We start from the raw sequence: 44,500 nt of genomic DNA, 5'->3' as shown, positions 1-44,500 counted from the left end.
CGCGGGCAAGCCTCGCTCCTACAGTGGGGGGATGTTACTTGCGGCGGCTGAAGCGCTTGACCAGGACTTCCTTGCGATGCACGCCCAGGTACTCTTCGATATCGGTTTTTATTTCCGCATACCGGGCGGGATTGAAGGTGATGAACGACTTGCCGTGAAAGACATCCAGGGAAGAGGTCTTCCAGTCGACGAACAACACTCCACCATCATTGCTTCCGCCCTGATGATCAATGGCCGCAATCGCGATCAGGATAATTCCATTGCCCATCTGCTCGACGGGTATCGTTGACAGCCGAACGCCTTCTGCCTTCTTCGATTCGACGTTCAACAAGTTGATCGCATCGGGTTCCTTTTTCAGTGCGTCCAAAGTGGAACTGGTGACCGCACTGAGTACAGCGGCACCTGGAACTGCAGCTTTTGCCGCTTCGACGGCGGCCTGAATGATATCGACCATGACATTATCCATTTCGACCTTGAGTGCACTGGCGCTGTATTTGGAATAACCCTTGTCCGCCACGAAACAGCCAAGATCCTCCATGCACTTGGCGAAGGCGTGATACCAGGCCTTGGGGTCGGAATTACCGGGTACTTCGTAGTTGGCTTCCATCTTCGACATGGTGATCAGGTTTTCAATGATCGCCATATTCTCGACGCTGATCTTGTCACCGTAACCCACCAGGCTGTTTCCCAGCACCAATGCATCCAGTTCCTTGGTCGGGCTGGTCGCTATTGTGGAAACCAGGGAACGAGCGCGTCTGCCGGCAGGCAAAGCGGCTTTGCGTTTCGCAACGCATTCCCTGATGAAATCAACACTGTGCGAAACACTGACCGAACTTTCAAAAACGTCCATGTATAAATTCCCTTTATTGAATAATTGGCGTTCCATCCAGGAACGGCAAAAACCTACTCCAACTTGTCCAGAGCAACAACTTCAAGCAAATACAGCATATGTACGCGCACAAACATGAACCGGATTGCCCAACATCTTGAGCAATCCGGTTTGTTTAAAAGATGATTATTGGATAGGCGTAAGTTTGTCGCCGTAACTGCGCGGTGTATAAACCCATGGACGACCGTCGGCACGAGGAATCACCCGCGTCGTCGAAGACCCGATGATCACCATGGTCCGCATGTCCACCTGATCGACCGTCAGCTCACCCAGGGTGGTGACGCGCAACGTCTGCCCCGGACGGCCAATGTCCCGCCCCAGCACTACCGGCGTTTGAGGCTCACGATGACGGGCGACGATCTCCAGCGCCTGCCCGAGTTGCCATGGGCGTGAACGAGAGATCGGGTTGTAGAACGCCAAGGCCAGATCGGCCTGGGCCGCCAGATCCAGGCGCGTCTCGATGATCGACCAGGGTTTGAGGTTGTCCGACAGCGACATCACGCAGAAGTCATGCCCCAGCGGCGCGCCGGCCTGGGCCGCCGTTGCCAGCGAGGCGGATACGCCCGGGAGCATTTCCAGATCGACGCTGTGCCACGCCGGGTCAGAAGACTCATGAAGCGCCTCAAGCACGGCGGCTGCCATGGCGAAGACACCGGGATCACCCGACGAGACCACCACCACCGATCGCCCTTGAGCCGCCAGCTCAAAAGCATGGCGCGCCCGCTGCATTTCTTCGCGGTTATCGGTGCAATGCAGCACCTGATCGTCGCGGAAAGGGCCGGCCATCCGCACGTAGGTTTCATACCCCAGCACATCATTGGCCCGCGCCAGTTCTGCCTTCACCGCCGGCACCATCAACTCGGCGGCACCCGGTCCCAGACCGACCACGGCCAGACGCCCGCGAGGACGACCGATCTGCGACAGGTCCAAGGGTTGCTCGGCGACCGCGATCGTAATTCGCTCATCGCCAAGCATGGAAACCGGCCGCGGGATCGCCTTAGCCAGATCATCACTGGCAAAACGCAACGGCACACCCAACTCGAGCGCAGCTTCATGCAGCGGCGCGCTGGCCATTTCCGTATCCGCGGCCAGCAGACACGCCACCGATTGCACCGCAATTTTTGCCTGATGCAGCGCTTCGCGAATCGCCTTCGCCAGATCCGCAATCCCCGCGCTGACTGCAACCACAACGCTACGGGGATAGATCAGCAATTCATTGGCCGAAGGCAGGCGCTCACCAGGACCGACATGCACCGCCAACCGCGCCTCGGCATCCTCAGGCAACTGCGCCTGCGCCAGCCACGGTGCCGAGCCTTCGATACGCACCGTTTCGCCCGCCAGCAAATCGGACACGAAACGCTTGCCCAACTCCAGGTCCGCCAGCGCATAGCCGCTCGGCGGGTTGAGCAGGCAAGTGCCGAAACGCAGTTCGCCGCTGGTGGTAATCGCAGGCGCCACGTTCAACCCGGCAGCGATTTCCCGCGCCATGACGTTCACGCCGCCCAGGCCACCGAGCAACGGCACCACTGCACTGCCATCTTCCGCCACCGCCAGTACCGGCGGTTCGGCGCCTTTTTCCAGCAGCATCGGTGCGAGGGTACGAATCACGATGCCCGCCGCGCACAGGGCGATGATGGGCGTGTCCTGTTGATAAAGCTCACGCAGGGTCGCGCCGAATTCCTCATAGGCACAGTCCGCGCCATCGACCCGCCCGGCCATTCCGTGGATCAGGGCACCGGGGTAAATCTGCGCAATCTTGCGTGCGGTGACGAGGCTGCCATTGCCGAGAATGACAATCGCCGGAGCTGGACGGGTCATCAGCCTTGCCACCTTTCACCGGGAACGATGATCAACGAGAAGTACGGCGACGACATCGGCTCGACCTCATCCAGCGGGACGATTTTCTGGTTGGCCATGGTCGCGCGCTCGACGTACAGCGCCCGCTCGGCCAGCCCCAGTTCTTCCAGCACCTGGCGCACCTTGGGAAAGTTGCGGCCCAGTTTCATGATCACCGCGGCATCGGCATCGGCCAGGCGACGCTTGAGTTCGTCGTGGGGCAGCACGCCGGACAACACCGACAGACTCTGGTTGCGATACACCAGCGGCGCGCCGAGCACCGAAGCGCCACCGAGCATCGAGCACACGCCCGGCACCACTTCGGCCTGATAACGCTCGGCGAGGCGGTCGTGCAGGTACATGTAGGAACCGTAGAAGAACGGATCGCCCTCACAGATCACCGCCACGTTGCGGCCCGCGTTCAGATGTTCGGCCAGTTGCTCGCTGGCGGTGTCGTAGAAATCGCTGATCACCTGCTCGTAGGAGAGCGGCGCCGGCAGCACTTCGGTGGTGACCGGGTAAACCAGCGGCAGCAGGGTCTGGGCATCCTGCAGGTGCGCCTCGATGATGCCGAACGCATTGCCCTTCTTGCCCTTGGCGACGAAGTACGCCACCACCGGCGATTCGCGCAGCAGGCGCAGGGCCTTGACGGTAATCAGTTCCGGATCACCAGGGCCCACGCCGAGGCCGATCAAACGTCCAGGTTGCTGCATCATTCGATCTCCGTGGCGAGGGCATTGACGGCAGCGGCAGCCATGGCGCTACCGCCCAGGCGACCCTGCATGATGACGAAAGGCACGCCACGGCTGTCCGCCGCGAGCATGGCCTTGGATTCGGCGGCGCCGACGAAGCCTACCGGGAAGCCAAGAATCAGCGCCGGTTTCGGCGCGCCGGCGTCGAGCATTTCCAGCAGGTAAAACAGTGCGGTCGGGGCATTGCCGATCACCACCACACTGCCTTCCAGATGCGGGCGCCACAGTTCCAGCGCGGCGGCGGAACGGGTGTTGCCCAGCTCCCGGGCAAGCTCGGGCACGCTGTCATCGCGCAGGGTGCAGATGACCGGGTTGTTGGCCGGCAAGCGCGCGCGGGTCACGCCTTCGGAGACCATCCGCGCATCGCACAGGATCGGCGCACCGGCGGCCAGCGCATCGCGCCCGGCCTTGCCCGCGCCTTCGGAAAACTGCAAACCGTCGATGGCCTCGACCATGCCGCAGGCGTGAATCACCCGCACCGCGAGTTTTTCCAGATCGGCCGGGATTCGCGCCAGGTTCGCCTCGGCGCGAATGATCGCGAAGGAATTGCGATAGATCTCCTGACCGTCGCGGATGTAATCAAGCATCGAGGGGGCTCCGTGAGCGGGCGTCGAGCAAGGCCGCGACCGCTTCAATAGTAAGGTTGCGTGCGTGCAGCGTGCCGAAGCCGGCCTGCGCTGCGTCGCGAAAATATAGATCGTAGTGGCCGGGCGCGACGGCCAGCAGCGTGACCGGCGCGGTGTGCGCGGCGGCGCAGGAACGCGGGCAGCCGCTCAGGTGCACGCTCAGTGCCAGGCCGTGGCGTTGCAGCAGTGCGGCCAGTTGCATGGCATCGCCTTTGGTTTCGCCCTGGCTTTTGCCGCAGCCGTTGGAACCGGTGCAGGCGATCATCCGTGTCAGCGCCTGATCGGCGTGGCACAGCAGTCCCAGTTGTTCCAGCCGCAGGATGACTTGCGCGCAGTGTTCTTCGGGAACGTTGGGCAGCAGCAGACTTTGCCAGGGGGTGAATCGCAGGGTGCCGTCGCCGAAGGTTTCGGCCAGTTGTGCCGCACCGCGCAGTGTTGCGGGGTCGAGGCGCCCCAAAGGCGGCACCGCGCCCATATAGGCGAAGCCGGTTTCTAATTGGGCATGAGCGCCGATGTGCAGAACGCTTGATTCAGCCGTGCGCCGCCAATCCGTCACAGCCTGAATGGACATACGCTCGGACAGTCGCTTGATCAGGCTTTCGAGGGTTTGCTCGGCCAGCAAATGACGCATCCGCGTTTGCTCGGGAGGCGCGAGTTCCAGGAACAACTCAAGCACCGCGACCACCAGGGCATGACCGTCTTCGAGCGCGACGGAACCTGCCGGCGCCTCTGCCGGGCAGCCGGCCAGACCGAACGCCAGCCGCACCTCGCCCTCGTGTGCAAAGGCCGAGAGCCAAAGGTCATGGGGATGTTCGAGCATGGCCAGGGCCTCGCCGCCATCGAGTTGCACGGCAAACTTGGCGCTGAGATCGTGAAAGCGTTCGTCGCCTTGCAGCGTGGCGAGAATCTGTTCGGCAAGCGGCCGGGTGTCGATCAGCCGCTGCCGATCGATGCCGGCAGCGGGGCTGAGCATCAGGTTGCGCACGTCATCGCTGGCGGCGTTGCGCGGTCCCAGGTCGGCGGCGAGCAGGCTGTCGATCAGGGCGCTTTGTTCGCTGCCGATCCCGCGAATCTGCAGGTTGGCGCGGTTGGTCGCCTCGATCACTCCGCCGGCATGGCGCTCGGCGGCATCGGCCACCGCGACGGCCTGCCGCGCACTGATCGCGCCGCCGGTGAGTTTGATCCGGCAAATACCCCCATCCAGCGCCCGGACAATACGCAACAGCCCGGGACAGGCCGTAGGACGCAAAGGGTTGGATGTCTGAGGAGCGCTCACAGGATGACCGGTACGAAATGAAGGGCAGCATTATGCCTGCTTTGTCCGGCGGGATGAAAAGCCCGCGGCACTTGGCGACGAATAGTGCGCTGCAACAATCACTGACAGCCGGAATCAATTCGCCAACTTGCTCTCGTTTGAAGCTGGTGAATCAGCCTGTACTTTTTTGCCGGAAGTACTTCACTTCATTTATCTCGGAGCAACTCATGGACAGCAAGCATTCAAATGGAATTTTGACCGGGCACAATCTGGTTTCCTGTATCGACGAACTTTCACCGCAGGATTATCTCGACCTCAGTCACTGTACGCAGATCGCCACCCGCTCGGCGGACATGGTCAGCAGCCGGTTTGCCGACTCGGCGGCGTGGCTGAACGAATACGTCTCGACCCTGAATTTTTTCGGCTGGTCGGTGTTTCAGGACGCCATTCAGACTCGCACCCGTTGCGACGTGTCGAGCAGCGTTGCGGAGTATCTGGTCAAGAGCGCCCACGGCATGCAGGACAGCCGCCAGGGCAACGCGATGATCGACACCCTCGACGCGCTGAAACCCGACAAGCCGGCGCTGAGTTCGCTGGATGAGGAAAGTTTGATGGGCGAGCGATTTCAGGTAGTGCCTGCGCGGTATGACGCGAAGGGTTTTCTGGAGATCGCGGTGTTCAATCTGGAATTGGTGGCGAATACCAGGAAGAGCAGTTTTCTGTTCTGGAGCCTGGAGAAGCAGGCGGCGAAGATTGTTCAGAGCCGGGCGTTTCTCAAGTTGGACAAGCGTGTTCTTGAAACAAAGAGGGCGCTGCTTGAGAAAAAGTGTCGTGAGCTTGTGATGAAGCGTTTTGATCTGCGCAAGTAGTTTCGCCTACTAGGACCATCCAGGCCGGACACAAACCTGTGGCGAGGGGGCTTGCCCCCGTTCGGCTGCGGAGCAGTCGTAAATCCTGCTAATGCGGTGTACCTGAAAGACCTCAGTGGCAGGTTTTAGGGCCGCTTCGCAACCCAACGGGGCGGTGCGACGTTTCGACAAGCCCCCTCGCCACAAACTCCTCATCCTTTTTACCTGTTCCCAGACCCACGTTTACTACAATTCCGGCGAATGCCACCCCCACCGCGCTATCATGCGCGACCGCCAGACAACCAGCGTCAGACGCGGCGATGACTTGGCTTCGATACAGAGAAGAGGAACAGCATGACCCCCTGGCTGACAGTGGTAGGCATTGGCGAAGACGGCTTCAAGGGGCTCGGCAAAAATGCGCGGCACGCTCTGCTCAAGGCGTCGCGGATCGTTGGCGCGCAGCGGCAGCTGGATCTGTTGCCCGTCTGCATCCGTGGCGAGCGGCAATTGTGGCCCAGTCCCTTTTCTCTTGAGTCGGTGCTGGCCCATCGTGGCGAATCGGTCTGTGTCCTGGCCAGCGGCGATCCGATGTTCTTCGGCGTCGGCGCCAGCCTTGCGCGACAAGTCGCCAGCGACGAAATGCTGATCCTGCCCGCGCCTTCTTCCTGCTCGCTGGCCGCCGCCCGCATGGGTTGGCCGCTGCAGGACGTGGTAACTCTGTCGGTGGTGGCCCGTCCTGTCGCCGCGCTCAATGCCCAGTTGGCCAGCGGCCAGCGTTTGTTGGTGTTGAGCAATGACGGCAGCAGCCCAGCCTTGATCGCTTCACTGTTGCGCGAGCGTGGCTTTGGTCCGAGCCGCCTCACAGTGCTCGAACACTTGGGCGGTGAGTCCGAGCGGCGCATCGACAATGTTGCCAGCGACTGGACTGATGAGGCCGTCGCCGATTTGAACCTGATCGCCATCGACTGCATCGCCGAACCTGGGGCACCACGCCTTTCGCGCCTCGCCGGCCTGCCGGACAGCGCCTTCAAGCACGACGGCCAACTGACCAAGCGCGATGTGCGGGCAATCACCCTCGCCCGCCTCGCCCCGATGCCCGGCGAACTGTTGTGGGACGTCGGCGCCGGCAGCGGCTCGATCGGCATCGAATGGATGCGCGCCCACCCGAGCTGCCGGGCCCTGGCCATCGAGTCCGACGACGGGCGCCAGCAATTGATCGAACACAACCGCGACGCCCTCGGCGTGCCCGGCCTGCAATTGATCCGCGGCCGCGCCCCGCAAGCCCTCGAGGGCCTCGAGCGCCCGGACGCGATCTTCATCGGCGGCGGCGTCACCCGCGAAGGCGTGCTGGAGGCCTGCTGGGCCGCACTCAAACCCGGCGGCCGGCTGATCGCCAACGCCGTCACGCTGCAAAGTGAAATGACCCTGATGGCGTGGCGCGAACAGCACGGCGGTGAGCTGACGCGCATCCATATCGCCCAGGCCCAGCCCCTGGGCGAGTTCGACACCTGGCGCCAGGCCCTGCCGATCACAATCCTGGACCTGACCAAACCCCTCACCCTCTGACCCCGCCGGAGCTTTTCGATGAAACGCATTCTGTTGCTGGGCGGTGTGACCGAGGCCCTGGCCATCGCCCGCACCCTCGGTCCCGAACACATCTACAGCCTGGCCGGCATCGGACGGGTGCCCACCGACCTCGCCTGCCAGGTGCGCGTCGGCGGTTACGGCGGTGCCGAAGGTCTGGCGCAGTTCATCCGCGATGAACGGATCGACCTGCTACTCGACGCCACCCACCCCTACGCCGCAAAAATCAGCCAAAACGCTGCACGAGCCGCGCACCTGAGCAGCATCCCCTGCTGGGCCCTGCGCCGCCCGGCGTGGCAGCCCCAGGCCGGCGACGACTGGCGCGAAGTCAGCGACTGGCCCGAACTGATCGAAGCCCTGAAACCCTTCCACCGTCCGCTGTTCACCCTGGGCCGCGAGCCCCTGCAGCATCTCGACGAAATCCCCGCCAACCAGTTCTGGACCCTGCGCGCCCTGGACGTTTACCCCGGCAACGAGCGCTGCGAAGTCATCGGCGCCCGCGGCCCCTTCCTGATCGACGACGAACGCGCCTTGTTCGAACGGCGACAGATCGACGTGTTGATCAGCAAGAACAGCGGCAGCACCGCGACGGAACCGAAGCTGGAAGTGGCGCGCGAGCGCGGGGTGCCGGTGCTGGTGTTGAAGCGGCCGGTTTTGCCGGTGGTAGAGCGGGAGTTTGGGGCGGTCGGAACATTACTGTCAGCTTTGTCGGAGTATTCCCGAAACGTGTAAATGCCCTTGAAACAGCTGACAATTTTTCAGGAAAGGGCCGGCTGTTTTTCTCACAGGTTCCAACTCTAAAGTCGCATTCCTTCAACTCGATCAAGTACGCCGGCATACCATTCAACAAGAAGAATTACTTCATTGCCGAAATGGTCAGCTTGCCAATTTGTATCCCAAGGAATACGATCAAAAAATGTTCGACTTTGAACAGTCTCGCGTTTTCGCCATATGGCTCGATTCACTGAAAGACACTTTGGGAAAGGCCCGCATCATCGCCAGAATCAAAGCAGCTGAGCATGGAAACTTTGGTGATTGCGCGCCAGTCGGCGCGTCAGTCCATGAAATGCGAGTTCATCATGGTCCCGGATACAGGATCTATTTCACACGCCGGGGCGAAGTGGTCTATCTGCTGCTGGTGGGTGGTGACAAGTCGACTCAAAAACGCGATATCAAGCGCGCCATCCAAATGGCGCAAAACATCGGCAATGGGAGTGAATCATGACCGAACAATTTTCCCGTTTCGACGCCGCCGAGTTTCTCAAATCGCCTCAAGAAATGGCCGCCTATCTGGATGCCTGTTTTGAAGAGGATGCAGGTGATGGAGTGCTGATTCGCGCGGCACTCAACGACATCGCTCGTGCTCAGGGCATGACTCAGGTGGCCCGGGATGCGGGGGTGGGTCGCGAAAGCTTGTACAAAGCATTGAGCAGTAACGGTAACCCGGAATTCGCAACGATCATTAAGGTGATGAAAGCTCTGGGGATGCGATTGCACGCGGTTGCGGTTTGATTGCAGGACGTCGGCGCGCAATTCTGAACAAAGCTCAACCAATACTGGCAATCTGCAATTCACCGCTATCATCTAAGCTATGGAAACGTTCTGCGACACCATACCGCACGGCGTTTTTTTACTTATCGGCATGGTCAGGCTAAATTGCCGCGCTTGACCACCCACTCAACCGGAACTGCCCCATGTCCCGTCAACGGCTCGCAATTGCCTGGATAGCCTGCTTCGCAGTGCTGTTCAATTTGCTCGCCATGCCGATGAGTGGTGCGATGGCGCAGTCGACGAAATCTCCGGTCGAGCAGTTGTTGTGGGGCAGTTTCTGTACGTCCGGCGGCAGCAAGATGGTGGCGATATCCCTGGGGGATATCGAGCAGAAAGCGCCGCAAAGCGACGATCATTCCAATATGCAGCATTGCTGGTGTTGTTCCGGCTCGGCGCCCGTGGTGGCGTTGCCCGGGCATGTGCCGCAGCTGTATTTCGCGCAGTTCGAGTCCAATCGAAGCCTGCCTCCCGCCTCACTCGAAACACCGACACCCCGTCAGCAATGGCCCAGCCTGAACCCCCGCGCCTCCCCTCTGGTGTGATTCCTACCCGCAATTGATCTGCGTCTTGAATCATTCTGGAGAAACATCATGCTGAATAAACTCATCGTTGTGGCCACCCTGTTGCTGCCTGCCTGCTTTGCCAATGCCCACGAATACAAGGCCGAGGAGCTGGAGATCGCGCATCCGTGGTCCCAGGAGCTGCCGCCCAACGCGCCGAACGTCGCGGCCTATTTCGTGATCCATAACGAAGGCAAGACAGCCGACCGCCTGCTCAGCGTCGACTCGCCGATTTCCGGCGATGCGCAATTGCATGAGCATGTTATGCAGAACGACGTGATGAAAATGCAGCACGTTGCCGCCGTGGATATCCCCGCTGGCGGCGAAGTCACTTTTGCGCCAATGGCTTACCACGTGATGCTGCTGAACCTGAAAGACCGCAGCCTGCTGACCGACGGAAAACGCTTCCCGATGACCCTGCACTTCGAGAAAGCCGGTGACGTAAAAGTTGAAGTGGTGGTGCAGAAGCAGGCGCCGGAAGACGGCGAAAAACACGCCCACGCTCAGTAACCGACAGAGCAGACAACGCTCATGCGCCCGCTTAGCGCCAGGTCATTCAGCCCCCGTCGTCAGTCATCGAGCCTGACGCGCGGCAGCTGGATCAGCCTGTTCGCCATGTTGATGATCTTCATCGGCCCGCTGGTTTCCCAGTCGATGCCGATGGACTCGCACGCCACGACCATGGCCATGAGCATGTCGATGGACATGCCGGCGATGGATCATGCCGAGCACGACGCGCAACCCGATGCCGAACACTGCCCGCCCCACGCCGGTCATCATGCCCTGTGGGAAAAATGCGGCTATTGCAGCTTGCTGTTCAACTGCCCGGCCCTGACCGGTGTTGCGTCCTTCACGGCATTTGACACGCCACCGACAAGCACCTACACAACACCCTCCCCCCGCCTGGGCCATGCCCGGACAGCCTTCTTCCCCGGCGCCCGAACCCGCGCCCCGCCGATCATCACGTAATCCCGCGCCCCATAACTAAAAGATCCAAGCTTTCGCGGAGCACACGTGATGAAACAGCCCAAAGTGAATTTCTACAATCTCGCCTGGCGCTGGCATTTTTATGCCGGCCTGTTCGTGGCGCCATTCATGGTGATGCTGGCCCTGACCGGCACCATTTACCTGTTCAAGCCTCAACTCGATTCATTGATGTACAGCAGCCTGCTGAACGTACCGGCCGGCCATCACACCATCCCCGCCGATGATCTGCTCAAGCGCGTGAAAGACGCCTATCCGCAAGGCACGATCAAACAGTACCTGCCACCGGTCGACGCCGAACGCAGTGCTCAATTCGTCGTGCTCGACAGCGGCAAGGAGCTGAACGTATTTCTCGATCCATACCACGGCGACATCCTCGGCGAGCAGGACGCCAAGAAGAACCTGCAGGCCATCGCCCGGGCCATTCACGGCGAGCTGATGATCGGCACCGTCGGCGACCGCCTGGTGGAAATGGCCGCCGGCTGGGGTGTGGTGCTGGTGGTGTCCGGGGTCTTCCTGTGGTGGCCGCGCGGGCAGGCCGCCGGCATTTTGTGGCCACGCCTGAGCAGTCGTGGCCGGATCTTGTGGCGTGATTTGCATGCCGTCACCGGCTTCTGGGGCGCTTCGCTGCTGCTGGTGATGCTGCTCAGCGGCATGACCTGGACCGGTTTCTGGGGCCAGCAGTACGCCGCGGTGTGGAACGTCTTCCCGGCAGCGATGTGGGATAACGTGCCCAAGTCCGACGTCGAAGCGCGCAGCCTCAACGAAGCCCACCGCCAGACCGTGCCTTGGGCCATGGAAAATACGCCGATGCCGATGTCCGGCGACCATGCCGAACACATGAATCACGATGGTGCACACGCCGGCCCCGCAGCGCCGACCATCAGCCTGCAGGATGTGCAGAACATCGCCACCCGGAGCAAGGTCGAGCCGGGTTACAGCATCACGATGCCGACCACCGCGACCGGTGTGTTCACCATCGCGGTATTCGCCGATGACCCGCGCAACGACGCCACCCTGCATGTCGATCAGTACACCGGCAAGGTCCTGGCCGATGTGCGTTTCGAGCAATACGGCACAGTTGCCCGCGCCACGGAAATCGGTGTGATGCTGCATGAAGGCAAGATGTTCGGCGTGGTCAATCAGATCATCGTCCTGCTGATCTGCCTGATGATCCTGCTCAGCGCCGTCAGCGGCGTGGTGATCTGGTGGAAACGTCGTCCACAAGGCAAGTTCGGCGTGCCGCCGCTGCGTCATGACCTGCCGAAGTGGAAAACCGCGATGGTGATCATGTTCGCCCTGGCTGTGGCCTTCCCGTTGGTGGGGGCTTCGCTGGTGGTGGTCTGGCTGCTCGACAAGCTGCTGCTGTCGCGCTTCACCCGGGAAACTGAGAGCGCCTCAACTTCATCATGAAACAGGTGAGATGCGCGGTTTAGAGGGACCTGTACACTTGCCGCGCTGACGGCAGCGCCCGACCCGCAGCCTTGCCATGGCGGCAAGTGCTGCGGGTTTTGTTTTTGAAGAAGTGATTGGCCTTGTGGCCCTATCGCGAGCAGGCTCGCTCCCACAGTGGTTTGGTGTACGCCGATTAACTGTGGGAGCGGGCTTGCTCGCGAATGCGGTGTGTCAGGCGGCCAAGATGTTGGATTTGCCGGCCTCTTCGCGGGCAAGCCCGCTCCCACAGTGGATCGATGGTGAATGTGAAATCTAACTACACCGCAAATCCTTGTGGGAGCGGGCTTGCCCGCGATGAGGCCCTCAGCAACACCGAAAAACTTCAGAGTAATTGCATGACCTCGCTCAACCTCACAAACCTCACCTGGTCCCCTCTGGGCCACGGCCATTGTCATCACCAGTTCCGGCTGCATGACGCATCTTTGCAGGTGGCACCTGGTGAGTTCGTCGGTCTGATCGGCCCCAACGGCAGTGGCAAGACCAGTCTGTTGCGCTGCGCCTGGCGGTTCAGCAGGCCGGAATGCGGTGAGGTCCGGCTCGATCATCACAATGTCTGGAAGCAATCTTCCCGCTGGTGCGCGCAGCGTATCGCCGTGGTCTTGCAGGAATTCCCCGAAGCCTTTGGCCTGACTGTCGACGAGGTGGTCGCCATGGGGCGCACGCCGCACAAAGGCCTGTTCGACGGGGACACGCTGGAGGATCGCAACCTTATAGCCCAGGCCCTCGAATCAGTCGGCCTGAAAGGCTTCGAAGACCACGCCTTCTCCACCCTCTCCGGCGGTGAAAAACAACGGGTGATCCTCGCCCGCGCCCTGGCCCAGCAGCCGCAACTGCTGATCCTCGACGAACCCACCAACCACCTCGACCCGCGCTACCAGCTCGAGCTGCTGCAATTGGTCAAGCGCCTGAAGATCGGCACCCTGGCCAGCATCCACGACCTCAACCTGGCCGCCGCCTTCTGCGATCGCCTGTACGTGATCAACCACGGCCGCATCGTCGCCAGCGGCACACCGCAGGAAGTCCTGACCACCTCACTGCTGCGCAATGTCTTCGGCGTCGAAGCCTTGATCGATGAACACCCACTGCACGGCTACCCACGAATCACCTGGATAATCCAACCATGATTTTGCGTTCCCTTTTGTACGTCTCCCTGCTTCTGACCAGCGCCCAGGCAATGGCCGAGGCCACGCATTACCCGCTGACGATCCAGAGCTGCAACCGCGAAGTGACCTTCCAACAGGCACCGAAACACGCGGTCAGCCACGACATCAACATGACCCAGATGATGCTCGCCCTCGGCCTCAAGCCGCAGATGGCCGGCTACAGCGGCGTGTCGGGCTGGAAGTCTGTAACGCCGCAAATGCAGAACATCCTCGACGGTTTGCCGGAGCTGGCGGACAAGTACCCGTCGGTGGAAACCCTGCTCAATGCCAACGTCGATTTCTTCTTCGCCGGCTGGGATTACGGCATGCGCGTGGGCGGCGACCTCACGCCGCAGACTCTGCAACCGCTGGGCATTAACGTCTACGAGTTGACCGAGTCCTGCGCCTTCGTGATGAAGCGCCCGCCGGCCACCCTGGAAGACACCTACAACGACCTGCGCAACCTAGGGAAAATCTTCGACGTGCAGGATCGCGCCAACGCTCTGATCGGCGAGATGCAGGCCAAGGTCGCCGGGATTCGCAAAAACCTGCCCGCCGAAAAACCACGGGTGTTCCTGTACGACAGCGGCGAAGACCGCGCCATGACCTCGGGCCGTCTGGGCATGCCGCAAGCGCTGATCGATGCCGCCGGCGGGCGCAATGTGCTGGATGACGTCGAGGCAAGCTGGACCCGGGTCAACTGGGAGAACGTGGTCGAACGCAATCCGCAGGTGATCGTGATCGTCGACTACGGCGAGGTCACCGCCGAACAGAAAGTGCAGTTCCTGCTGAACAACAAGGCGCTGCAATCGGTGGACGCGATCAAGCAGCAGCGCTTCATCGTCATTCCCTACGTGCAGGCCACGCCAGGGATCGACAACGTGCTGGCCGTACAAACCCTGGCTGAAGGCTTCCACGGCGGATGAGCAATCCTCGCTTCGCCTTGTGGCTGATCGTCCTCGGCGCGCTGTTGCTGGTGTCCTGCGTGGTGTCGCTGGGCTTCGGCCCGGCGCGGGTGCCGGTGGATGTGGTGGGACGCATCCTGCTGCACAAACTGTTCAGTGTTGGCGTGCCGGACTGGAGTGCCGGGCAGGAGCACATCGTCTGGCTGATCCGGGTGCCGCGCATGTTGCTCGGGGCGCTGGTCGGCGCCGGGCTGGCGTTGATCGGCGCGGTGCTGCAAGCGGTTACGCGTAACCCGCTGGCCGATCCGCATCTGCTCGGGGTCACGTCCGGCGCAACCCTGGGCGCGGTGATCGTGGTGCTGCATGTGGGGGAAATCGTCGGCCTGCTGACCTTGCCCATCGCCGCGTTCATCGGTGCGCTGTTGAGCATGCTGGCGGTGCTGATGATCGCCAGCCGCCATGGCCGTCTCGACAGCGATCGCCTGCTGTTGTGCGGCGTGGCAGTGTCCTTCGTGATGATGGCGATCGCCAATCTGCTGCTGTTTATGGGCGACCACCGCGCCAGTTCCGCGGTGATGTTCTGGATGCTCGGCGGGCTGGGGTTGGCGCGCTGGGAGTTGCTCGCGGTGCCGGCGATCAGCGTGCTGCTGGGGCTGGTTTTGCTGCTGGGCATGGCGCGGTCGCTGAATGCGCTGATGGCGGGCGAGCAGACGGCGGTCACCCTTGGGTTGAATGCGCGGACGGTGCGCCTGCGGGTGTTCGTGATTGCTTCGCTGATGACGGGGGTGCTGGTGTCGATCAGTGGGTCCATCGGGTTTGTCGGCTTGATGGTGCCGCATATTGCCCGGCGGTTGATCGGCGCGGAACACCGGCGGTTGCTGCCGGTGTGCGGGTTGCTGGGGAGTGTGTTTCTGGTGTGGGTGGATGTTGCGGCGCGCACGCTGATTGCGCCGGAAGATCTGCCGATTGGCGTGGCGACGGCGGCTTTAGGCGGGTTGTTCTTCATTGGCCTGATGCGCAGGCGCTGATCTCGCTCCACAGGGAATCGGTGGAACCTGTGGGAGCGAGCCTGCTCGCGATGGGCGTTAACGATGACGTGGGGTGTCTGATTTCCCGCGGTGTCTGGTCTTCCATCGCGAGCGTGCTCGCTCCTACAGGGTTTGTGTTGTCAGAGCTTGCGGCGGCTCATGTCGTGCAGCAGTTTGGGTGTCAGTTGGCCTCGCGGGTTCCAGAATTCGTCGGGCTCCAGTACGTCGAGCCTGCCGCTTAGAATCAGCGTATTGAGCACCTCCTGCAGCTTCGACCGGGTGACGCCTTTTTCCACGTCGTACCAGTCATCGAGCAGCACCTTGGACTCGCCGTCCAGATAACTCGGCTTGTAGGCCAGCAACGCGCCCTGCCGAGGGGTCAGGTAGTAGCGGCTGTCGGCGATCTCATAGGTGTTGAGCAATGCGATGCAGGCCCTGATCTCATCGTGGGCCACGAAGTTGCGGTAAAGCGCCTCCTCGAACCGGCTGCTGAATCGCTGTGGCGTGTGATCCACTTTGTAGAGTTGCTGCACGCCCATCACCTCATAGCCGGCCGGGTACTTTTTCGTCTTGCCGGGATTGGTTCGCGAGTAACCCCGAAACATCACACCGGCAAACAGTCGACGAAACGCCGGAGTATCGTCCCGCGGGCCCAGCGCTACCGTGGGGCCTGCGTCATCCAGCGGCTCGGTGGCCACGAAGTTCGTCTTGCCGTCCCGCAGAATCACGCCCAACGCGGCCTTGTCACGGGCGTTGCGCCACACATGTCGCGCGGCATCATCGGGGTGGGCAAACAACGGGCCCAGGGTCAGGGGCTGATCATCGGATGCCGGGCGTTCCTCGACCTTGCCTGGCCCCCAAGTCGAGCCGACGCGGCCTTCGGTCGCCCAGGTCGCGCTGCGCACCAGCACCTCCAGCCGGCCATTGCCCGCGACCTTGCGAATGTACTCCGCAGGGTTGCCATCGCCCTGCAGCGACTTCACATAAGCCGTCAGCCGTGAATGGGTTTGCAGATCACTGTCCAAGCCTGCGGCGTCGTACTTGAGCAACGCACCATCGGCGCAGGACAGGTACAACGACTGAAACCGCGTCACCGCCGCCGAAACGATCACTTCCACGGCCGACAGCGCCTTCAGGAGCACCGTTGGCGGAATGAAGCTGCGATACACCTCGGAGCTCGGCAGCTCATCAGGCTGCCGCGCCGGAGCGCACAGATAAATGCCCTGCACCTGATAACCGGTCGGCAACTGGCCGCGAGGGAATACCCGCTCGGAAGGAAACCTCAAATCATCCGCCGTGACCGGCAGGCTGGTGATCGCATGCCCCAGGCGTTGCGATGTCAGCAGCAGCCCGAAGCTCCAGTGCTCGCGCTTGCCGGCACGCCCATGGGCATGTCGCACGGCATCGTCCATGTGACAGAACGCCGGGCTCAATGCTCGATCCGCCGTGGCGAAACGTACGGATTCCGGCGCCTGATAGCCGTTTTTCAGCAGCTGCCAGCCAGCGCTCAACTTCTGCGCAGGGCCCCAGAGATTGCTGCTCTGTACCACTTGCACCCTGCCGACCCTGATCAACTGATCGACCCACTCCACAGACGTGCCCGCGCCACTGCGCATCCGCCGTTCAATCAGGTTGCTCAACGGATCATGGGGGGTGTCATTGGAGGGCGCGAGCTCGGTTTCAAGAGTCGCCAGACGCGTCGCCAGCTGGCTCTTTTGCGCGGCACTCAGCAGCGCATGGTCTTCGTCTTGCAAGGTGAAAGAGAGGATCGAACCCTGGGCGCCGAGCAGGTATTCGTGGGTCCACAGATGGCCCGAAGCGAGTGCCGTGGCCAACACGTCGGTGGAGAAAAAGTCGCGATAGACCTCCCGCTCCTGACCCGATACCAGGAACGGCAACTGGTTGGCGACCCGGCTTCGATAACGGGCGACGATCTTGCAGCCGGGAGCCAGCAACTCGGAGGTGACATCCTCGTCCGGCAGAATCCACTTCGGATCGAAGTTCTCGCTGACCACCGGCAACGGTTCGGTGGCGACAAACAGGCCGTCGGTGCGCTTGAGCACCAGCCCGCCGTGAGTCTGATCGCGGTCCGCGCCGAGCATCCGTTCGACATGGCGCACGGCATCGGCCTGATTGGTGTACGCCGCCGTCAACGCGCGACGAGTGAACCGCGAGTAAGGCTTCCACTCGGCACTCAGCCTGGCAGCACTCGACGGTCCCCAGCAGTCATTGCCCTGCACGACGGTCAACCAGCTCTGGGAGATGACCCGGTCGATAAAGTCCCGGGCCTGCAACTGCCCGTTTTGCAACTGCGAATGCACATCCTCATTCACGCCCGACGGCTGCACGCGGGCATCGAACAGGGTCGTCGAATTGGGCGACTGGTATTTCAGCAGCGCCCGGTCGAGGGTCGAAAGGTAAACGGGCAAACCGAAGTTTTCGTCCTTGGCGCGCAGGCGACGGGCCTCGAAGAAGCCTTCGTACAAATCTCTGGACGAGGTGAAATGCCGGCCCAGCCACTGCTCGGTCGCGCCAAGATTTTTCGGCAACCATAGCCGGGCATAAAACAGCGCGAACGGCTTGAATGACGCGGGATACATGAACTCGCCCGCATCATCGGTCTTGAACAGGCTGGCCCGGGAAAACAGCGGCTGGCTGTCACTGGCCGGCAGCGTTTCACTGACCACGTACTCATCCTTGTCCGCGTGCTTGAGGACGAAGGCAAAACCGGTCTGGTCCGGACCGCTGCGCCGCAGACGCTCATGGGCATCCAGGGCCGCCGCGTCCGCGTCGCTGAATATCGCGCCGAACGCCACCTGCTCCGGCGTCTCGGCATCCCGGGGAGCGGGAAAGGCTTTCCACCACTCGGGGATCATTCCGCGCGCGCCCCACAACTCGCTGGCGATCACCACCCGCAAGCCACCGGCGGTGGCCAGCTGTTTGACGATGTCCTCAGGTTTCGAGGCGCCGCTCGCCAGATCCTGGGCCATGCGACTGCCGCCGGGGGCAGGTGCCACCTCTTTGAGCAAGGCATTTTCATCCGCCGAGCCGCTGATGTCGTAGGCGATCAGGGCATCTTCGGCGGCGGAAAGCCAGGCGATCATCGCGTGCTGGCGATTCTGCAGAATGGCGTGCAGGTCACCGTCGGAGAACAGCTGCCCATCGATGCTCGCCTGCTCGCGGGTCCAGGAATGGCGCTTCATTCGCTGCGGGTCGTACAGTGAGAGCGCCAGGCGTGAGGCGTACACACCGCGCAGCACATGATGCTCAGGCAGGATCGGTCTGCCGGCGGCATCAACGGGATAGACATACCCCGGGGCGAAGCGTCCCGACGGGCCGACGGCCCAGGGCTCGGTCGCGACAAACCGGCCATCCTCGCGCTCCATGACATAACCGCAGAACTCATAGTCACGAATGTCGCCGATCAGCTCGTGGGCATAACGCGCCGCATCGTCCGCCGTGAGAAACGCCGGGCTCAGGCGCTGTTTCGGATAACCTGCAAAAGGCACCCAGGACAGTCCCACTTCGCCCTCGACATCCCACAACTTGCCCGTGCGCACCACTGACAGCGCACCCACCGCCGCCACCCGCCAGACAAACGCCTCGGGGGTCAGCGTGCCTTTCTCCAGTTCGCGTTGCTCACCGCTATCCGTCACGACGCCATGCGGATCGACGCCGTACAAGCGGCTTTCCTGGGTCGACCCGGAAAATCCATAACGCAACTGCGCGCCATCCCGAGTGCTGAGATACAGAGCCAGCCCCGCCCTCTTATGCAGGCGAGCGGTGCCGACAGCGGCGGCGAAATCCGTGGCCGAGATAAAACTCTCATAGAGCCAGCGTTGTGTGGGAATCGCGCGGGTGTCCGGCAAGGACTGGTAGCAGACAGCCTGAAGCTCATAGCCAGCCGGAAGTGAAGGACTGCCCTGATCATTCGCCGCAAAGGCCTGCAAGGCAGAGAAAAAGGAGGTTTTGCTGGTATCGACCGCGACGGGATCGGTGACCACATAGTCGTCGGCCTTCTGGCTTTTGAGAATGAACGCGACCTGCCTGACGTCGGGCTTGGTGCGCATCAGATCGTGAACCCACTGCGCGCCCGTCTCGGAATTCTGGAACACCCAGCTCATCGCGGGGGCCACCGGGCCATCGGCAACGAAGGGTTCAAAGGCCACCCAGGTGCCCGGCACCTTGCCCCGCGAGCCTTTCCACACCGGGCTCGAATTGAGCACCGTCAACTCGCCGATGCTGACGAGTTTCTTGACCAGAGTTTCCGCGGTGCCGTCATAGCCGTCGAACTGTACGCCGATCTCTCCGGTCTTGACCGCGCCGTCGAGCACCGTGCTGAAGTTGCGCTCCTGCTGAGTACCGCCTCGCACGTATTTGATCAGCGACTCATCGGGGCCTGAGTTGTACAGCGTCGTGATCGAGTCCCGGCCCGAGGTGACGGTCTCCAGATGCTGGAGGCTCGGCAAACTGGTGTGCAGCGCTATGCGCTCGTTCGACCAGTCAGGCTGCATGGCCTTGAGCTTCGCTCGCACGTCCGAACTGGCGTTGTAGACCGCGGTGTAGCGATAGCCTGGAAGCTCGACTTTCCGATCGGACACACCGCCGGCAAAGGGCAGGTTTGCGTCCTTTTTCCACTGGTCGCCGCTGACCGGCGCGGTGGCGAAGAACTTGCCGTCGCTGCGCTCCAGCACGTAGCCGAGTTGGTCGATGTCACGCCGGGCGTTCATCTGATAGTGGACATGACGGGCGGCATCATCGGCGGTCAGAAACGCCGGGCTCAGGGATTGGTGGATGTGCTCGAAGGGACGCCAGTTCTGTCCGACGACGCCGGCCTTGTCCCAGATGCCACCGACCTGCAGCACACTTAAGCGACCGGCAGCCGCCACCTGCAGGACAAATTCGAATGGGCTCAGGGCACCTGACTTAAGGGCGTTCTGCAGCGTTTCACCACCACCGGCCATCAGCGCTGTTTCAGCCTCGGAACCGGAGCAGGTGTAACTCAGCAAGGCCTTGGTTTCCGTGCGCCGGTAAAGGGTCAAGGCACGTCCCTGCTCCTGCAGGTAAACGTCCTTGCGCGACTGCTCGATCAGATCGGCAAGCTCGGCGGGAGAGAAGAAGTTCTCGTACAGCCAGGCCTGTTTGGCGGGGACCTGCGCGGGCTTGGCGGGGGATACCGCGTAGAAGCCATCGATGCGAAAACCCGAAGGCAGTTTCGGCCCGCCCGCTTCGCGAACGGGAAATTCTTCGAGCATGGAGGCAATCGACGGCAGGTCCCGGACCGGGAACGTGCCGACGTACTCATTCTTGCCCTGGGCCTTGAGAATCACACCCATGAAGCGGATGCCGGCAGCAGCGCTTTCGGTGTTCATCATCTTGTCGATCACCTTGATCGGTTGATCGAGTATCGGTGTGCAGAACGGTTGCTCAGTCTCAACCTCAGAGGTGTTCGCCGGCTCATTGATGACCCACGGCTCGATAAATCGCCCTCTGACGTTGCCCCATAACTCGTTGGGCACCACCACGCTCAGCGCGCCAGCCTGCGCCAGTTCATCGATGATTTCTTCCAGATGGTTATAGTTCCCGGAAGGACGGTTTTGCTTGAGCTCCAGTGCGAGTGAGTCTTCCTCGGGCGATCCGCTGGGCATGTACTTGAGCAGACAGGTTTCGCCGCCGGACAGGTAAAAGACCTTGGCGAAATCCCTGTGCCGGATCATGAAAGCCTTCTCACCGTCGGTGAAAAAATTCAGCGCCACTTCGGCGGCGTCGTCCGGCAGCGCCGGGTACTTCTTCTTCACCTGCTCCAGAACGTTCGGGTGGGAGTTGTAAAGGCCGTAGCAGCTGTACCCGGCGGGATGGATGAAATTGCCCTTGGCATCCACTGCCAGCAGTTTTTTGAAGTCCACGTGCAAATTGCCGCCAATGGGTTTGGTCGCAAAAAAACGCCCGCCTTCGCCCTGCAGAATCAGCCCGCCGTATTCCTTGTCGCGATTTTTGCCAATCGCCTCGTGGGCAAACCGCGCGGCATCGTCGGCATTGATAAAGGGCGGACTGAGCGCGGGCAGCACAATGCTCGCCCTGGTTGAATGCTGAGTGCGGTTTGATTCGTTATCCATAACGTCCTCTTCCATGAAGTTGAAAATCGGGGGTGCTTTCGCGCGCAAGCCGCGGCAAATCGCACGCCTCCAATCATCCGCATTCGTGATTCATGGCAGCGGTACATAAGTCTTCGCTCACTCGATTCGGCGCAGCACCAGATAGGCGCATGGCGTGCACTGCACCCGCGAATCCGGCGCCAACCTGGTGCGAACATCAGCGATCTGCAGAGTTTCAACCCTTTGAATGCCGGCCTTCCCGCCTTGGGCACAGCCCTTGCTAAAGACCCTTCAGTCGTTCGCATCTGCCACCAAGAAAATTCATAAGCTCATGGAGATCGCACAATGAAGCGTCGCAGTTTGATCAAGGCTTTCACGCTCTCGGCCAGCATTGCCGCAATGGGTTTGACCTGGACCGTCCAGGCCGCCGAAACCATCAAGGTCGGGATTCTGCATTCGTTGTCCGGGACCATGGCGATCTCCGAAACGTCGCTCAAGGACATGGCCTTGATGACCATCGACGAGATCAACGCCAAGGGCGGCGTCAACGGCAAGATGCTCGAGCCGGTGGTCGTGGACCCGGCCTCGAACTGGCCGCTGTTCGCCGAGAAAGGCCGGCAGTTGCTGACCCAGGACAAGGTTGCGGTGGTGTTCGGTTGCTGGACCTCGGTGTCGCGCAAATCGGTGCTGCCGGTGTTCGAGGAACTCAACGGTCTGCTGTTCTACCCGGTGCAGTACGAAGGCGAAGAAATGTCGCCGAACGTGTTCTACACCGGTGCCGCGCCGAACCAGCAGGCGATCCCGGCCGTGGAATATCTGATGAGCGAGGAAGGCGGCGGCGCCAAGCGCTACTTCCTGCTGGGCACCGACTACGTCTACCCGCGCACCACCAACAAGATCCTGCGTTCCTTCCTGCATTCCAAGGGCGTGGCCGACAAGGACATCGAAGAGGTCTACACCCCATTCGGCCACAGCGACTATCAAACCATCGTCGCCAACATCAAGAAGTTCTCGGCCGGCGGCAAGACAGCGGTCATCTCCACCGTCAACGGCGACTCTAACGTGCCGTTCTACAAGGAACTGGCCAACCAGGGCCTGAAGGCCACCGATGTTCCGGTGGTGGCGTTCTCGGTGGGCGAAGAAGAACTGCGCGGCATCGACACCAAGCCGCTGGTGGGCAACCTCGCGGCGTGGAACTACTTCGAGTCGGTGGAGAACCCGGTGAACAAGAAGTTCGTCGATGACTGGAAGGCCTACGCGAAGAAACACAACCTGCCGGGCGCCGACAAGGCGGTGACCAACGACCCGATGGAAGCCACCTACGTGGGCATTCACATGTGGGCGCAGGCGGCGGAAAAAGCCAAGTCCACCGACGTCGACAAGGTCCGCGAAGCCCTCGCCGGCCAGACCTTCGCCGCACCGTCGGGCTACACCCTGACCATGGACAAGACCAACCACCACCTGCACAAGCCGGTGATGATCGGCGAGATCCAGGCCGACGGTCAGTTCAACGTCGTCTGGCAGACCGACGGCCCGCTCCGTGCGCAGCCGTGGAGCCCGTTCATTCCGGGTAACGACAAGAAGCCGGAGTATGCGGTGAAGAGCAACTGAGCCAGCGTCGGGTCTGATTCCCAGGCCCGACACAAATCCCCTGTGGGAGCGGGCTTGCTCGCGAAAGCGGTGTGACAGGCAACATTGATGGCGACTGATCCACCGCCTTCGCGAGCAAGTCGAATCGTCGCACCGCCGCTCCCACATTTGGTTCGCACCAAGGCGACTTTTTATGCCCACTGCCCTCTACCGTTTGCTCCTTGCCCTCGCACTTTTGCTGCCGATGGCCACCTACGCCGGCGATGCCGAAGACTTCGTATCCGCCAACCCCACCCAGCAAGCCAGACTCCTGGAAGCCTGGGCCGCACAACCCGACCCTGCACGCATCGAACTGATCAACGCCCTGCAACAAGGCGAGTTGACCGTCGATGGCCAACCAAAAACCCTGCGCCTGAACAACCGCCTGCGCGGTCTGATCGACACCGCCCTGGCCAGCCATCAACTGCTCGCCGCCGACGCCAGACTGCGTCTGGCCGCCGCACAGCAATTGCAGAAAAGCGCAAAACCCGCGCAGCTGAAATTCCTCGACCGGCAACTCGCCGGCGAAACCGATGAAAACGTCCACGCCGCCCTGAGCCTGGCCCTGGCCAATCTGCAGCTGGTGGACGCCGACCCGGCGATCCGTCTTGCCGCCGTGCGCCTGCTCGGCGAAACCGGCGATCCGCTGGCCCGCACCCGCCTCGAAAGCCTGCTGGAACCCGGCGCCGAAACCGACGCCACCGTGCGCACCGCCGTGGAAACCAGCCTCGCCCAGGTCAAACGCAAACTGCTGATGGGCGAACTCCTCGGCCAGGCCTTCAGCGGCATGTCCCTGGGTTCGATCCTGTTGCTCGCCGCTCTGGGTCTGGCGATCACCTTCGGCCTGCTCGGGGTGATCAACATGGCCCACGGCGAAATGCTGATGCTCGGCGCCTACTCGACCTACGTGGTGCAGCTGATGTTCCAGCGTTTCGCGCCGCAGGCCATCGAGTTCTATCCATTGATCGCATTGCCCGTGGCGTTCTTCGTCACCGCCGCCATCGGCATGGCCCTGGAGCGCACGGTGATCCGTCATCTCTACGGCCGCCCGCTGGAAACCCTGCTCGCCACCTGGGGCATCAGCCTGATGCTGATCCAGCTGGTGCGCCTGGTGTTCGGCGCGCAGAACGTCGAAGTGGCCAACCCGGCGTGGCTGTCCGGCGGGATTCAGGTGCTGCCCAATCTGGTGCTGCCGTACAACCGCATCGTCATCATCGCCTTCGCGCTGTTTGTGGTGGTGCTGACCTGGCTGCTGCTGAACAAGACCCGCCTGGGTTTGAACGTTCGCGCCGTCACGCAGAACCGCAACATGGCCGCCTGCTGCGGCGTGCCCACCGGGCGCGTCGACATGCTCGCCTTCGGCCTGGGTTCCGGCATCGCCGGCCTGGGCGGCGTGGCGCTGAGCCAGATCGGCAACGTCGGCCCTGACCTCGGCCAGAGCTACATCATCGACTCGTTCCTGGTGGTGGTGCTGGGCGGCGTCGGGCAACTGGCAGGCAGTGTGTTCGCCGCCTTCGGCCTGGGCATCGCCAACAAGTTTCTCGAACCGCAGATCGGTGCCGTGCTCGGCAAGATCCTCATCCTCGCGCTGATCATTCTGTTCATCCAGAAACGTCCGCAAGGCCTCTTCGCACTCAAAGGAAGGGTGATCGACTGATGAACCAGCCTCTCTTAGTCACCGCCACACAAAAGGCCGGCCCCAGGGTCACGATCGCCATCGGCGTCGTGCTGCTTGCACTGCTGGTCGCCCTGCCGCTGCTGTCTTTGTTGCCGGCGGAAAGCTCGCTGCATGTCTCGGCCTACACCCTGACGTTGATGGGCAAGATCCTCTGCTACGCCATCGTCGCCCTCGCGCTGGATCTGGTCTGGGGTTACGCGGGTTTGCTGTCCCTCGGCCACGGCTTGTTCTTCGCCCTCGGCGGTTACGCGATGGGGATGTACCTGATGCGCCAGGCCTCGGGCGATGGCCTGCCGGCGTTCATGACCTTCCTGTCGTGGACCGAGCTGCCGTGGTACTGGGCCGGCACCGGCAACTTCCTCTGGGCGATGTGCCTGGTGGTATTGGCACCAGGTTTGCTGGCCTTCGTATTCGGTTTCTTCGCCTTCCGCTCGCGGATCAAGGGCGTGTATTTCTCGATCATGACCCAGGCCCTGACCTTCGCCGGCATGCTGCTGTTTTTCCGCAACGAGACCGGTTTTGGCGGCAACAACGGCTTCACCAACTTCCGCACGATTCTCGGCTTCGGCATCACCGAACCTGGCACCCGCGCGGTGCTGTTTCTGGCCACGGTGCTGTTGCTGGTGGCGAGCCTGTTCATCGGCTGGCGTCTGGCGCAAAGCAAGTTCGGCCGGGTGCTGACGGCCCTGCGCGACGCGGAGAATCGCCTGATGTTCTGCGGTTACGATCCACGGGGTTTCAAGCTGTTCGTCTGGGTGTTGAGCGCGGTGTTGTGCGGGCTTGCCGGTGCGCTGTACGTGCCGCAGGTGGGCATCATCAACCCGAGCGAAATGTCGCCGACCAACTCCATCGAGGCTGCGGTCTGGGTGGCCCTCGGCGGCCGTGGAACCCTGATCGGGCCGCTGCTCGGCGCCGGCGTGGTCAACGGCATGAAGAGCTGGTTCACCGTGGCCTTTCCCGAATATTGGCTGTTCTTTCTTGGCGCGCTGTTCATTGTCGTGACTCTGTATCTGCCCAAGGGCGTGATTGGTCTGCTTAGAAAACGAGGTGAATCATGAAAACTCCTGCGACGGCTGATTTCATGCTCGAACCGGCCTTCTACCCTCCGCAACCGAACAAGGATGCCGGCAGCAGCCGCGATGCCATTGGCCTGGGTCAACGCGTCGGCCCCGGCCTGGATACCCGACACGGCACCATCCTGACCCTGGAGGACATCAGCGTCAGCTTCGACGGTTTCAAGGCGCTGAACGATCTGAATCTGTATATCGGCGTCGGCGAACTGCGCTGCATCATCGGCCCCAACGGCGCGGGCAAGACCACGCTGATGGACGTGATCACCGGCAAGACCCGACCCACTCACGGCAAGGCCTGGTTCGGCGAAACCCTGGACCTGACGCAGATGAGCGAAGTGCAGATCGCCCAGGCCGGCATCGGCCGCAAGTTCCAGAAGCCGACGGTGTTCGAGGCGCTGAGCGTGTTCGAGAACCTGGAGCTGGCGCAGAAAACCGACAAGTCGGTGTGGGCCAGCCTGCGGGCGCGACTGAGCGGCGAACAGAGGGACCGCATCAGCGAAGTGCTGGAAACCATTCGCCTGACCACCTCGGTCAATCGCCCGGCCGGCTTGCTGTCCCACGGGCAGAAGCAGTTTCTGGAGATCGGCATGCTGCTGATGCAGGACCCGCAACTGCTGCTGCTCGACGAACCGGTGGCCGGCATGACCGACGCCGAAACCGAATTCACCGCCGAGCTGTTCAAGAGCCTGGCGGGCAAGCATTCGCTGATGGTAGTGGAGCATGACATGGGTTTTGTCGGTTCGATTGCCGACCATGTGACGGTGCTGCACCAGGGCAGCGTGCTGGCCGAGGGGTCGCTGGAGCAGGTGCAGGACAATGAGCGGGTGATCGAGGTTTACCTCGGTCGTTAAGATTTGCGAATACAGAACCTGTGGGAGCTGGCTTGCCAGCGATGGCGGTGGGTCAGTCAGTATCCATTTCGGATTAGCCGGCCTCATCGCTGGCAAGCCAGCTCCCACAGGGTTTTGTGTGTAACACAAGGAATCGGGAAATGCTGCAAGTCGAAAAACTGCACCAATACTACGGCGGAAGCCACATCCTGCGCGGTCTGAGCTTCGACGTGAAGGTCGGCGAAGTCACCTGCCTGCTCGGGCGCAACGGCGTGGGCAAGACCACCCTGCTCAAGTGCCTGATGGGCCTGCTGCCCGCCAAGGAAGGCGCGGTGAACTGGGAAGGCAAAGCCATCACCGGCTTCAAGCCGCACCAGCGGGTCCACGCCGGGATCGCCTACGTGCCCCAGGGCCGGGAAATCTTCGGCCGGCTGACGGTGGAAGAAAACCTGTTGATGGGCCTGTCGCGCTTTCCCGGCAGCGAAGCGAAGGAAGTCCCGGCCTTCATCTACGAGCTGTTCCCTGTGCTGCTGCAAATGAAGCACCGACGCGGCGGGGATCTGTCCGGCGGCCAGCAACAGCAACTCGCCATCGGCCGCGCACTGGCCAGCCGCCCGCGCCTGCTGATCCTCGACGAACCCACCGAAGGCATCCAGCCGTCGGTGATCAAGGAAATCGGCGCGGTGATCAAGAAACTCGCGGCGCGCGGCGACATGGCGATTCTGCTGGTGGAGCAGTTCTACGATTTCGCCGCGGAACTGGCTGACCAGTATCTGGTGATGTCCCGTGGTGAGATCGTGCAGCAGGGGCGTGGTGAAAACATGGAAGCCGAGGGCGTGCGCGGGTTGGTCACGATCTGAGTCTGTGAACCATTTTGTTGCATCACGCATTGGAAGACGCCTCCTTCTGGTGCGCCCGACCCTCAGCAGCCATCCACCTTCCCAAGCCAAAACACGAACCCTGTAGCAACTGGCGAAGCCTGCGTCCGGCTGCGAAGCAGTCGTAAAACCTGAGCGCGAGGTCTGCCTGATACACCGCGCCAGCCGATTTGACGACTGCTTCGCAGCCGGACGCAGGCTTCGCCAGCTGCTACAAGGGCATTCGCATTCCGGCCTGCGGCACAGCCTTTGCAACCGCCCGAACAAGCCCACCACAAGCACTCACCATGACCCTTCCCGCTTCCGGCGCCTTGTTCACCCCCAGTTGGCACGCCGAGCTGGATCTGGGCTACGCCCGATTCGGCGACAGCACGCGCCCGGTTCAGCGTCGGCACAAAGGCCCGCTGCGGGTGCAGAAGCATCTGTATGCCGAAGGGCCCGAGGTGTGCCAACACATCATCGTCCACCCGCCGGGCGGGATCGCCGGGGGTGATCGGCTGGACATCTCGGCCTGCGTCGGCCGCGATGCCTGGGCGCAGATCACCAGCCCCGGCGCGGCCAAGTGGTATCGCGCCGCCAGCGCCGCGTATCAGCGGCTGGACCTGAAAGTCGCAGCCGGTGCCACACTGGAATGGTTGCCCCAGGAGACGATCGTTTTCAGTGCGGCCCAGGCAGAGTTGCGCACCTGCATCGACCTCGAAGGCGATGCCCGGTTGTTCTACTGGGATGTGGTTGCGCTGGGTCGTCCGGCCAGCGACGAACGCTTCGACCTCGGGCACTTCCAGGCGCAGCTGGATATTCGGCGCGATGGTGCGTTGCTCTGGCATGAGCGCCAGCGTGTCGTTGGTGGCGACGGCTTGCTGGACTCGCCGATCGGGCTGGATGGGCAACCGGTGTTTGCCACGCTGCTGGTAACGGGTGAGATTGATGGTGAATTGCTGGAGCGCTGCCGGTCGTTGGGCGCTAAGGTGCGCGGGGATTTGACCCAGTTGCCGGGGCTGCTGGTGGCGCGGTGTCTGGCGAGTGAGGCGCTGTTGGCGAGGGGGTGGTTGATCGAGCTTTGGAAACTGCTGCGCCCCGCCCTGCTCGGCCGGGAAGCCGTCCCGCCGCGAATTTGGAGCACCTGAAACACGATCAAACTGTGGGAGCGGGCTTGCTCGCGAAGGCGGTGTGTCAGCCCCACAGATGTTGCCTGACACACCGCTTTCGCGAGCAAGCCCGCTCCCACAGGGTATGTATTCACAGATCTAATTTTTCTGCCGAGATGGATTTTCAACGATGGACCTGACCCCACGTGAAAAAGACAAGCTGCTGATCTTCACCGCAGGCCTCGTGGCCGAGCGGCGTCTGGCTCGCGGTTTGAAGCTCAATTATCCGGAGGCCATGGCCTATATTTCCGCAGCGCTCCTCGAAGGCGCCCGCGACGGCCAGACCGTGGCCGAGCTGATGCACTTCGGCACCACGCTGCTGAGCCGTGAACAAGTCATGGAGGGCATCCCGGAAATGATCCCGGAGATCCAGGTCGAAGCGACCTTTCCCGACGGCACCAAACTGGTCACCGTCCATCAACCGATTGCCTGAGACAACGTCATGACTTACACCATCCGCGATGCCGTACCCGCCGATCTGCCGGCCCTGCGTGACATCTACAACGACGCCGTGCTCAACACCACCGCGATCTGGAACGAACAACCCGTGGACCTGGGCAACCGTCAGGCCTGGTTCGACGCGCGGCAGGCCCAGGCCTATCCGATCCTGGTGATCGTCGACACTGAAAACACCGTGCTGGGCTACGCCTCCTTCGGTGACTGGCGGCCGTTCGAGGGCTTTCGCCACACCGTCGAGCACTCGGTCTACGTGCGCAGCGACCAGCGTGGCAATGGCTTGGGTCCTAAATTGATGGACGTGCTGATCGAGCGCGCCAAAGGCTGCGCCAAGCACGTGATGGTCGCGGCCATCGAGAGCGGCAACGCCGCGTCCATTCACCTGCACGAGCGTATAGGTTTCATTACCACCGGGCAGATGCCGCAGGTCGGTATCAAGTTCGGTCGCTGGCTGGACCTGACCTTCATGCAACTGACCCTCAATCCTGGCGCCGAGCCTCCCGTCGCCGGCAAGGAGTGACACCCGATGAACCCCGCCCAACTGCGACGCGTCAACGTTGAAAGCTTTGCGCACTATCGTCAGGGTCTGATCGACCTGCTGCTCAATGCCGTTGGCTACGGCGCCAGCGTCGGCTTCATGGCCGATCTGGACGCCAATCAGGCCCATGCGTATTTCGATGAGGTTCAGGACAACCTGAAGAAGGGCAATGTGTTGCTGTGGGTGGTGGTCAAGGACGAACAGGTGCAGGCCAGCGTGCAACTGACCCTGTGCCAGAAAGCCAACGGCCTGAACCGCGCCGAAGTGCAAAAACTCCTGGTGCGCGAGGAAGCGCGGCGACGGGGTCTGGGACAGCAGTTGATGACGGCGCTGGAACAGGCAGCGTTGCAGCACAAGCGCGGCATGCTCTTTCTCGACACCGAGGCCGGCTCGCCTGCGGAAGATTTCTACAAGGCTCTGGGCTATACCCGCGCCGGTGAAATTCCGGATTACGCGTGCGATCCGAGCGGGCGCTACAAGCCCACGGCGCTGTATTACAAGATTCTCCAGGGGGCCCATTGATGATTCCCGGTGAATTGCAGATCCAGCCCGGCGAGATCGAACTCAACGCCGGTCGCCGCACGATCAGCCTGGCGGTGGCCAACAGCGGCGACCGACCGATTCAGGTCGGTTCGCACTATCACTTTTTCGAAACCAATGACGCCCTCACCTTCGACCGCGCGGCCAGCCGTGGCATGCGCCTGAACATCCCCGCCGGCACCGCGGTGCGTTTCGAGCCGGGGCAGAGTCGGGAGGTGGAGCTGGTAGACCTGGCCGGGCATCGGCGGGTGTTCGGGTTCGCCGGGCGGGTCATGGGTGACCTTTAGGTTTTGCGTTGTCAGTACCGGCCAATCGCGAGCAGGCTCGCTCCCACAGTTGACCGCGTTCCCCTGTAGGAGCTTCCGAGCGCAGCGAGGCTGCGATAGCTCGCAACGCGAGCGGTCTCAAATTCAATGGAATCCCAAGGCAAGCCGATGAAAATCTCAAGACAAGCCTACGCCGACATGTTCGGCCCCACCGTCGGCGACAAGGTCCGCCTTGCCGATACCGAACTGTGGATCGAAGTGGAAAAGGACTTCACCACCTACGGCGAAGAAGTGAAATTCGGTGGCGGCAAGGTCATTCGTGACGGTCAGGGCCAGAGCCAGTTGCTCGCCGCCGAGGTGGTCGACACCCTGATCACCAACGCGCTGATCATCGACCACTGGGGCATCGTCAAGGCGGATGTCGGCCTCAAGGACGGGCGCATCCAGGCCATCGGCAAGGCCGGCAACCCGGATATACAGCCCAACGTCGACATCGCCATCGGCGCCAGCACCGAAGTGATCGCCGGCGAAGGCATGATCCTCACCGCCGGGGGCATCGACACACACATCCACTTCATCTGCCCGCAGCAGATCGAAGAAGCGCTGATGAGCGGCGTCACCACCATGATCGGCGGCGGCACCGGGCCGGCCACCGGCACCAACGCCACCACCTGCACGTCCGGGCCGTGGCATCTGGCGCGGATGCTCCAGGCGGCGGACGCTTTCCCGATGAACATCGGCCTCACCGGCAAGGGCAACGCCAGCCTGCCCGAGCCGTTGATCGAACAGGTCAAGGCCGGCGCCATTGGCCTGAAACTGCACGAAGACTGGGGCACCACCTCGGCGAGCATCGACAACTGCCTGAGCGTCGCTGACGACTACGACGTGCAGGTCGCGATCCACACCGACACTCTCAACGAGTCCGGCTTCGTCGAAACCACTCTCGGCGCGTTCAAGGGCCGCACCATCCACACCTATCACACCGAAGGCGCGGGCGGCGGGCATGCGCCGGACATCATCAAGGCCTGCGGTTTCCCCAACGTGTTGCCGAGCTCGACCAACCCGACCCGGCCGTTCACCCGCAACACCATCGACGAACACCTGGACATGCTCATGGTCTGCCACCACCTGGACCCGAGCATCGCCGAAGACGTGGCCTTCGCCGAAAGCCGCATCCGCCGCGAGACGATTGCCGCCGAAGACATCCTCCACGATCTGGGCGCGTTCTCGATGATCAGCTCCGACAGCCAGGCCATGGGCCGGGTCGGCGAAGTGATCACCCGTACCTGGCAGACCGCCGACAAGATGAAAAAACAGCGCGGCCCGCTGCCGGGTGACGGCCCGGGCAACGACAACTTCCGCGCCAAGCGCTACATCGCCAAGTACACCATCAACCCGGCGATCACCCACGGCATCAGCCATGAGGTGGGTTCGGTGGAAGTGGGGAAATGGGCGGATCTGGTGCTGTGGCGTCCGGCGTTTTTCGGGGTCAAGCCGACGCTGATTCTCAAGGGCGGGGCCATTGCGGCCAGTCTGATGGGCGATGCCAACGCGTCGATTCCGACGCCGCAGCCGGTGCATTACCGGCCGATGTTCGCAAGCTACGGTGGCTCGCTGCACGCCACCAGCCTGACCTTCATCAGCCAGGCGGCGCAGGCGGCAGGCCTTCCCGAGGCGCTGGGCCTGAAGAAGAAAATCGCCGTGGTCAAGGGATGCCGCGATGTGCAGAAAACCGATCTGATCCACAACGATTATCTGCCGAGTATCGATGTCGATCCGCAGACCTATCAGGTCAAGGCGGATGGGATGTTGCTGTGGTGTGAGCCGGCGGAAACGCTACCAATGGCGCAGCGGTACTTTTTGTTCTGATAGAACCCCTTTCTACGGGGGCACTCGGTCCCTGTGGTGAGGGGGTTTACCCCCGTTGGGCTGCGAAGCGGCCCCCTGCATTTTTTCAGGCAGACCGTGCATTCAGGTTTTGCGACGGCTGCGCCGCCGAACGGGGGTAAACCCCCTCGCCACAGGATTGTGCTGGTCTCGGGTTTTTCAGCGTTTCAGAAATCAGCCCAGCTTCGTGCGCTTGATGATTTCCCCCGTCACCCTGGCAATCAACGCATTCTCCTTCGCCCCGATGTCAGCCATTTCGGCGTAGTAATCCGCATCGCTCATGACCTCGCCCGGCTTGACCTCGTTCTGCGGCTTGCCCAGCAATTTCGCCAGTCGCTTGATCTCGGCGCGCCAGTGAATCTTCTGCACGCCTGAATCATTTTCCAGCCAGGCTCTTTGCGCCGCCTGCAAGTCCAGCAGTCGCTCGCCCCTGACCCGCAGCTCGTTGATCTCCGGCGCATAGGCCCGGCGGATGAACTCCACCCAGAAAGGCTGTTCAAGCAACCGCTCCTGCAACAGCGGTCCCTGCTCCTTGCCCAGAACCCGGGTATACGCGTCTTCGATGCGCTGCGCCGTGACCTCGGGCGCGCCGAAGGTCATGTTCCGCGACTGCCAGGGCAGATCCAGGCGCGTGGCCAGTCGCGTCGGGTAAATGAAGAAGATTTCCGTTTCGTCGATGTCATCAAGCGGGTTGCCGTGGGCATCGAAGTGCGGGACAGGCTCACCCTGTTCATTGAACTCCGAATGATGGCGCCCCTCGGCCACCAGCTCATCGACCCGCTCCTTGGCGATCCTGCTCAGCTCATCCAGACGCGACTTGCCTCTGGCCAGCTCCACCAGTTCGGTTTCAATCAGATCCTGCGCGCCCAGTTCGTAGGCCTGAGCGATCAGCACCTCGACGCCCATGGTGTTGAACAGCAGCGAGTTGGCATCGACGCAAGTGGTCGGAGCCGTCGCCATACGAAACAGCCTTTCCCTCAGGGCCGTACTCGCGGCCGTTGCCTCAACCATTTGCCAGACCTTGCGGCACAACTCGACCCTCACCCTGGCGTCGGGTGAGCGACCATCGGCGGACACCGAAAGCCGCCTCAACTCCCTGAAAAACGGCTCAGACCCGGGTTCACGCTCGAGGTCTGCCCACGTGTCCTGCTTGGCCCGCCATTGTTCTTCGGTCAGCCCCTCTTTCCACAGCCCACTGTCGAGGATGCCTCGGGCGGGATACGGGCGCTCCGGTTCAAAACCGACCGACAGGCGATAGTCCCGGACCCTGCGCAAATCCTGCGCAGAGATGTAGTTCGGCTCGTGGCTAATGACGGTGCGCGCAACGATTTCCGCCTGCGCCGACCCCGGTTCTACGTCGGGGATGACTTGCAGCCGATTGGCCTCCATATCCAGAAAGAATGTGCGCGGGCGAGGCTGATCGAACACGCCGGTGGGCCACGCATTGATGCCCGTGTCGGCCAACAGCAGGGTTTCCAGATTCGCCATCCGGCTGATGTCCGGCGCCAGCGTCAGTAGCGGGTTGTCCTCCAGCCCCAGAAACCGCAGGCGGGTCAGATTGCTCAGTTGGGTCACCGCGGGTGCATCGAGCTTGATCAGATTGCCGGACAGATCGAGCTCGGTCAGGCGCGTCATTCGCCCAAGAGGTTCAGGCAGCTCGACCAGCTCGTTATTGCCCATGTTCAATTTGCGCAGACGCATGAAGTGGCTAAGGAAGCCATCGACGTTATCGACGATTTGCGCACTCGACAGATCCAGATGCGTGACGTGATCGAATTTGGCGGTCAGCGGTGGCAGCTCATTGAGTTGGCCCTGCAGGTCAATCCCGGACAAGTCGATGAACTGACCCTGAGGCTGACCGGTGTTGTCCAGATCCGCCACCCCTTCCTGGCGCCAGGCCTGAAGCAAAGCCCTGATGATCTTGACCCGGGCAAAGTGCTTCAAGCCGAAAGCCCGAGTGAATCGTTCTTCAGCCGGTGCCCCGACTTGCAAGGAAAACTGCCAGTTATGCAGGGCTCGACTGAGCTGCATGTACTCGTCCTCAAGCCGCGTCAGGATCGTATTCGCCTGGTCACCCCATTGCCCGATGACTTCATCGACCTCATCCGGCAACAGCGTGGGATACAACACCGCCATCCGCTCATAAAAAGACGGTCGCACCCCGGAAGTGCTCGGATGATCGCTCAAGGGATAACCGATTCGCTCTCCGGAAAGACGTGTCGGCGCCTTGAAGAACGGATGTCGGCGCGGTTGCATCTTCAACAGCACGCGCAACTGGTCTTGGCTCAACGGATGTTCGACGATCTTCGCCTTCAGCTGCGCCCCCTGGGACACCTCGGGCAAGCCGATGGCCTGACGGTGGCGATCGGGCAAGGCGTGCTGGATCGAGTTGAACAAATCGTCGCTGCCATGCAGGTGTTCATCGCGGTCGTTGCGCGTCTCATAGCGACCGTCGGCATCGCGCACCAGCACCTTGCGCTCGCTGGCATCCGGCGCACCGACACTGGCGCGCAGCTTGCCTTCGAGCCCACCTTCGCGGACTTCAATGCGCAGATCGTTGGTCCAGCCCGGCAAGGCGGGCAGTGAATTGAGCACCAGGGTTTCGGTGTCGGCGTTGGCCAGCGCCTCCAGATGCAAACCTTCGTAGGCGCGGGTCAGGCGAAGTTGTTGCTGCAAGCGGCGCGCGCCCTCGGCGATGCGCAGGGGCACGCGCTTCTCGGTTTCCAGCCTCAGGCGCTCGGCGGGCGTGGCGTCGGCCAGCAGCTCCCGGACCATCGAGGTCGGCAGGCCGCTGAAGTCGCGCTGCACAACGGCCACGGCCGGATCGGAGGATTTCTGCTGTTCGGCATAGATGCTCTGGGTCAACCGCAGCCTTTCGCGGGCGGCGTGCGCCTGCAGTTGCTGCTGCACGGCGCCAGCCCGTTCTGCCGGGGTGCGCGGGGTGTAATTGGGCAACAGCGCCTTGATTTCCGCTTCGCTGAGGAATGCAACGATACGTTCAGGCACTCGGCCCTCCAGCAGATCCTGGCGGGTGACCTTGAGGACGTCCTTTGCGGCAGCGTCCGGGTTGCCGTAACGGATCGAAGGTCCGGCCAGATCATCTTCGGTGAACACCTCAATCGCCTTGTTGGCCGGCCAGCCCGGCAACTCGACCGCCAACGGTGCGAGATATCCGGAGAGCTGGCCCTTGGCGGAGCCCTGGGAAATTTTCACCGCATCGGCATAGGCCCTGAACTTCTTCAGGGTTTCCAGCAGGATCGCCGGAATGGACTCGCCCTGGGCGTGCATTCGGCGCAGCACGTCGTTGTCGATGCCGCTGGTTTGGCGGATGTGTTCCAGCTCGGCGTCGCTGAAACCTTCCGCCAGCGGACCCAACCGACGCATCAGTTTCGGGCCGTCCCAGGTCTGCGGGTTTTCGCCCTCGTGGTGCCAGGCGCCTTGCCGGTTATGCACAAGCTCCGGCGAATAGGCGTCGGGACGGGTCGGGTGTTTGATCCTGAAGCGCTCGGTGGCCGGGTTTTGCTCCACCTCATAGTGATCGCCGTCCACACGCAGCAGCCTCTGCCCTTCGTGGGTATGCAGGCCCCATTCATCAGCCTCGGATTCGGGCGCGAGGGTGATGGAAGATCGATAGGAAGTGATGTCCGGATTCCACAGTTTCTGCTGGCCGTTGGCGAGGGTGACGGGTTTGAGCGTATCCACCACGCTCGACAGCTGAACCTTGGGCAGCACCGCCGCGCCCGTGCCGACAAAGCCGACATTCAGCGCAACGCTGGCCAGGTGGGCCCACATTTCCTTGATCTCGCCCTGCTCGAAAGCTTCGATGCCCTCGAACACGTCATCGCACATTTGCGCGGCGCCGATGGTCATCATGATAGGACCCAGGCCGGGCACGACGAAGGCCGCCAGGTTGAGCACGCTGTTGGCGGCGTCCAGATAGCTCTGCAGCCTCTGCGCGCGAGCCTCGCGGTCTTCGTCCTCGGTGGGGACCGCAACCACCCGTGCATCGTTGTAGGTTTTGCTGATCGAGTCCTGGCGCAGTTGCTGCCAGAGATCGCCTTCGATGAGGGTTTCTTCCATGGGCAGTCGGGCGGGGTCGGCCTGAAGCGGATAATCCGCCTGCGTGTCGACGCTGGTGGTGTTGTAGCGCTTGCTCAGCTCGCTGACGAACACGCCCTGCTGGCGCATGGGTACGAACTGGCTGAAGTAACGCCGGAAATCGGCGTTGTGCAGGCGGCTCCGCAGCTCGGCCATGAACTCGCCGCGGGAGGCGTATTCCTTGAAGGGTTGCTGTGGGTCGTTGGGCAGGTACGCCACCACGCGCCGGGTCTGGTCAGCGCTGGCGCGGTCCGGGCCGATCAGCAGCGGGCCGACCAGATCGATGCCGAAGACTTTCAGGGTCGAGTACACCACTGGCTGCCCATCGAGGGTGATGCGGCGCTGGTTGCCGATCAGCTGTTGCAGCATCTGGTAGGCGCTGGTGCTGACGTCTGACTGCTGGTGGGCGGTTTCGGTGGTCATGGCCAGCTGTTGTTTCTGGTGTTCGTCCAGTGCCTGTTCCAGCGCTTTGCGCTCGCTGTCGGTCTTGGGTTCGAGGATGTCCTTGATGTGTTTCTGGTACTGCGCGCCCAGGTCGAGGGTCCGGCAAAGCTCGGCGAACTCGTGAGGCGCGATGGCGATGGCCTGGGAGTTGATCGCCTCGAAGGTGGGCAGTACGTCACCGTCGTAGCTGTTCCAGGTGGTGATGATCTGGCAGTTGTTGCAAGGCTGGGGTTTGGCTTCTTCAGGCGTGAAGTTGGCCAGTGCCGCCTCCAGCAGCGAGGTGCCGCGATACTCGTAGCGCAGGCTCTGGTCGGGTTCCTGGTCGAAGACGAAGAAACCAAAGAAATCATCACGGCCCTTGAAGCCGTATTTGCGGGCGAAGAAGGTATTTTTTACGTCCAGGTCGAGCTTGAACTTCGCTTTGATCGCCTCTTTGAGCGGCTGCTCGGCGAACTCGAAAACCCCCTTGATACCGCACAGTCGGGTATCGACCTTGTTCAGGGTTTCGCGGTAGCGCTTGTGGGTGTCAGCGAGGGTCTTTTTCTGCCCGGGCGTGGCCTTGAGGTACCAGGCAGGCAGTTGCAGATCATAGGCGCTCATCACCGTCTGGCGTCGCGTGGAAGCCTGGGTGAACCAGTCGGGAATGCGGTCCTTGAGAAAGTCGTAATGAACACCTCTGAAGTCTGCGTCGAACGAGCCTTCTGGGGTGGAAGCGGGTGTCTTTGAATCGGGCATGACAAGTCATCCGTGACTGATAGTGGGCCATCAGCCTATCGAGCGACCTGTGGAAAAAAACCTAAATATCTATCGCGAGGGAACGATCAAAGCCGACACAAAAACCTGTGGGAGCGGGCTTGCTCGCGAAAGCAGTGGGTCAGCCAGCATCAATGGCGACTGATACACCGCATTCGCGAGCAAGCCCGCTCCCACAGGGGGATGCTCAGTGACTACAAAACCTGCGCACGACGCAGATCAAACTGTGGGAGCGGGCTTGCCCGCGAAGAGGCCGGTACATTCAACATTGATGCTGGCTGACCTGACGCCATCGCGGGCAAGCCCGCTCCCACAGGGGATGCTCAGTGACCACAACACCTGCGCACGACGCAGATCAAACTGCACGCACTGCTGGCATCGCGATCACTCCACCACCAACCGCCCCAACCGCTGCTTGAGCATCCGGTTCTCCGCCCGTAGCAGCTGGACCTCTTCCAGCAAGTCCAGCGCCAGGGCGACGCCTTCCCAGTCCAGTTCCAGGTCGTGGCGCAGTTTGGCGGCGCGTTTGGCCAGGGTCAGTTCGTAGTCGGTGAAACGCCAGTCCTTTGGCACGGAGCCCTGAGGTTCGAGGATGCCGTGCTCGACGATTTCGATGACGTAGACGTCCGACAGGTCGGTCGCCTCACAGAATTCGGTCATGCTCAGTTCAACGATCAGGGGACTGCTCATAGTCACTGACTCCTTGCTTGCAAATCAGAAATTCTCTCTCGGATCGAACGCGGCTTTCTTCGCCAGCTCCTGCCACAGGGCCTTGATCTCGTCGTCCGATTTCTTCGGCATCACTGCCTTCAATTGCACGAACAGGTAACCACGCTCACCTGCCTTGTTCGACAGGCCATGGCCCTTGGCGCGCATGCGCTGGCCGTTCTGGCTGCCGGCCGGGACCTTGAGGTTGATCTTGCCGGTCAGGGTCGGCACCGCAACCTCGGTGCCCAGCGCCAGCTCCCATGGGGCCAGCGGCAGGGTGATAATCAGGTTTTCGCCTTCGACGTCGAATTTCGGGTGCGGCGCGAAACGAATGGTCAGGTACAGGTCGCCATTGGCGCCGCCACCGATGCCCGGCGCGCCCTGCCCTTTGAGGCGGATGCGCTCACCGTCGGTCACGCCGGCCGGAATCTTCACGTTCAGGCTTTTTGGCGTGTTGCTGACGTGCTGGCCGGCCGCGTTGTATTGCGGGACCTGGAAGGTGACCTTCTTCGATTCGTTCGACAGGGTTTCCTCAAGGAACACCCCCAACTCCATTTCTACGTCCTGGCCACGACGGCCAGTGCTGCGGCGCGACTCGCCACCACCGAAGCCCGGGCCACGGTTGCCGAAGATCGAACTGAAGAAGTCGGAAAAATCGCCGGTGTCCTGGCCGCCACCAAAACCTCCACGGCTCTGCCAGCCCGGTGGACCTTGGAACGGCTGACCATGCTGGCCGTATTTGCGCAGGTCGTCGTACTCGGCGCGCTTGTCGGCGCTTTTCAGCGCCTCATAGGCTTCCGAGGCGTCCTTGAACTTGGCTTCGGCGTCCTTTTCCTTGCTGACGTCGGGGTGGTATTTGCGCGCCAGCTTGCGATAGGCCGCCTTGATCGCCTTGTCGTCGGCTGTCGGCTCCACACCGAGTATCTTGTAATAGTCTTTGAAGTCCATCGCGGGAATCACCATCCGTTATCGAAATCGCGCCACCTGCCACAGCATGCGCCTGTTGGCCGCATGGAAGTTGACCGATCTCAGGATTGTGACCGGGTAGCGCATCAGAAGTTTATCGGCAGCGGGCGGGGTGACTTGCGTTCATCCCGCGGCTGTCCGGTTGATGCAGGGTAGTTTGGGGGTGATGGCACATCTTTCAAGGCATTGAACGGCAAGATTTAGCGGATAACCGGCCTTCGATTCTGCGCCGCACTGACATACACTGCGCGGCCGTTTTTTAACCGGAACCTGAAAGACATGAAAAACGCCTCTCCAGCCCGTGCCTGCGGTATCGACTTCGGCACGTCCAACTCCACCGTCGGCTGGCTGCGCCCCGGCATGGAAACGCTGATTGCGCTGGAGGATGACAAGATCACCCTGCCGTCGGTGGTCTTCTTCAACCTCGAAGAACGCCGCCCGGTCTACGGCCGTCTGGCGCTGCACGAGTACCTGGAAGGTTACGAAGGCCGCCTGATGCGCTCGCTCAAGAGTCTGTTGGGTTCCAAGCTGATCAAGCACGACACCAGCGTTCTGGGCACGGCCATGCCGTTCAAGGACCTGCTCGGCCTGTTCATCGGCCAGCTCAAGAGCCGCGCCGAAGCCACCGCCGGTCGGGAATTCGAGGAAGTGGTGCTGGGTCGTCCGGTGTTTTTCGTCGACGAGGACCCGGTCGCCGACAAGGAAGCCGAAGACACTCTGGTGGAAGTGGCGCGCAAGATCGGCTTCAAGGAAGTCTCGTTTCAGTACGAACCGATTGCGGCGGCATTCGACTATGAGTCGACTATCGAAAAGGAAGAGTTGGTCCTGATCGTCGACATCGGCGGTGGTACGTCCGACTTCTCGCTGGTGCGCCTGTCGCCCGAGCGTCGGACCGTGGCCAACCGTCAGGACGACATCCTGGCCACCGGCGGCGTGCACATCGGCGGTACCGACTTCGACAAGCAACTGAGCCTGCAAGGCCTGATGCCGCTGTTCGGCTACGGCAGCCGGATGAAGAGCGGCGCCTTCATGCCCACCAGCCACCACATGAACCTGGCGACCTGGCACACCATCAACTCGGTTTACTCGCAGAAGTCGCAACTGGCCTTGGGCAGCATGCGCTACGACATCGAAGACACCGGCGGCATCGATCGCCTGTTCAAGCTGATCGAACAGCGCGCCGGGCACTGGCTGGCGATGCTGGTGGAAGAAACCAAGATCGAGCTGACCTACTCCGACGTCCGTCAGGTGCCGCTGGACCGCATCGAGCCGGGCCTGAGCGTGGACCTGAGCCGCGCACTGTTCGAATCGGCCATCGACAACCTGCTGGAGCGCGTGCGCAACAGCGTCAGCCAGTTGCTGGCAGACGCCAATGTCGGACTCGATCAGGTGGATACGGTGTTCTTCACCGGCGGTTCGAGCGGGATTCCGGCGCTGCGTAACAGCGTGTCGGCGATGTTGCCGAATGCGCGGCATGTGGAAGGGAATATCTTCGGCAGTATTGGTAGCGGTCTGGCGATTGAGGCGGCGAAGCGCTACGGCACCATGGACTGATCCGGAACCGAGTTGTATTCATCGCGGGCAAGCCCGCTCCCACAAGTTTCAGCGTCGATCACAAATCTGTGGCAGACACAAAACCTGTGGGAGCGGGCTTGCCCGCGATGAGGCCCTGTCAGGCAATGGAAATCTGCCTGATCAAACCATCCCCACCTGCTTCAACTCACTCTTCAAATAAGCATAGTAAATCGGCCCCGCCACCACCCCCGGCAAGCCGAACGCCGCTTCGAACACCAGCATCGCCAGCAGCAACTCCCACGACTTGGCACTGATCTGCCCGCCGACGATGCGCGCGTTGAGGAAGTATTCGACCTTGTGGATCACGATCAGGTAACCCAGCGCCGCCACCGCCACCCAGATCGACAGCGAGAGGCCGACGATGGTGATCAGGGTGTTGGACATCAGGTTGCCGATCACCGGCAGCAGGCCGAGAAGGAAGGTCAGGACGATCAGGGTCTTGGTCAGCGGCAGCTTGATGCCGAACATCGGCAGCACCACCGCCAGGAAGATCCCGGTGAAAGCGGTGTTGAGCAGGGAAATCTTGATCTGCGCGAAGACGATGTTGCGAAAGGCCTGGACCAGCAGGTGCAGGCGGTCGAACAACGCGGCGGCCAGCGGCTTGCGTTTGGTCAGGTCCGGCACGCGCTGCAGGGCGATGATCGCGCCGAGCACCATGCCGATCAGCAGCGTCACGAACATGTGCGCCACGTCCTTGCCCACCAGTTGCAAATCGCTCAGATGCTTGCTCATCCACTCGCCGATCGCCACCCGGAATTCCGCGGCGCTGGCCGGCAGGTAGGCGTCGATGAACGGCGGCAACTGACTGCGTGCGCGGTCGACCACGTGCATGAACTTGTCCAGGGATGCGCCGGGGTTTTCCGCCTCGTGCAGCAGGAAGCTGAAGGCGCCGGCGAAGATCAGGGTCAGCACACTGACCACCAAAGTCCCCAGCAACGCCACCGCCAGCCAGCGCGCACGCCGGCCTTCGATCAGCCGCTGCAATTGCGGGGTGAGCATGTTGACCAGCTCGAACACCAGCAACCCGGCCAGCAGGCTGGGCAACAAGCGCAGGGGGATCACCAGCAGCAGCCCGCCAAAAATGATGATCCAGCTGATCACCAGCAATACATGACGTTGAGAAAACGTTGGCATACAGCCTCAAAACGAACAGCGTAAAAGGATTGGCAGTCTGCCAGCGTTCCGGTGACAGCACTAGGGATTGTGTGGGGCGACCTTGGTCGGGGGCTCACGCACATTCAGGCATGCACACAGATCAATGTGGGAGCGGGCTTGCTCGCGAATACGGAGTGTCAGCCAACATTGATGGCGACTGATACACCGCCTTCGCGAGCAAGCCCGCTCCCACACTGGCCTGTGCAAACCCCGAAGATTATTTTTTCTTGAGGCAATCACTCATGAACGCCTTGCGCTCATCGCCCTTGAGAGCCTTGGTCGCGGCGTCGGCGTTGCAGGTTTTCATTTTTTCCTGCTGCGGAGTCAGTGCCTTGGCGTCGTTGGCTGCCGGCGCCGCTTTGAGGCAATTGCTCATGAAGGCTTTGCGCTCGTCGCCCTTGAGGCTTTTTGCGGTGGCGTCGGCGTTGCAGGTGGTCATCTTGTTCTGTTGTTCAGTGGCGGCGAAGCCCTGAGAGCAGAGCAGCAACCCGATCATCAACAAAGGGACACGCAGCATCTTCATGGAGTTTTCTCCTTGTCGCCGCACCGAGGGGGACGGCCATGTTCTGGAGTGTAGACAAAGCCTGTTACACCTTCCTGCTGTCCAGGTGGCTGCGTCGATACTGCTCCGGCGTGCACCCGGCCTGACGCTGAAACATCGCGATAAAAGCCGAGCCTGTGCTGTAGCCCATGTCGAAGGCGATTTCCTGAAAAGCGCAAGCGCTGGCGCCACTCGCCGAAACTCATGCCTAGCTCGCGGATAAATTGCCGCGCCAGGGTGCGTTCGCTCACATGAACCTGCGCCGCCCAATCCGCCAACGGCCGGTTATCCCCGGGTTCGTTCTGCAGGGCTTCAAGAATCCCCAGCAGGCCAGGACTGCTCGCGTAGGGCAGATAGCACTCGTGCATGGGCGCCTGTTGCAACTGATCCACCAGCACTTGGGCAAGGCGCCGATCCGCGTCCCGCTCGGGCACTTTTACATCGCGGGCGGCGAAATCCTTGAGGATGGCCTTGAGAATGTCGTTGATGGCCAGCGTACAGGCCTGGGGCGGCAGGTCGTGGCAGAGCGACGGTGCCAGACAAACCGCGCGGTAGTTAACCGGTTCGTTGACGTAAAAACTGTGCTCGGTCTCGGGCGGCACCCACACCGCGTACTGCGGCGGCGACAAGTAACGGCTGCCGCCGATCTCCATGTGCAGCACGCCGTGGGCCACATATTCCAGGGTGCCCCAGGGATGGCGATGGGGTGAGGCAAAGCGGTGTGCGTCAAAATCGGCGTAGCGGAAGTACACCGGGGCGGGCAATTCACTGAAGCTCAGAAGGTCGACGTGTTGGCTGGTCATGCTGTCCGAAATCAGGGGCGGGTTGTCTGGATCGAAGTATAGGCCTGTAATCGGACAAGGGATAATCGCGCCTCATCAACGTTACTGGTTTTTTGCGATGCAATACGCGTATCCCCTGCTGGCCATCCTTATCTGGGCCGGCAACACGGTAGTCACCAAAATGTCGGCCGGATCGATCTTCCCCGCGGAGATCGGTTTCTACCGCTGGCTGCTCGCCGGACTGCTGTTCACCCCCTTCATGCTCAAACCGGTGATCGCCCATTGGGCGGTGATTCGCCCCAACCTTGGCAAGGTGTTCATCCTTGGGGTGCTGGGCATGGCGGTCTATCAGAGCCTGGCGTACTTCGCCGCCGGCCTGACTTCGGCCACCAACATGGGGATCATCCTGTCGCTGATGCCGTTGATGTCGCTGGCCATGGCGATCATCAGCCTCGGCCAGCGCCTGACCGCCGGCGCGCTGGTTGGCGCGGTGCTGTCGTTGGTCGGCGTGCTGGTGGTGGTTTCGTCCGGCAGCCTCGCGGTGTTGCTGGAGCACGGGGTGAACCTGGGCGACGCGATGATGCTGATCGCCACGCTGGCCTATGCGATCTACAGCACCTTGCTGAAAAAATGGCATCTGAAATTGCCGAAGTTGGTGCTGCTTTATCTGCAGATCCTGGTAGCGGTGCTGGTGTTGTTTCCGCTGTTTGTCATCTCGCCGAAAACCGGCCTGACAGCGCAGAACATTCCGCTGGTGCTGTATGCGTGCCTGTTGGCCTCGATGCTCGCGCCGCTGGCGTGGATGCAGGCGGTGGTGCGCCTGGGGCCGAGCCGGACCACGCTGTTTTTCAATTTGCTGCCGGTGATGACGGCATTGATTGCGGCGCTGGTACTGCGCGAGCAGTTGGCGGTGTATCACCTGGTGGGCGGGGTTTTGACCTTGGGTGGGGTGATTGTTTCGGAGCGGTGGACCACTGCGTTGGGTCGCAGGATTAGCGTTGCCTGATAGGGCCTATTCGCGGGCAAGCCTCGCTCCTACAGGCAT

At 61.8% G+C, this 44,500-nt stretch carries 36 protein-coding genes and 1 pseudogene; 25 read left to right on the top strand and 12 right to left on the bottom strand.

Features of this window, described 5'->3' with window-relative positions; translation table 11 throughout:
• Positions 1–34: 34 nt before the first annotated feature.
• The 5 genes from K9857_RS12835 to cobG form a co-directional block, all read right to left on the bottom strand.
• Positions 35–850: a hypothetical protein gene (locus K9857_RS12835; RefSeq protein ID WP_224536255.1), complete on the bottom strand. Its 816-nt coding sequence runs from the start codon at positions 848–850 to the stop codon at positions 35–37.
• Positions 851–1,015: 165 nt separating this feature from the next.
• Complete coding sequence (gene cobJ / locus K9857_RS12830) at positions 1,016–2,707, bottom strand: precorrin-3B C(17)-methyltransferase (RefSeq protein WP_224536253.1); 1,692 nt, start codon at positions 2,705–2,707, stop codon at positions 1,016–1,018.
• A complete protein-coding gene (locus K9857_RS12825) occupies positions 2,707–3,438 on the bottom strand; it encodes a precorrin-2 C(20)-methyltransferase (protein WP_224536258.1) in 732 nt (243 codons plus the stop codon). Before K9857_RS12825 ends, cobJ begins: the two co-directional genes overlap by 1 nt.
• Complete coding sequence (locus tag K9857_RS12820; protein WP_007937188.1) at positions 3,438–4,064, bottom strand: precorrin-8X methylmutase; 627 nt, start codon at positions 4,062–4,064, stop codon at positions 3,438–3,440. Before K9857_RS12820 ends, K9857_RS12825 begins: the two co-directional genes overlap by 1 nt.
• Positions 4,057–5,379, bottom strand: coding sequence for a precorrin-3B synthase (cobG, locus tag K9857_RS12815; protein ID WP_224536252.1), 1,323 nt, complete (start codon positions 5,377–5,379; stop codon positions 4,057–4,059). The genes K9857_RS12820 and cobG overlap by 8 nt, the downstream gene beginning before the upstream one ends.
• A 17-nt stretch (positions 5,380–5,396) precedes the next feature.
• On the opposite strand from cobG, the gene K9857_RS12810 reads away from it, so the two are divergent.
• The 12 genes from K9857_RS12810 (at position 5,397) to K9857_RS12755 (ending at position 15,415) form a co-directional block, all read left to right on the top strand.
• Entirely contained in the window at positions 5,397–6,227 is an 831-nt protein-coding gene (locus tag K9857_RS12810) for a hypothetical protein (protein WP_224536250.1), read from the top strand.
• A gap of 333 nt (positions 6,228–6,560) precedes the next feature.
• A complete protein-coding gene (cbiE, locus tag K9857_RS12805) occupies positions 6,561–7,772 on the top strand; it encodes a precorrin-6y C5,15-methyltransferase (decarboxylating) subunit CbiE (RefSeq protein WP_224536248.1) in 1,212 nt (403 codons plus the stop codon).
• A gap of 18 nt (positions 7,773–7,790) precedes the next feature.
• Positions 7,791–8,522 carry a cobalt-precorrin-6A reductase gene (locus tag K9857_RS12800; RefSeq protein WP_224536246.1) on the top strand — a complete coding sequence of 244 codons (732 nt, stop codon included), beginning with the start codon at positions 7,791–7,793 and terminating at the stop codon, positions 8,520–8,522.
• A 184-nt stretch (positions 8,523–8,706) separates the two neighbouring features.
• Positions 8,707–9,015, top strand: a complete 309-nt coding sequence (locus K9857_RS12795) for a type II toxin-antitoxin system RelE/ParE family toxin (RefSeq protein WP_224536244.1) — start codon at positions 8,707–8,709, stop codon at positions 9,013–9,015.
• Positions 9,012–9,302 carry an addiction module antidote protein gene (locus tag K9857_RS12790; protein WP_224536241.1) on the top strand — a complete coding sequence of 97 codons (291 nt, stop codon included), beginning with the start codon at positions 9,012–9,014 and terminating at the stop codon, positions 9,300–9,302. The genes K9857_RS12795 and K9857_RS12790 overlap by 4 nt, the downstream gene beginning before the upstream one ends.
• Positions 9,303–9,484: 182 nt before the next feature.
• A complete protein-coding gene (locus K9857_RS12785) occupies positions 9,485–9,883 on the top strand; it encodes a DUF2946 domain-containing protein (RefSeq protein ID WP_224536238.1) in 399 nt (132 codons plus the stop codon).
• A gap of 48 nt (positions 9,884–9,931) precedes the next feature.
• Positions 9,932–10,411, top strand: coding sequence for a copper chaperone PCu(A)C (locus K9857_RS12780; protein ID WP_224536237.1), 480 nt, complete (start codon positions 9,932–9,934; stop codon positions 10,409–10,411).
• A 21-nt stretch (positions 10,412–10,432) separates the two neighbouring features.
• Positions 10,433–10,870: a DUF2946 domain-containing protein gene (locus K9857_RS12775; protein ID WP_224536235.1), complete on the top strand. Its 438-nt coding sequence runs from the start codon at positions 10,433–10,435 to the stop codon at positions 10,868–10,870.
• Positions 10,871–10,918: 48 nt separating this feature from the next.
• On the top strand, positions 10,919–12,298 hold the full coding sequence (locus tag K9857_RS12770; RefSeq protein ID WP_224536233.1) for a PepSY-associated TM helix domain-containing protein: 1,380 nt from the start codon (positions 10,919–10,921) through the stop codon (positions 12,296–12,298).
• A 377-nt stretch (positions 12,299–12,675) separates the two neighbouring features.
• Entirely contained in the window at positions 12,676–13,464 is a 789-nt protein-coding gene (locus K9857_RS12765; protein ID WP_224536231.1) for an ABC transporter ATP-binding protein, read from the top strand.
• Positions 13,461–14,408, top strand: a complete 948-nt coding sequence (locus K9857_RS12760) for an ABC transporter substrate-binding protein (RefSeq protein ID WP_224536229.1) — start codon at positions 13,461–13,463, stop codon at positions 14,406–14,408. The genes K9857_RS12765 and K9857_RS12760 overlap by 4 nt, the downstream gene beginning before the upstream one ends.
• Positions 14,405–15,415, top strand: a complete 1,011-nt coding sequence (locus K9857_RS12755; protein WP_224536227.1) for a FecCD family ABC transporter permease — start codon at positions 14,405–14,407, stop codon at positions 15,413–15,415. Before K9857_RS12760 ends, K9857_RS12755 begins: the two co-directional genes overlap by 4 nt.
• Positions 15,416–15,555: 140 nt before the next feature.
• On the opposite strand, the gene K9857_RS12750 is transcribed toward K9857_RS12755, so the two are convergent.
• Positions 15,556–21,531, bottom strand: a complete 5,976-nt coding sequence (locus tag K9857_RS12750) for a DUF4329 domain-containing protein (protein ID WP_224536225.1) — start codon at positions 21,529–21,531, stop codon at positions 15,556–15,558.
• Between the two features lie 324 nt (positions 21,532–21,855).
• On the opposite strand from K9857_RS12750, the gene urtA reads away from it, so the two are divergent.
• The 11 genes from urtA (at position 21,856) to ureC (ending at position 32,415) form a co-directional block, all read left to right on the top strand.
• Positions 21,856–23,121, top strand: a complete 1,266-nt coding sequence (gene urtA, locus K9857_RS12745; protein ID WP_224536223.1) for an urea ABC transporter substrate-binding protein — start codon at positions 21,856–21,858, stop codon at positions 23,119–23,121.
• Positions 23,122–23,293: 172 nt separating this feature from the next.
• Positions 23,294–24,796, top strand: coding sequence for an urea ABC transporter permease subunit UrtB (gene urtB / locus K9857_RS12740; protein WP_224536221.1), 1,503 nt, complete (start codon positions 23,294–23,296; stop codon positions 24,794–24,796).
• Complete coding sequence (gene urtC / locus K9857_RS12735; protein ID WP_224536219.1) at positions 24,796–25,875, top strand: urea ABC transporter permease subunit UrtC; 1,080 nt, start codon at positions 24,796–24,798, stop codon at positions 25,873–25,875. The genes urtB and urtC overlap by 1 nt, the downstream gene beginning before the upstream one ends.
• Positions 25,872–26,741 carry an urea ABC transporter ATP-binding protein UrtD gene (urtD, locus tag K9857_RS12730; RefSeq protein WP_224536217.1) on the top strand — a complete coding sequence of 290 codons (870 nt, stop codon included), beginning with the start codon at positions 25,872–25,874 and terminating at the stop codon, positions 26,739–26,741. Before urtC ends, urtD begins: the two co-directional genes overlap by 4 nt.
• Before the next feature lie 140 nt (positions 26,742–26,881).
• Positions 26,882–27,580, top strand: a complete 699-nt coding sequence (gene urtE, locus K9857_RS12725) for an urea ABC transporter ATP-binding subunit UrtE (protein ID WP_224536215.1) — start codon at positions 26,882–26,884, stop codon at positions 27,578–27,580.
• Between the two features lie 305 nt (positions 27,581–27,885).
• Complete coding sequence (locus K9857_RS12720) at positions 27,886–28,725, top strand: urease accessory protein UreD (protein WP_224536212.1); 840 nt, start codon at positions 27,886–27,888, stop codon at positions 28,723–28,725.
• Positions 28,726–28,876: 151 nt separating this feature from the next.
• Entirely contained in the window at positions 28,877–29,179 is a 303-nt protein-coding gene (locus tag K9857_RS12715) for an urease subunit gamma (protein ID WP_039593493.1), read from the top strand.
• Positions 29,180–29,188: 9 nt separating this feature from the next.
• Positions 29,189–29,722, top strand: a complete 534-nt coding sequence (locus tag K9857_RS12710) for a GNAT family N-acetyltransferase (protein ID WP_224536210.1) — start codon at positions 29,189–29,191, stop codon at positions 29,720–29,722.
• A gap of 6 nt (positions 29,723–29,728) precedes the next feature.
• Positions 29,729–30,262: a GNAT family N-acetyltransferase gene (locus tag K9857_RS12705; protein WP_224536207.1), complete on the top strand. Its 534-nt coding sequence runs from the start codon at positions 29,729–29,731 to the stop codon at positions 30,260–30,262.
• Entirely contained in the window at positions 30,262–30,567 is a 306-nt protein-coding gene (locus K9857_RS12700; RefSeq protein WP_224536206.1) for an urease subunit beta, read from the top strand. The genes K9857_RS12705 and K9857_RS12700 overlap by 1 nt, the downstream gene beginning before the upstream one ends.
• Before the next feature lie 147 nt (positions 30,568–30,714).
• Positions 30,715–32,415, top strand: coding sequence for an urease subunit alpha (gene ureC, locus K9857_RS12695; protein ID WP_224536204.1), 1,701 nt, complete (start codon positions 30,715–30,717; stop codon positions 32,413–32,415).
• A gap of 192 nt (positions 32,416–32,607) precedes the next feature.
• On the opposite strand, the gene K9857_RS12690 is transcribed toward ureC, so the two are convergent.
• From K9857_RS12690 to K9857_RS12675, 3 genes are all read right to left on the bottom strand, one after another.
• Positions 32,608–37,710, bottom strand: coding sequence for a dermonecrotic toxin domain-containing protein (locus tag K9857_RS12690; RefSeq protein ID WP_224536202.1), 5,103 nt, complete (start codon positions 37,708–37,710; stop codon positions 32,608–32,610).
• A 402-nt stretch (positions 37,711–38,112) separates the two neighbouring features.
• Positions 38,113–38,418 carry a chaperone modulator CbpM gene (locus tag K9857_RS12680; RefSeq protein WP_224536199.1) on the bottom strand — a complete coding sequence of 102 codons (306 nt, stop codon included), beginning with the start codon at positions 38,416–38,418 and terminating at the stop codon, positions 38,113–38,115.
• Positions 38,419–38,442: 24 nt separating this feature from the next.
• Complete coding sequence (locus tag K9857_RS12675; protein WP_224536196.1) at positions 38,443–39,384, bottom strand: DnaJ C-terminal domain-containing protein; 942 nt, start codon at positions 39,382–39,384, stop codon at positions 38,443–38,445.
• Positions 39,385–39,681: 297 nt separating this feature from the next.
• Between K9857_RS12675 and K9857_RS12670 the strand changes: the two genes are divergently transcribed.
• Complete coding sequence (locus tag K9857_RS12670; RefSeq protein ID WP_224536194.1) at positions 39,682–40,956, top strand: Hsp70 family protein; 1,275 nt, start codon at positions 39,682–39,684, stop codon at positions 40,954–40,956.
• Between the two features lie 141 nt (positions 40,957–41,097).
• Here K9857_RS12670 and K9857_RS12665 read toward each other — a convergent pair whose 3' ends face one another.
• The 3 genes and pseudogenes from K9857_RS12665 to K9857_RS12655 form a co-directional block, all read right to left on the bottom strand.
• A complete protein-coding gene (locus tag K9857_RS12665; protein ID WP_175375494.1) occupies positions 41,098–42,111 on the bottom strand; it encodes an AI-2E family transporter in 1,014 nt (337 codons plus the stop codon).
• Between the two features lie 238 nt (positions 42,112–42,349).
• A complete protein-coding gene (locus tag K9857_RS12660; protein WP_175375493.1) occupies positions 42,350–42,655 on the bottom strand; it encodes a PsiF family protein in 306 nt (101 codons plus the stop codon).
• A gap of 64 nt (positions 42,656–42,719) precedes the next feature.
• A pseudogene (locus K9857_RS12655) lies at positions 42,720–43,476 on the bottom strand (AraC family transcriptional regulator).
• 97 nt (positions 43,477–43,573) lie between these two features.
• Between K9857_RS12655 and K9857_RS12650 the strand changes: the two are divergent.
• Positions 43,574–44,461 (top strand): DMT family transporter, encoded by an 888-nt coding sequence (locus K9857_RS12650; protein ID WP_224536192.1) that lies wholly within the window; start codon positions 43,574–43,576, stop codon positions 44,459–44,461.
• The last annotated feature ends 39 nt before the right edge of the window (positions 44,462–44,500 follow it).

The organism is Pseudomonas sp. REP124, from assembly GCF_020164475.1.
In the GTDB taxonomy this organism is placed as follows: domain Bacteria; phylum Pseudomonadota; class Gammaproteobacteria; order Pseudomonadales; family Pseudomonadaceae; genus Aquipseudomonas.
This window is presented reverse-complemented; position numbering and strand designations above follow the sequence as displayed.

What these genes read in the sequence shown, in the direction of transcription:
- K9857_RS12720 (WP_224536212.1), top strand. Translation starts at nt 27,886, where the DNA reads ATGACCCTTCCCGCTTCCGGCGCCTTGTTCACCCCCAGTTGGCACGCC.
- K9857_RS12670 (WP_224536194.1), top strand. Translation starts at nt 39,682, where the DNA reads ATGAAAAACGCCTCTCCAGCCCGTGCCTGCGGTATCGACTTCGGCACG.
- urtE (WP_224536215.1), top strand. Translation starts at nt 26,882, where the DNA reads ATGCTGCAAGTCGAAAAACTGCACCAATACTACGGCGGAAGCCACATC.
- cobJ (WP_224536253.1), bottom strand. Translation starts at nt 2,707, where the DNA reads ATGACCCGTCCAGCTCCGGCGATTGTCATTCTCGGCAATGGCAGCCTC.
- K9857_RS12780 (WP_224536237.1), top strand. Translation starts at nt 9,932, where the DNA reads ATGCTGAATAAACTCATCGTTGTGGCCACCCTGTTGCTGCCTGCCTGC.
- K9857_RS12665 (WP_175375494.1), bottom strand. Translation starts at nt 42,111, where the DNA reads ATGCCAACGTTTTCTCAACGTCATGTATTGCTGGTGATCAGCTGGATC.
- K9857_RS12820 (WP_007937188.1), bottom strand. Translation starts at nt 4,064, where the DNA reads ATGCTTGATTACATCCGCGACGGTCAGGAGATCTATCGCAATTCCTTC.
- K9857_RS12825 (WP_224536258.1), bottom strand. Translation starts at nt 3,438, where the DNA reads ATGCAGCAACCTGGACGTTTGATCGGCCTCGGCGTGGGCCCTGGTGAT.
- K9857_RS12760 (WP_224536229.1), top strand. Translation starts at nt 13,461, where the DNA reads ATGATTTTGCGTTCCCTTTTGTACGTCTCCCTGCTTCTGACCAGCGCC.
- K9857_RS12690 (WP_224536202.1), bottom strand. Translation starts at nt 37,710, where the DNA reads ATGCCCGATTCAAAGACACCCGCTTCCACCCCAGAAGGCTCGTTCGAC.
- K9857_RS12795 (WP_224536244.1), top strand. Translation starts at nt 8,707, where the DNA reads ATGTTCGACTTTGAACAGTCTCGCGTTTTCGCCATATGGCTCGATTCA.
- K9857_RS12835 (WP_224536255.1), bottom strand. Translation starts at nt 850, where the DNA reads ATGGACGTTTTTGAAAGTTCGGTCAGTGTTTCGCACAGTGTTGATTTC.
- K9857_RS12675 (WP_224536196.1), bottom strand. Translation starts at nt 39,384, where the DNA reads ATGGACTTCAAAGACTATTACAAGATACTCGGTGTGGAGCCGACAGCC.
- ureC (WP_224536204.1), top strand. Translation starts at nt 30,715, where the DNA reads ATGAAAATCTCAAGACAAGCCTACGCCGACATGTTCGGCCCCACCGTC.
- K9857_RS12710 (WP_224536210.1), top strand. Translation starts at nt 29,189, where the DNA reads ATGACTTACACCATCCGCGATGCCGTACCCGCCGATCTGCCGGCCCTG.
- K9857_RS12800 (WP_224536246.1), top strand. Translation starts at nt 7,791, where the DNA reads ATGAAACGCATTCTGTTGCTGGGCGGTGTGACCGAGGCCCTGGCCATC.
- K9857_RS12770 (WP_224536233.1), top strand. Translation starts at nt 10,919, where the DNA reads ATGAAACAGCCCAAAGTGAATTTCTACAATCTCGCCTGGCGCTGGCAT.
- K9857_RS12650 (WP_224536192.1), top strand. Translation starts at nt 43,574, where the DNA reads ATGCAATACGCGTATCCCCTGCTGGCCATCCTTATCTGGGCCGGCAAC.
- urtA (WP_224536223.1), top strand. Translation starts at nt 21,856, where the DNA reads ATGAAGCGTCGCAGTTTGATCAAGGCTTTCACGCTCTCGGCCAGCATT.
- K9857_RS12765 (WP_224536231.1), top strand. Translation starts at nt 12,676, where the DNA reads ATGACCTCGCTCAACCTCACAAACCTCACCTGGTCCCCTCTGGGCCAC.
- K9857_RS12705 (WP_224536207.1), top strand. Translation starts at nt 29,729, where the DNA reads ATGAACCCCGCCCAACTGCGACGCGTCAACGTTGAAAGCTTTGCGCAC.
- K9857_RS12755 (WP_224536227.1), top strand. Translation starts at nt 14,405, where the DNA reads ATGAGCAATCCTCGCTTCGCCTTGTGGCTGATCGTCCTCGGCGCGCTG.
- K9857_RS12790 (WP_224536241.1), top strand. Translation starts at nt 9,012, where the DNA reads ATGACCGAACAATTTTCCCGTTTCGACGCCGCCGAGTTTCTCAAATCG.
- K9857_RS12810 (WP_224536250.1), top strand. Translation starts at nt 5,397, where the DNA reads ATGAAGGGCAGCATTATGCCTGCTTTGTCCGGCGGGATGAAAAGCCCG.
- urtB (WP_224536221.1), top strand. Translation starts at nt 23,294, where the DNA reads ATGCCCACTGCCCTCTACCGTTTGCTCCTTGCCCTCGCACTTTTGCTG.
- urtC (WP_224536219.1), top strand. Translation starts at nt 24,796, where the DNA reads ATGAACCAGCCTCTCTTAGTCACCGCCACACAAAAGGCCGGCCCCAGG.
- urtD (WP_224536217.1), top strand. Translation starts at nt 25,872, where the DNA reads ATGAAAACTCCTGCGACGGCTGATTTCATGCTCGAACCGGCCTTCTAC.
- K9857_RS12680 (WP_224536199.1), bottom strand. Translation starts at nt 38,418, where the DNA reads ATGAGCAGTCCCCTGATCGTTGAACTGAGCATGACCGAATTCTGTGAG.
- K9857_RS12700 (WP_224536206.1), top strand. Translation starts at nt 30,262, where the DNA reads ATGATTCCCGGTGAATTGCAGATCCAGCCCGGCGAGATCGAACTCAAC.
- K9857_RS12775 (WP_224536235.1), top strand. Translation starts at nt 10,433, where the DNA reads ATGCGCCCGCTTAGCGCCAGGTCATTCAGCCCCCGTCGTCAGTCATCG.
- K9857_RS12750 (WP_224536225.1), bottom strand. Translation starts at nt 21,531, where the DNA reads ATGGATAACGAATCAAACCGCACTCAGCATTCAACCAGGGCGAGCATT.
- K9857_RS12715 (WP_039593493.1), top strand. Translation starts at nt 28,877, where the DNA reads ATGGACCTGACCCCACGTGAAAAAGACAAGCTGCTGATCTTCACCGCA.
- cbiE (WP_224536248.1), top strand. Translation starts at nt 6,561, where the DNA reads ATGACCCCCTGGCTGACAGTGGTAGGCATTGGCGAAGACGGCTTCAAG.
- K9857_RS12660 (WP_175375493.1), bottom strand. Translation starts at nt 42,655, where the DNA reads ATGAAGATGCTGCGTGTCCCTTTGTTGATGATCGGGTTGCTGCTCTGC.
- K9857_RS12785 (WP_224536238.1), top strand. Translation starts at nt 9,485, where the DNA reads ATGTCCCGTCAACGGCTCGCAATTGCCTGGATAGCCTGCTTCGCAGTG.